Origin of the sequence: Pseudomonas cichorii (assembly GCF_015471405.1) — a bacterium.
GTDB classification, from domain to species: domain Bacteria; phylum Pseudomonadota; class Gammaproteobacteria; order Pseudomonadales; family Pseudomonadaceae; genus Aquipseudomonas; species Aquipseudomonas serbiensis.
On the sequence record NZ_BLVZ01000019.1, the window covers coordinates 57,216 to 111,578 of the forward strand.

63 protein-coding genes (2 of these 63 running past the window's edge) are annotated in these 54,363 nt (G+C 57.6%); 40 read left to right on the forward strand and 23 right to left on the reverse strand.

Going from position 1 to position 54,363, the window contains the following annotated elements; translation table 11 throughout:
* A protein-coding gene (locus JL015_RS24820) for a contractile injection system protein, VgrG/Pvc8 family (RefSeq protein ID WP_201020355.1) crosses the window boundary here: on the forward strand, positions 1–1,101 show its 3' portion. Its footprint begins 300 nt before the window's first position; 1,101 of the gene's 1,401 nt are visible here — the last part of the coding sequence; its start codon lies beyond the left edge, outside the window; it ends in the stop codon at positions 1,099–1,101.
* Here the strand turns inward: JL015_RS24820 and JL015_RS24825 are convergent.
* From JL015_RS24825 to JL015_RS24840, 4 genes are all read right to left on the reverse strand, one after another.
* On the reverse strand, positions 1,095–2,435 hold the full coding sequence (locus JL015_RS24825) for an MATE family efflux transporter (protein WP_201020356.1): 1,341 nt from the start codon (positions 2,433–2,435) through the stop codon (positions 1,095–1,097). The two genes, JL015_RS24820 and JL015_RS24825, sit on opposite strands and share 7 nt — an antisense overlap.
* Before the next feature lie 71 nt (positions 2,436–2,506).
* Complete coding sequence (locus tag JL015_RS24830) at positions 2,507–2,800, reverse strand: hypothetical protein (RefSeq protein WP_201004996.1); 294 nt, start codon at positions 2,798–2,800, stop codon at positions 2,507–2,509.
* A gap of 83 nt (positions 2,801–2,883) precedes the next feature.
* Positions 2,884–3,291 carry a response regulator gene (locus JL015_RS24835; RefSeq protein WP_201004994.1) on the reverse strand — a complete coding sequence of 136 codons (408 nt, stop codon included), beginning with the start codon at positions 3,289–3,291 and terminating at the stop codon, positions 2,884–2,886.
* Between the two features lie 71 nt (positions 3,292–3,362).
* Entirely contained in the window at positions 3,363–3,566 is a 204-nt protein-coding gene (locus tag JL015_RS24840; protein WP_201004992.1) for a Flp family type IVb pilin, read from the reverse strand.
* A 304-nt stretch (positions 3,567–3,870) separates the two neighbouring features.
* Between JL015_RS24840 and cpaB the strand changes: the two genes are divergently transcribed.
* Genes cpaB through JL015_RS24880 form a run of 8 tightly spaced genes read left to right on the forward strand, consistent with a single transcriptional unit; the run spans position 3,871 to position 11,355 of the window.
* The gene (cpaB, locus tag JL015_RS24845; protein ID WP_201020357.1) at positions 3,871–4,821 is read left to right on the forward strand and encodes a Flp pilus assembly protein CpaB; all 951 of its coding nucleotides are present in this window, start codon (positions 3,871–3,873) and stop codon (positions 4,819–4,821) included.
* A gap of 19 nt (positions 4,822–4,840) precedes the next feature.
* Entirely contained in the window at positions 4,841–6,094 is a 1,254-nt protein-coding gene (locus tag JL015_RS24850) for a type II and III secretion system protein family protein (RefSeq protein WP_201020358.1), read from the forward strand.
* Positions 6,091–7,281, forward strand: a complete 1,191-nt coding sequence (locus JL015_RS24855; protein ID WP_201020359.1) for a pilus assembly protein — start codon at positions 6,091–6,093, stop codon at positions 7,279–7,281. The genes JL015_RS24850 and JL015_RS24855 overlap by 4 nt, the downstream gene beginning before the upstream one ends.
* Positions 7,281–8,537 (forward strand): CpaF family protein, encoded by a 1,257-nt coding sequence (locus JL015_RS24860; protein ID WP_201004984.1) that lies wholly within the window; start codon positions 7,281–7,283, stop codon positions 8,535–8,537. The genes JL015_RS24855 and JL015_RS24860 overlap by 1 nt, the downstream gene beginning before the upstream one ends.
* A gap of 21 nt (positions 8,538–8,558) precedes the next feature.
* Positions 8,559–9,443: a type II secretion system F family protein gene (locus tag JL015_RS24865; RefSeq protein ID WP_201020360.1), complete on the forward strand. Its 885-nt coding sequence runs from the start codon at positions 8,559–8,561 to the stop codon at positions 9,441–9,443.
* Between the two features lies 1 nt (position 9,444).
* Positions 9,445–10,332 (forward strand): type II secretion system F family protein, encoded by an 888-nt coding sequence (locus tag JL015_RS24870; RefSeq protein WP_201020361.1) that lies wholly within the window; start codon positions 9,445–9,447, stop codon positions 10,330–10,332.
* A gap of 28 nt (positions 10,333–10,360) precedes the next feature.
* Positions 10,361–11,086, forward strand: coding sequence for a tetratricopeptide repeat protein (locus JL015_RS24875; protein ID WP_201020362.1), 726 nt, complete (start codon positions 10,361–10,363; stop codon positions 11,084–11,086).
* Positions 11,083–11,355, forward strand: coding sequence for a DUF3613 domain-containing protein (locus tag JL015_RS24880; RefSeq protein WP_201020363.1), 273 nt, complete (start codon positions 11,083–11,085; stop codon positions 11,353–11,355). Before JL015_RS24875 ends, JL015_RS24880 begins: the two co-directional genes overlap by 4 nt.
* A 49-nt stretch (positions 11,356–11,404) precedes the next feature.
* Here the strand turns inward: JL015_RS24880 and JL015_RS24885 are convergent, their stop codons facing one another.
* Positions 11,405–12,145, reverse strand: a complete 741-nt coding sequence (locus JL015_RS24885; protein WP_201020364.1) for a response regulator transcription factor — start codon at positions 12,143–12,145, stop codon at positions 11,405–11,407.
* A gap of 125 nt (positions 12,146–12,270) precedes the next feature.
* Positions 12,271–12,741 carry a prepilin peptidase gene (locus tag JL015_RS24890; protein WP_201020365.1) on the reverse strand — a complete coding sequence of 157 codons (471 nt, stop codon included), beginning with the start codon at positions 12,739–12,741 and terminating at the stop codon, positions 12,271–12,273.
* A 76-nt stretch (positions 12,742–12,817) separates the two neighbouring features.
* Here JL015_RS24890 and JL015_RS24895 point away from each other — a divergent pair, with 76 nt between their 5' ends.
* Entirely contained in the window at positions 12,818–13,273 is a 456-nt protein-coding gene (locus JL015_RS24895) for a TadE/TadG family type IV pilus assembly protein (RefSeq protein WP_201020366.1), read from the forward strand.
* Positions 13,263–16,031 carry a PAS domain-containing sensor histidine kinase gene (locus JL015_RS24900; protein ID WP_201020367.1) on the forward strand — a complete coding sequence of 923 codons (2,769 nt, stop codon included), beginning with the start codon at positions 13,263–13,265 and terminating at the stop codon, positions 16,029–16,031. The genes JL015_RS24895 and JL015_RS24900 overlap by 11 nt, the downstream gene beginning before the upstream one ends.
* Here the strand turns inward: JL015_RS24900 and JL015_RS24905 are convergent.
* The 7 genes from JL015_RS24905 to JL015_RS24935 form a co-directional block, all read right to left on the reverse strand.
* Positions 16,028–18,073 carry a pilus assembly protein TadG-related protein gene (locus JL015_RS24905; RefSeq protein ID WP_201020368.1) on the reverse strand — a complete coding sequence of 682 codons (2,046 nt, stop codon included), beginning with the start codon at positions 18,071–18,073 and terminating at the stop codon, positions 16,028–16,030. The two genes, JL015_RS24900 and JL015_RS24905, sit on opposite strands and share 4 nt — an antisense overlap.
* 116 nt (positions 18,074–18,189) lie before the next feature.
* Positions 18,190–18,753, reverse strand: coding sequence for a DUF4136 domain-containing protein (locus tag JL015_RS24910; protein ID WP_201020369.1), 564 nt, complete (start codon positions 18,751–18,753; stop codon positions 18,190–18,192).
* 18 nt (positions 18,754–18,771) lie between these two features.
* A complete protein-coding gene (locus tag JL015_RS24915; protein WP_201020370.1) occupies positions 18,772–19,398 on the reverse strand; it encodes a DUF4136 domain-containing protein in 627 nt (208 codons plus the stop codon).
* Between the two features lie 18 nt (positions 19,399–19,416).
* Positions 19,417–20,166, reverse strand: a complete 750-nt coding sequence (locus tag JL015_RS24920; protein WP_201020371.1) for a methyltransferase domain-containing protein — start codon at positions 20,164–20,166, stop codon at positions 19,417–19,419.
* Positions 20,163–20,468, reverse strand: coding sequence for a MazG-like family protein (locus JL015_RS24925; protein WP_201020372.1), 306 nt, complete (start codon positions 20,466–20,468; stop codon positions 20,163–20,165). The genes JL015_RS24920 and JL015_RS24925 overlap by 4 nt, the downstream gene beginning before the upstream one ends.
* A 71-nt stretch (positions 20,469–20,539) precedes the next feature.
* Positions 20,540–21,391, reverse strand: coding sequence for a MaoC family dehydratase (locus JL015_RS24930; protein WP_183143742.1), 852 nt, complete (start codon positions 21,389–21,391; stop codon positions 20,540–20,542).
* A gap of 27 nt (positions 21,392–21,418) precedes the next feature.
* On the reverse strand, positions 21,419–22,774 hold the full coding sequence (locus tag JL015_RS24935) for a 3-oxoacyl-ACP reductase (RefSeq protein ID WP_122320503.1): 1,356 nt from the start codon (positions 22,772–22,774) through the stop codon (positions 21,419–21,421).
* A 120-nt stretch (positions 22,775–22,894) separates the two neighbouring features.
* On the opposite strand from JL015_RS24935, the gene JL015_RS24940 reads away from it, so the two are divergent.
* A complete protein-coding gene (locus tag JL015_RS24940) occupies positions 22,895–24,172 on the forward strand; it encodes an acetyl-CoA C-acetyltransferase (protein WP_201020373.1) in 1,278 nt (425 codons plus the stop codon).
* Between the two features lie 127 nt (positions 24,173–24,299).
* On the opposite strand, the gene estP is transcribed toward JL015_RS24940, so the two are convergent.
* Positions 24,300–26,228 (reverse strand): esterase EstP, encoded by a 1,929-nt coding sequence (gene estP, locus JL015_RS24945; protein ID WP_201020374.1) that lies wholly within the window; start codon positions 26,226–26,228, stop codon positions 24,300–24,302.
* A gap of 336 nt (positions 26,229–26,564) precedes the next feature.
* Here estP and JL015_RS24950 point away from each other — a divergent pair, with 336 nt between their 5' ends.
* The gene (locus JL015_RS24950; protein WP_201020375.1) at positions 26,565–27,383 is read left to right on the forward strand and encodes a lipid II-degrading bacteriocin; all 819 of its coding nucleotides are present in this window, start codon (positions 26,565–26,567) and stop codon (positions 27,381–27,383) included.
* Between the two features lie 129 nt (positions 27,384–27,512).
* Positions 27,513–27,923 (forward strand): hypothetical protein, encoded by a 411-nt coding sequence (locus JL015_RS24955; protein ID WP_201020376.1) that lies wholly within the window; start codon positions 27,513–27,515, stop codon positions 27,921–27,923.
* A gap of 106 nt (positions 27,924–28,029) precedes the next feature.
* Here JL015_RS24955 and JL015_RS24960 read toward each other — a convergent pair whose 3' ends face one another.
* The 3 genes from JL015_RS24960 to JL015_RS24970 form a co-directional block, all read right to left on the reverse strand.
* Positions 28,030–28,272 carry a pyocin activator PrtN family protein gene (locus JL015_RS24960; RefSeq protein ID WP_122320508.1) on the reverse strand — a complete coding sequence of 81 codons (243 nt, stop codon included), beginning with the start codon at positions 28,270–28,272 and terminating at the stop codon, positions 28,030–28,032.
* A 163-nt stretch (positions 28,273–28,435) separates the two neighbouring features.
* The gene (locus JL015_RS24965; RefSeq protein ID WP_201020377.1) at positions 28,436–28,708 is read right to left on the reverse strand and encodes a DUF1654 domain-containing protein; all 273 of its coding nucleotides are present in this window, start codon (positions 28,706–28,708) and stop codon (positions 28,436–28,438) included.
* 155 nt (positions 28,709–28,863) lie between these two features.
* Positions 28,864–29,475: a LexA family protein gene (locus tag JL015_RS24970; protein WP_183143743.1), complete on the reverse strand. Its 612-nt coding sequence runs from the start codon at positions 29,473–29,475 to the stop codon at positions 28,864–28,866.
* A gap of 169 nt (positions 29,476–29,644) precedes the next feature.
* On the opposite strand from JL015_RS24970, the gene JL015_RS24975 reads away from it, so the two are divergent.
* The 23 genes from JL015_RS24975 to JL015_RS25085 all read left to right on the forward strand — a co-directional run bounded on the left by JL015_RS24975 (position 29,645) and on the right by JL015_RS25085 (position 48,257).
* Positions 29,645–30,103 (forward strand): hypothetical protein, encoded by a 459-nt coding sequence (locus JL015_RS24975; protein WP_201020378.1) that lies wholly within the window; start codon positions 29,645–29,647, stop codon positions 30,101–30,103.
* Between the two features lie 493 nt (positions 30,104–30,596).
* Entirely contained in the window at positions 30,597–30,986 is a 390-nt protein-coding gene (locus JL015_RS24980) for a chemotaxis protein (protein ID WP_201004889.1), read from the forward strand.
* Positions 30,967–31,305 carry a hypothetical protein gene (locus JL015_RS24985; RefSeq protein ID WP_025262100.1) on the forward strand — a complete coding sequence of 113 codons (339 nt, stop codon included), beginning with the start codon at positions 30,967–30,969 and terminating at the stop codon, positions 31,303–31,305. The genes JL015_RS24980 and JL015_RS24985 overlap by 20 nt, the downstream gene beginning before the upstream one ends.
* A gap of 34 nt (positions 31,306–31,339) precedes the next feature.
* Positions 31,340–31,930: a phage tail terminator protein gene (locus JL015_RS24990; RefSeq protein ID WP_201020379.1), complete on the forward strand. Its 591-nt coding sequence runs from the start codon at positions 31,340–31,342 to the stop codon at positions 31,928–31,930.
* Positions 31,927–32,112, forward strand: a complete 186-nt coding sequence (locus tag JL015_RS24995; RefSeq protein ID WP_095068307.1) for a DUF2635 domain-containing protein — start codon at positions 31,927–31,929, stop codon at positions 32,110–32,112. The genes JL015_RS24990 and JL015_RS24995 overlap by 4 nt, the downstream gene beginning before the upstream one ends.
* Before the next feature lie 18 nt (positions 32,113–32,130).
* The gene (locus JL015_RS25000; RefSeq protein ID WP_201020380.1) at positions 32,131–33,627 is read left to right on the forward strand and encodes a phage tail sheath subtilisin-like domain-containing protein; all 1,497 of its coding nucleotides are present in this window, start codon (positions 32,131–32,133) and stop codon (positions 33,625–33,627) included.
* Between the two features lie 60 nt (positions 33,628–33,687).
* Positions 33,688–34,035, forward strand: coding sequence for a phage tail tube protein (locus JL015_RS25005; protein ID WP_201020381.1), 348 nt, complete (start codon positions 33,688–33,690; stop codon positions 34,033–34,035).
* Positions 34,032–34,328, forward strand: coding sequence for a phage tail assembly protein (locus tag JL015_RS25010; protein ID WP_201020382.1), 297 nt, complete (start codon positions 34,032–34,034; stop codon positions 34,326–34,328). Before JL015_RS25005 ends, JL015_RS25010 begins: the two co-directional genes overlap by 4 nt.
* Before the next feature lie 130 nt (positions 34,329–34,458).
* Positions 34,459–36,624: a phage tail tape measure protein gene (locus JL015_RS25015; RefSeq protein WP_201020383.1), complete on the forward strand. Its 2,166-nt coding sequence runs from the start codon at positions 34,459–34,461 to the stop codon at positions 36,622–36,624.
* Positions 36,608–38,005, forward strand: a complete 1,398-nt coding sequence (locus tag JL015_RS25020; protein WP_201020384.1) for a DNA circularization protein — start codon at positions 36,608–36,610, stop codon at positions 38,003–38,005. The genes JL015_RS25015 and JL015_RS25020 overlap by 17 nt, the downstream gene beginning before the upstream one ends.
* 4 nt (positions 38,006–38,009) lie before the next feature.
* Positions 38,010–39,059: a phage baseplate assembly protein gene (locus JL015_RS25025; RefSeq protein WP_201020385.1), complete on the forward strand. Its 1,050-nt coding sequence runs from the start codon at positions 38,010–38,012 to the stop codon at positions 39,057–39,059.
* A 45-nt stretch (positions 39,060–39,104) separates the two neighbouring features.
* Positions 39,105–39,614: a phage baseplate assembly protein V gene (locus JL015_RS25030; RefSeq protein WP_201020386.1), complete on the forward strand. Its 510-nt coding sequence runs from the start codon at positions 39,105–39,107 to the stop codon at positions 39,612–39,614.
* On the forward strand, positions 39,614–40,012 hold the full coding sequence (locus JL015_RS25035) for a phage GP46 family protein (RefSeq protein WP_095068309.1): 399 nt from the start codon (positions 39,614–39,616) through the stop codon (positions 40,010–40,012). The genes JL015_RS25030 and JL015_RS25035 overlap by 1 nt, the downstream gene beginning before the upstream one ends.
* Positions 40,002–41,042 carry a baseplate J/gp47 family protein gene (locus JL015_RS25040; protein ID WP_095068310.1) on the forward strand — a complete coding sequence of 347 codons (1,041 nt, stop codon included), beginning with the start codon at positions 40,002–40,004 and terminating at the stop codon, positions 41,040–41,042. Before JL015_RS25035 ends, JL015_RS25040 begins: the two co-directional genes overlap by 11 nt.
* Positions 41,030–41,629 (forward strand): YmfQ family protein, encoded by a 600-nt coding sequence (locus JL015_RS25045; protein ID WP_095068311.1) that lies wholly within the window; start codon positions 41,030–41,032, stop codon positions 41,627–41,629. Before JL015_RS25040 ends, JL015_RS25045 begins: the two co-directional genes overlap by 13 nt.
* A gap of 11 nt (positions 41,630–41,640) precedes the next feature.
* Positions 41,641–42,897, forward strand: coding sequence for a phage tail protein (locus JL015_RS25050; RefSeq protein ID WP_095068312.1), 1,257 nt, complete (start codon positions 41,641–41,643; stop codon positions 42,895–42,897).
* A 2-nt stretch (positions 42,898–42,899) separates the two neighbouring features.
* Positions 42,900–43,322 carry a tail fiber assembly protein gene (locus tag JL015_RS25055; RefSeq protein WP_095068313.1) on the forward strand — a complete coding sequence of 141 codons (423 nt, stop codon included), beginning with the start codon at positions 42,900–42,902 and terminating at the stop codon, positions 43,320–43,322.
* 141 nt (positions 43,323–43,463) lie between these two features.
* Positions 43,464–44,009 carry a glycoside hydrolase family 19 protein gene (locus JL015_RS25060; protein ID WP_095068314.1) on the forward strand — a complete coding sequence of 182 codons (546 nt, stop codon included), beginning with the start codon at positions 43,464–43,466 and terminating at the stop codon, positions 44,007–44,009.
* Positions 44,006–44,515 carry a lysis system i-spanin subunit Rz gene (locus JL015_RS25065; protein WP_095068315.1) on the forward strand — a complete coding sequence of 170 codons (510 nt, stop codon included), beginning with the start codon at positions 44,006–44,008 and terminating at the stop codon, positions 44,513–44,515. The genes JL015_RS25060 and JL015_RS25065 overlap by 4 nt, the downstream gene beginning before the upstream one ends.
* A gap of 536 nt (positions 44,516–45,051) precedes the next feature.
* Positions 45,052–45,660, forward strand: a complete 609-nt coding sequence (locus JL015_RS25070) for an aminodeoxychorismate/anthranilate synthase component II (protein ID WP_201004865.1) — start codon at positions 45,052–45,054, stop codon at positions 45,658–45,660.
* Positions 45,661–45,668: 8 nt separating this feature from the next.
* The gene (gene trpD, locus JL015_RS25075) at positions 45,669–46,718 is read left to right on the forward strand and encodes an anthranilate phosphoribosyltransferase (protein WP_201005188.1); all 1,050 of its coding nucleotides are present in this window, start codon (positions 45,669–45,671) and stop codon (positions 46,716–46,718) included.
* Complete coding sequence (gene trpC, locus JL015_RS25080; RefSeq protein WP_201004863.1) at positions 46,715–47,551, forward strand: indole-3-glycerol phosphate synthase TrpC; 837 nt, start codon at positions 46,715–46,717, stop codon at positions 47,549–47,551. Before trpD ends, trpC begins: the two co-directional genes overlap by 4 nt.
* A gap of 10 nt (positions 47,552–47,561) precedes the next feature.
* Positions 47,562–48,257 (forward strand): lipoate--protein ligase family protein, encoded by a 696-nt coding sequence (locus JL015_RS25085; protein ID WP_201020387.1) that lies wholly within the window; start codon positions 47,562–47,564, stop codon positions 48,255–48,257.
* Positions 48,258–48,269: 12 nt separating this feature from the next.
* Here JL015_RS25085 and crp read toward each other — a convergent pair whose 3' ends face one another.
* On the reverse strand, positions 48,270–48,914 hold the full coding sequence (crp, locus tag JL015_RS25090; RefSeq protein ID WP_201004860.1) for a cAMP-activated global transcriptional regulator CRP: 645 nt from the start codon (positions 48,912–48,914) through the stop codon (positions 48,270–48,272).
* Positions 48,915–49,124: 210 nt separating this feature from the next.
* Between crp and JL015_RS25095 the strand changes: the two genes are divergently transcribed.
* Positions 49,125–49,547 carry an OsmC family protein gene (locus tag JL015_RS25095; RefSeq protein WP_025262078.1) on the forward strand — a complete coding sequence of 141 codons (423 nt, stop codon included), beginning with the start codon at positions 49,125–49,127 and terminating at the stop codon, positions 49,545–49,547.
* A 240-nt stretch (positions 49,548–49,787) separates the two neighbouring features.
* Positions 49,788–50,582: an adenosylmethionine decarboxylase gene (gene speD, locus JL015_RS25100; protein WP_201004852.1), complete on the forward strand. Its 795-nt coding sequence runs from the start codon at positions 49,788–49,790 to the stop codon at positions 50,580–50,582.
* Between the two features lie 58 nt (positions 50,583–50,640).
* On the opposite strand, the gene coq7 is transcribed toward speD, so the two are convergent.
* The 5 genes from coq7 to hemJ all read right to left on the reverse strand — a co-directional run bounded on the left by coq7 (position 50,641) and on the right by hemJ (position 54,107).
* Entirely contained in the window at positions 50,641–51,288 is a 648-nt protein-coding gene (coq7, locus tag JL015_RS25105; protein ID WP_201004850.1) for a 2-polyprenyl-3-methyl-6-methoxy-1,4-benzoquinone monooxygenase, read from the reverse strand.
* 124 nt (positions 51,289–51,412) lie between these two features.
* The gene (locus JL015_RS25110; protein WP_201004848.1) at positions 51,413–51,751 is read right to left on the reverse strand and encodes a histidine triad nucleotide-binding protein; all 339 of its coding nucleotides are present in this window, start codon (positions 51,749–51,751) and stop codon (positions 51,413–51,415) included.
* A 92-nt stretch (positions 51,752–51,843) separates the two neighbouring features.
* Positions 51,844–52,620 carry an SDR family NAD(P)-dependent oxidoreductase gene (locus tag JL015_RS25115; RefSeq protein ID WP_201020388.1) on the reverse strand — a complete coding sequence of 259 codons (777 nt, stop codon included), beginning with the start codon at positions 52,618–52,620 and terminating at the stop codon, positions 51,844–51,846.
* A gap of 81 nt (positions 52,621–52,701) precedes the next feature.
* Positions 52,702–53,607: a DUF805 domain-containing protein gene (locus JL015_RS25120; RefSeq protein WP_201020389.1), complete on the reverse strand. Its 906-nt coding sequence runs from the start codon at positions 53,605–53,607 to the stop codon at positions 52,702–52,704.
* A gap of 71 nt (positions 53,608–53,678) precedes the next feature.
* Complete coding sequence (hemJ, locus tag JL015_RS25125; RefSeq protein ID WP_201004842.1) at positions 53,679–54,107, reverse strand: protoporphyrinogen oxidase HemJ; 429 nt, start codon at positions 54,105–54,107, stop codon at positions 53,679–53,681.
* 134 nt (positions 54,108–54,241) lie between these two features.
* Here hemJ and argC point away from each other — a divergent pair, with 134 nt between their 5' ends.
* Positions 54,242–54,363: the 5' portion of an N-acetyl-gamma-glutamyl-phosphate reductase gene (gene argC / locus JL015_RS25130; protein ID WP_201020390.1), read on the forward strand. The gene runs 913 nt beyond the window's last position; 122 of the gene's 1,035 nt are visible here — the first part of the coding sequence; it begins with the start codon at positions 54,242–54,244; its stop codon lies beyond the right edge, outside the window.

Here is a 54,363-nt window from a genome sequence, read left to right on the forward strand (position 1 = left end):
GGGCAACGTTACAATCAGCGTATCTTTCAACACATGACCGCTCCGCAGATCATCGCCAGGGTCCTGGAGGAACATGGACTGCGCAAAGGCAGCTATCGCTTCGAGCTGAAAACCCAGTGCCGGGAGCGCGAGTATTGTGCGCAGTATCAGGAGTCCGACCTGCAACTGGTGCAGCGCCTGTGTGCCGAAGAGGGTATCCACTATCACTTTGTTCATTCCCGTCGGCGCCATGAGGTGGTGTTCGGCGATAGCCTGCGGGGCTTTCGTCCAACGCCTGCGGCGCCCTGGCGACAATTGCCGAAACCGTCTGGCGTTACCCGCTTTGCTGTCAGCATCAAGGGCCAGGATTTGCCGGGCTCCCGCGCCAGGCAACGAGCCGAGGGCGAAAGCAGCCTGCCATTTGTGATGTCGGGGTATTTATTGCCGCTGACGGGCCACCCCGAGGTTGAGTGGAATCACATGTGGCTGCTAAGCCGGGTTGAGCATCGTTACCAGGAGTCTGTACCGGAGGATGGAAGCGCAGAGCGGTATACCAATCGGTTCCATGCCGTTCCCTGGGAAGTCGGCTTCAGCGTGCCTGAGCCGCAACCCCGCTCGAAAGTGCCGCAACTGCAACGGGCCTGGGTCATCGGCCCGGCAGGGATGGAGGTCGGGCTTGATTCGGTTGGTCGTCTCAAGGTGCAACTTGAGTGGGGGCTACAGGGGCGGGGAGCGCGCTACAACGATTGCTGGCTGCCCGTGATGCCTGGCCTTGAACTGGTATTTACCGGCGGGATGGAGGTACTGGTGAGTTTGCTCGATGACGATATGGACCGGCCGATGATCATCGCCTGCCTGCACTCTCGCGCCTGTGAGCCGGTTTTCACGCAGTCCGCAGATGTATTGCCTGCCGACAGTGTTCAGGCGCAGCTGGATTGGCAGATGATCATGGGGAATAAGCGACGCTTTCGTCTGGAGAACGGGCCGACGGTGTCTTTTGAAGAAGGCAGCGAGCTGTCGTTGAGCATTGGTTCCAGTCGGGTCCGGCTTGATTCAAGTGGCCTGACCCTGACCAGTCCGCGTATTACCTTTGCCGGCAAGATGGCCGAGAGCGATCAGTAGGTAAACCAGCCGTCCTTGCGGTTAAGGCGCCAGGCAATGCTTCCAAGGCTTAAGCCGCGCAGCAGGGTAAATGCCAGGAAGGTCAGCCAGAGCCCGTGATTGCCCTGATCGACTGCAATAAAGGCGACGGGAGCGATGAGTATCACGCTGATCAGCATTGCATTGCGCATCTCCCGGGCGCGGGTTGCGCCGATGAACAGACCGTCCAGCAAGTAGCTCCAGACCGCTAGCAAAGGCATTGCAGCCAGATAAGGCAGGTAGATGAGGGCGGTTTCACGCACTTCGGGGATGTTGGTCTGCATCTGCACGAACAGATGCCCGCCCGTCAGGAACAGCAGGGCAAAAGCTGAACTGGCAATCAGCGACCAGCCACCGGCCACCACCAGCGAGCGGCGTAATGCCGTCCGGTCGCGTGCTCCAATGGCATGGCCGCACAGGGCCTCTACGGCATGTGCCAGCCCGTCCAGCGCATGGGAGGTCAGCAACAGGCCGTTGAGCAGCAGGGCGTTGGCGGCGACGGTTGCATCGCCCAGTCGGGCGCCTTGAGCGGTGATCAGGAACATGATCGATTGCAGTGCCAGGGTGCGAATGAAAATGTCGCGGTTGACCGCCAGCAGTGGTCGCCAGTTGCTCCAGAGCTTCAGGGCGGCCCAGACAATCTTGCCAGACCAGGCCTGCAAGGCTTTTCGAGCCATGACCAGGCCTAGTAATGCGCCGGTCCACTCGGCGAGCACCGATGCCCGTGCCGAACCGACTACACCCCAGTCCAGGCCCAGAACGAACCACAGGTTGAGAATGATGTTCACCGTATTGGTGATCAGCAGAATCGCCAACGGCGCCCTGGCGTTCTGGGTGCCGAGAAACCAGCCCACCAGCGCGTAGCTGGCCAGTGCTGCAGGCAGGCCGAAAAGTCGGGCGTGGAAGAAGTCGAGTGTCATCTGTTGCAGGTCGGCCGAAGGTTGCATGATCGACAGAGCCAGATGACTGAATGGCAAGGCAATCAGCCCGAGCAGGAAGGCCAGCCCCATGGCCAGGAGCAGGCCTTGCAGCAGAATCTGACGCAAGGCCGCGCCGTCACCACGTCCCGCAGCCTGAGCTGCAAAACCGGTGGTGCCCATGCGCAGAAAACCCATGGCCCATGCCAGAAAGGTGTAGAGCGTGGCGCCCACAGCGACTGCACCCAATTGATGGGCGTGGGGCAAGTGGCCAATCACGGCGGTGTCGACCAGTGCTACCAGCGGTACTGAAATATTCGACAGGATCATCGGCAGCGCCAGGCCCCAGACTCGATGATGAGTGGGGCGATGACGCCAATCGCTGGACAACTTGGACATGAGGACTCCCGGCAAGGCGGGCATTGTAGCCCTAATACCGGTCAGTCAGAACGTGCGATGCAGGAGCGCAATCAGTGGATGATCCAGCTCAGTAGCCACAACCCCAGCGCCAGCCAGATGATGCCCATGATGATGGAGGCGCGCATGAAGGCGCGGATGGCGGAGTAAAGAAGCATCAGGCCGATGACCAGCGCAACGATGCTGATCAGTGAAGCGTCCATACCCAGAGTGCGGGACAAGCCGTCAACGAAATTGCCGCCGGCATGGGTAAAACCGTTGAACAGCCAGGCCAGGGTATCCACGATGAAGCGAATCACTGACCCGATTGCCTGCCCCAGCCATTCAAAAAAGCTTTCTACCTTCATATGTGCATCCTGATCACGGTTATAGGTCTGCTCGCTTTGGCTATCGGGCAGTATGGCTAGTTCCGTGGATCATGAAGTTCGTGTCATTGCACCTGAAAGATTTTCGGCTCGGGAAACAGGTTGTTCAGGGTTTCCAGCAAGCGGACGTGATAGATCGGCTTGCGGAACAGGTCCAGCACCTGCAGGCGCAGCAGGTCGCTGACATCTTCCATGTCGGCATGGCCTGAGGTGACAATCACAGGCAGATGCTGGCGCGAAGTATGTTCACGCAGTCGTTTTATCAACTGAATGCCGCTTTCCTCCGGCATACGCAAATCGGTAATGACCAGAGCGATATCCGGATGGCGAGTCAGCTGTTGCAAGGCAATCTTGACCGAGGACGCAGTGAAGCAGCAGAACCCCTCGCCTTCGAGTAGTTCTGCCAACTCTTCATTGGCGTCCTCTTCGTCATCAACCAGAAGCAGCTGTTGGCGTGTGGGGTGGACGGCCATATTGATACCTATAAAAAACGTTGGTAACGGCCTCGGATCTTACAACACTTTGTCCTCGTTCAATCAAGCCGTCAGACTGCCGTACCGCCCAATGCAACCAGCACCTGGTTGAAAATGATTCTGACCTGAGCACTGATGGCCGGAACGAAGGCAACGATGGCGACCGCCACCATGGCAGCGAGCAGTACATATTCGATAGCCGATGCGGCTTCCCGGTTTTTGAGGAATGCCTGAATTTGCGTATAAGCGCGTATGTATAAATTGGTAAGGAACATCACAATTCTCCTTGCACCATTCATGGCGCGGGTAATACCAGCCGTTTTCATACATCCCCTTGCAGTTACAGCATTGCCCTCAACTCGCGAACCCACAACCGTAATAAAGCATTAATCACAAAGTTATAGCGGGCCCTGTGGTTCGCAATTCAGGTATTCAGATAAGGATATTTCGCAGGGCTTAATGGCGTTTTGGGTGGTGTGGGCTACCTTCAAAAGAGCAGCATGTGATTGTTCTTCATTGCTATTGCGAAGTTGATGCGTTGGATTGAGGTGATCATGCGATGACAAAGGAAGCGTTGCCATGAGCAGTCGTATCACCATGGTGCTCGCTGTCGTTTTTTTACTCGGAGCGATATTGGCCGGGTATCTGGGAATAATGGTCAGTAAAGAGCCTGCGGCGCCACCCGTGGAGGCTCCTGTCGTTGAGGCACCGCCACCTGTCGAAGTTGCGCCGCCTGCCCCGCCCGTGGAAGAAGCGTTGCGCCAGAATGTCGTGGTGCTGGCGCACGATGTTCCTGCCTACACCCCAATCCAGGCTGAAGACCTGGTGATCGAGCGCCTGAAGGTTGCGCCTGCCGGGAGTTTCAGCAATATCGACCAGGTTGTGAATCGCAGTACCTGGCGCACGCTGGCGGCAGGAACCTGGTTGAGTGAAAGCAGTTTCGAGGCCGGAGGCACGCTGGCGCGGATGATTCGTCCTGACGAACGCGCACTGGCTTTGGCCGTTGATGAGGTGATTGGCGCGTCCGGGCAGCTCAGCCCCGGAGATTATGTCGATGTTCTGCTTTATCTGCCTGAAGACACCACTAATCCTGTCCGCTCCAGCCAGGTCGTGGTGCCTGCCTTGAGAGTCCTGAGCGTCGGTGAGCTTCTTGGTCCGACCCGTGATGGCAAGCCCGCACAAGATATCAGTATCGAAGAACGCATCAGGCTGGAGCAGCAGCGCCTGAGCGCCCGATCGGTGGTGGTGGCTGTGCCCGAATCGTTATTGGTGCGCTTGTTACTGGCTACCCAGACCGGCGTGATGCGCCTGGCGGTACGAAGTGCCGATGAGGGCAACCTTCAAGATTACTGGAGCGGCGATGCCAGCCGTCCCGATGTTGCCGTGCGCCTGGATTCTGCCAGGCGCAATCTGGTGCAGTTCAGCCAATTGGCTCTGAGTGCTCCGGCCACCAGTCATATCGGTGCGTCTCGCGGATCTCGTGGCGTTGAGGTGATTCGCGGCAACCAGGTTACGCAACAAACCCCCTGATTGAGCAAGGAAGCATTTGATGAACCGTTGTTTCGTACCGGTTTTAAAACGTCACGCGCTGTTTTTGCTGCTCGCCGGGCTGGGCGTGAACACAAGCTGGGCTGCTTCCGGCAATGACTGCAAGAATCTTGCTGCCCTGCCAGCTGTGCTGGAGGTCAGCCAGGGCATGCAGCAGGATGTACGTTCGCCGGTGGCCATTACCCGGATTGCCGTGGGTGATCCCAAGGTTGCCGATGTACTGGTCAATGGCAATCAGGGCTTTCTGCTGACCGGCGTTGCACGTGGCGCTACCAGTTTGATGGTCTGGACGGCCTGCTCGACCTCTCCTCGTCAAAGCATGGTATTCGTACGCGCAGGAGATGCTTCTGCGCTGGTCGATGCCTTGCCGGTGCCTTCTCTGGATCCTCAGTTGCCCAGTCAGGTCCAGACCGATATTCGTTTCATTGAAGTCAGCCGTAGCAAACTCAAGGAGGCCAGTACTTCGATCTTCGGTACTGGCTCGAACAACTTTCTGTTTGGTTCTCCCGGCACCGTAACCGACGTCACGGTCTCGCCTGGTACGGTCGGCTCCACGCGGCCCGCCATCGGTTTGAATAACAACAACTTCAATATCGTGTGGGGCGGTGGCAGCAGTAAGGTCCTGGGCATGATCAATGCCATGGAAGGCAGCGGCTTTGCCTACACCCTGGCGCGTCCGAGCCTTGTGGCATTGAACGGACAAAGCGCGAGCTTTCTGGCGGGCGGTGAGTTCCCGGTGCCAGTGCCCAGCGGGGATGGCAATGGCATCTCCATTGAATACAAGGAGTACGGCGTGCGTCTGACCCTGACGCCCACTGTGGTCGGACGTAACCGGATTCTGCTCAAGGTTGCACCCGAGGTCAGCGAACTGGATTTTTCGGCCGGCATCACTATCTCCGGCACCACTGTGCCTGCACTCAATATACGGCGTACCGATACCAGCATTTCTCTGGCCGATGGGGAAAGCTTTGTTGTCAGTGGCCTGATCAGCTCCAGCAATATTGCCTCTGTGGACAAGTTTCCCGGCCTGGGCGATATCCCGATTCTGGGGGCTCTGTTTCGCAATTCGCAGATTCAGCGCGATGAGCGTGAACTGCTGATGATCGTCACTCCGCATCTGGTCCAGCCACTGGCGGTCAATGCGCAACTGCCCACGCTGCCCGGTGAAGGCCTGCGTAATTACGACCCGAATTTCTTCCGTATGTATTTCCTTGAGAACGGCGATTTCGAGCGCCGTAGCGGGTTATCTCAATGAGCCAGAGCCTGAGTCAGACATTCCTGGCGATTACCCGCAACCCCACCGATCTTGAATGGTTGCAGGGTGCATTGGGTTCGCTGGGGCAGGTGGTGAGTGCCGGCAGCGGCAGCCTGGACGATTTGCTGGCGCTGGTGGACGTGACCTTCGCCAGCGTGGTGTTCGTGGGGCTGGATCGTGAACATTTGATGAACCAGAGCGCGCTGATCGAGGGTGCTCTGGAAGCCAAGCCGATGCTGGCGATTGTCGCTTTGGGCGACGGTATGGATAACCAGTTGGTGCTCAATGCCATGCGCGCCGGTGCCAGGGATTTCGTGGCCTATGGCTCGCGTTCCAGTGAAGTCGCCGGTCTGGTCAGGCGCTTGAGCAAACGCCTGCCTGCGGTGACGCCCAACCCCAACATGAGCGGTCTGACGGTGCTGTATGGCGCTCAATGCGATGGCGACGGAGCCTTGATAGCCTCTCACCTGGCGATGGTGGTGCAGAAGGCCGGGCAACGTGCCTTGTTGCTGGATCTGGGCTTGCCCCGTGGTGACAGCCTGTCGATGCTCGGTCTTGAGTCGACGTTCAGTTTCGGTGATGCACTGCGCCATTTGCGCAGGCTGGACGCGACCCTTATCGACAGTGCTTTTACAACATCCGAAAACGGCTTGCGCATCCTGGCCTACACCGAGGCCGACGATCATCTGGAACAGTCCAGTGCGGCCGAGTTGTACATGCTGCTCAGTGCCCTGCGCCAGCATTTCCAGCACGTCATCGTGAATCTGGTGGGCCAGCCGGACAGCGAAGCCCTGCGTACCTTTGTAAGTCACTGCGACCAGCTGCTGTGGTACGCCGACCAGAGCGTGATCGAGTGCCGACGCAATCTGGCGGTGCTCAATCTGTGGCGGGAAAAGGGCATGAAGATGCAGCACGCCGGGTTGCTGATCGATCGTTATTTGCGCTCGGTGGCACCCAATTCGGAAACGGTGGGGAAAACCTTCGGCCTGCCGGTGATTTCGGTCTTGCCGCTCAGCCCGGAATTGCGACTCAACGCCAAGAATCAGGGCGTGTCGTTGTTCGATCTGGCGCCCAGGGAATCGTTGTGTACGGGCTTGCGTCGCCTGGGCGATCACCTGGTCCGTCATTCCGACGCTTATGAAAAACCCAATGAAGGCTTCTTCACTCGGCTATGGGGGAATAAATAATGCCGGAAAAACTGTTTGGCGTTGCTTCGCGCGCTCAGGGCAGCACGGATGACGGGCAGGGGCTCAAGCTGGTACTGCACCGTTACATCATCGATGGCATCGAGGAGAGCGGCAGGAACCTGCTCGAAGGTTCGCGACCGGTGCTGGCGCAGTTCGTGATCGACAAGGTGGCCGAATATGTCGCCCGGCTGCGGCTGGCCATTTCTCGTTATGAGATGGAGCGTCTTGCCGAGGAACTGGTCGATGAACTGACCGGTTTCGGCCCGCTGGAGGTGTTGCTGCGCGATAGCGCCGTGACGGAAATTCTGGTCAACGGGCCGGGCAAGGTCTTTGTGGAACGTGACGGCGTATTGCACCACACCGACTTGCGCTTCATCGACTCGCACCACGTCGAGCGGGTCATGCAGCGCATCCTGGCGCCTCTTGGCCGCCGGCTGGATGAGTCCTCGCCCATGGTGGATGCGCGGCTGCCCGACGGTAGCCGGGTCAACGCGATCATTCCGCCGATTGCCCTGGACGGGCCGTGTCTGTCGATCCGGAAGTTTCGCAAGGACATGCTCAAGAGCACCGACCTGGTGGCGATGCAGACCATCGATCAATCGATCTTCGACTTTTTCCAGGAGGCGGTGGGCAAGCGTTGCAACGTATTGGTCAGCGGCGGTACCGGTACCGGCAAGACCACCATGCTCAACGTGCTCAGTCAGTTGATCGACACGCACCAGCGGCTGGTGACCATCGAAGACGTTGCCGAACTGCAATTGATTCACCCCCACGTGGTACGCCTGGAAACCCGACCGCCCAATGCCGAAGGCCATGGTGAGGTCCGTGCCAGCGACCTGATCCGCAACTCCCTGCGGATGCGCCCGGACCGCATCATCCTCGGGGAGATTCGTGGCGTGGAAGTGCTGGATGTGCTGACTGCCATGAACACCGGCCACGATGGCTCCATGAGCACGGTACACGCCAACAACGCTCAGGATGCGCTGTTGCGTCTGGAAACCCTGGTCGGCCTGACCGGACGGCAGATCCCCGAGAGAACCCTGCGGCAAATGATATGCGCGGCGCTGGACGTCATCATCCAGTTGGCTCGCCTGCCCGATGGCCGTCGTTGCGTCAGCGAAGTGGTGGAGGTGGTGGGTATCCGCGACGACATTTATGTCACCAACACTCTTTTTCGTCTCGACCGGCGTACTGGCATCGGCTTTCATCGCGAGGCCGTGCATGCCGCAGGTGACAAATTGCGGCCGTCTTACTGACGCGAGCAGGGAGGCTGCCCCATGAAAGCATCACTGGTTCTGGCGATCATTTTTGTGCTGCTGTTGGGTGCTGCGCTCTACATGTTTTATCTGGCGCTGAATCGGGGGGCGAGCGAGCGAGTGATGCAGCGCTTGCAGGTTGGGCAGCCGATAGCGATCGAAGAAAAGCCCGGTATTGAATGGCTGGAACGCGCCTTCTTGCGCGCCGGGCTGGGCAAGCCAACAGAGCGTATTGGCCTGGCGATTACCTTATGGACGCTATCGATACTGCTGGGTTACCTCATGGGCGACTGGTTCGGTTTCGGGGTCGGGCTGGTAGCCGCTCCACTGACGCTGCGCATGTTTATTTCCTGGCGTTATCGCAAGCGGGTGCGGCGCATGATCGAGCAATTGCCGCAGATGCTCGATCACACCGTACGCAGCCTGAAATCAGGCCGGACCCTGGCCGATGCGGTGCTGCATGGTATCGAGGCGGCGGACCAGCCGTTGCGCGACGGCATGCTGCGGATCGAGCGAAACGTGCAAATGGGCGTCAGCCTGCCCGACGCTGCACGGGATTTTGCCGAGCTGTACGAGCGCGATGAATTTCACCTGTTTGCGCTTGGGCTGAAGGTCAACCATCGCTATGGCGGCAATGCCAGCGAACTGATGGAGAACCTGATCAAGCTGATCCGCGAGCGCGAGCAGGCGGGCCGTCAGTTGCGTGCCATGACCGGCGAAACGCGCATGACCGCCATCGTGTTGGCGCTGTTGCCCATTGCGATGGTTGGTTATTTCATGCTGACCAATCCCAATTACCTGATGCACATGTGGAACGACAGCGGCGGGCAGCGAATGCTGATTGTCGCGTTCTCCTTTCAGGTGATGGGTTGCCTGACGTTGTGGCGCATGTTGCGGAGTGTATGAAATGGGCCTGACCATCAGTGCGGTGATGTTTGTGGCGGCAGCCTTGTTGCTGCTGTCCAACCTGGCTCGCCAGCGCCGCAACGAGCGTCAGGTCGCCTTGCGTCTCAAGGGGCAGATGGTGCGCGAAAGCCGTATCGGCAGTTGGCTGCGCTTGTTGGGCGATACACGCCTTGGGCAGCGCTCGATCAGCCTTGATAACGAAACCCTGGTCCTGCTCAACCGTATCGGTTGGCGTCGGGCCAGCAAGCGTTCGTTGTATGCGGCTTGCCAGATTGGCGTACCCATCGGGCTTTTGATTCTGGTCATTCTGCTCCAGGTGCTGTTTTTCAATTCTGTCGAGCAGCCCTTTATTGCACCGGTCTTTGCGTTTGGTGTGGGTTATCTGATCCCTAAACGGGCGCTGGCTGCCTTCGCCCAGCATCGTCAGAAGCAAGTGGTGGTAGAGATCTCGACCTTCATTCCACTGCTGCGCATCCTCTTCGAGTCCGGTATGGCTGTGGAGCAGGCGCTGCGGGTACTGAGCAACGAGGGCAAGGACTTGCTGCCGGTGCTGTCCGAGGAAATCCGCGTGATTCTGGTGCGGGTCGATTCCGGGCTGGAGCTGGGAGATGAGTTGAGAAAGTCCGCAGCCCTGCTGGCCGTGGACGAGTTCAGCGACACCTGCGTGATCCTCAATCAATTGATTCATCAGGGCGGTGGGGCTTTGCGGTCCTTGCTGGCCCTTAAGCAGTTGCTCGACGACCGCCGCCTGACGCGCTTGCAGGAATACATCTCCAAACTGTCGGCCAAGATGTCGGTGGTGATGATGGTTTTTTTGTTCCCGGCGTTATTGATTGTGCTGGCCGGGCCAGGATTTACCGCCATCGGTCATGCCTTGGGCGGCCGGTGAAACGTGCATGGATGAAGGACGTGTTGCAATGAAAGCAGTGATGATCTTCGTGGGGCTTTTGATGCTGGGTGGATGCGCCACTAACGGCACTGTGCCCTGGATGCAGTCGTCGGCCGGAACGGGCACTTGCCCCAAACCGACATCCGATCAGGAGTTCACCCTGAATCTGGCCCAGAACATGGCCGATGAAGGGCGTTTGCATGCCAGCCTGGCCAACCTGGAAAGCCTGCCCGACAATCTTGATGAAGTGCGGCTGCGAAAGGCACGGGTATTGCGCTTGCTGGGCAGTCGCGAAGCCGAGCCTTTGTACCGCAGCCTGCTGGGCACTTGCCGGGCTGCGCAAGGCGAGCATGGTCTTGGGCAGTTGGCGGCGTCTCGTGGCGACAATGTCCAGGCGCAGCAGCATTTGCTCCGGGCCAGCAAACTGGCGCCAACCGATGAAAAAATCCGCAACGATCTTGGTGTGGTTTATCTCAACCAGCTGAATCTGGAGCAGGCCCGCTTCCAGTTCCTTACCGCCATCGAACTCCGGCAGTCCGACACCCTGGCGGCCGCCAATCTGGTCACGCTGCTGATCTATCAGGATAACTGGACCCAGGCCGCAGAACTGGCTTCCAGGGCAGGACTGACGGCACAGCAGGTCAGTGACGCGCAGGTCCGGGCAGAAAAACTGAAAACGCCTGCTGCCAGCCGTTCTATCTCGAATGGCCAGGTAACGGCCATGCGTGACCAATCAGAGGAGGCACATCCATGAGGAGCATAATCTTCGGCGGTATTCTGCTGTTCGGCTTGTGCGCAGACGCATGGGCCATCGATGAAGGACCTTCATCGGCTCCGCAGAAGCAGACCGAGGCCTGGCTGCAACTGCAGATTGGTGGCAGTGCGGCTTCGCCCACTCCGCAAACCCTCACTCCCGTCGAGCGCGAGTTGAGCCTGCAACGCTGGCTTGAAACCTACAAGCATGAGATCCCGGATTTTTATGAGCAGAAGAAGGGAGGAAGTGTCTCGTCGGGCGGGAAATAATCGCCCCGTGCCCTTCTTCAAAGTCGGGTAGGAGCGAATGAATTCGCTCCTACATGGCTGATATTCGTTGCCGATTCGGTGACAGTGCCAGCGCCAACTGGGTGCGGTTATGCATGTGGGTCAGGCGCAGAACCTGCGAGACATAAAGTTTGACTGTGTTTTCCGTGATGCCTAGTTCGCAGGCGATCTGGTAATTGGTCTGGCCTTTGCTGACCAGCCTGGCGACAGCGAGTTGTCTGGGGGATAGCTGGGCGAAAAGCTTGTTCTCGGCGTCGAGGCTGTCTTGTTCCAGCGTGCTCTGTTTTTTATCCAGGTTCTTGTACAAGTCGTCGATGGAGGCCGCCAGATACTGGAGCTTTTCGTTGAGCAGCCCCAACTGCTGAAGATTCTTTTGCCGCTCTTGCAGGGCCAGTTCCTGAGTCTGGATACCCTGAAGCAGCTCGTCCAGATTGACGGGTTTCTGATAGTAGTCGGCGATCCCGGCACGCAGCGCCTTGATCACGTCTTTCTTCTCGGCCAGGCCAGTCAGCATGATGGCTTCAAACAGGTGTTTCTTGCCGCCAACCAGCTTCATGGCTTCGACCATCTCGATTCCGTTCATGCCCGGCATGTCCAGATCGCACAGCACGATGCCGATGCTGTCGTCGTTGCGAAAATGTTCGATGGCCTCGCTGCCTGAGTGACAAGGGATACAGTGATAGCCGTTGTTCCCGAGAAAATCGCTCAGTTCGTCAACGATAAGAGGCTGGTCATCGACAACCAGAACTTTGACGGTCGAATACTTGTTCACTCGCTACTCCATGCCGACGAGTCATAACAACTGACAGATGCCCGGTCCATATCAGCAAAACAAGGTTTACGATTTACCGTAGTCGTACTTTCCGGCTATGTACATAGCGCTAAGGTGTGATTCGACTAGTGGATGCACAGAGCCGTCAATAAAAAGCCTGTGAACAGGAAAGGCGAGAAGGGTTGTTTATTTGTCGCTTCGGCATTCATGTAGGTATAACGCTGCGTAACTCTCTGTCCTATAAGGGGCCAGACTTTTTGACGAATGATCAACCATATCAACATGACCAGTCCCGCACCGATAAAAGTACCCAGCAAGTGCAGGCTGCTGCTCGCCAGAGCCAGCGCCGCCAGCAGCTTCACATCGCCTGCGCCCAGTCTGCCAAGGGCATAACCGGGTAGCGTCAGCGCCACCGCCAATAAAAGCGCCCAGCCAGCATCGGCAGATTCAAACCCCAGCCATGTATGGCCGCTGTACAACAGATAAGCCAGTGCGAGGGTAAAACCGCCTAATGTCAGCCAGTTGGATATCAGTCGTTGCCGGGCGTCCTGTTCCGCACATATGGCGAACCAGGCGAGTAGGAAAAGTAATTCCATTGTATAAAAAACATCCTGTTTTCCTGAAAGAACCTATGCTGTCTTAACGGTAGTAAATGTCAGGGTGGACGTCGACATGCCAACAGCCTTTCATAAATCCTCCCGTCGAAAACAGAAGGGCGCCGCTGCAATCGAGTTTGCGGTGGTGTTCGTTGTGTTCTTTGCTGTTTTCTATGGCGTAGTGAGTTATAGCCTCCCATTGCTGATGGTGCAGTCTTTCAATGCTGCCGTCAGCGAGGCGGTGCGCCGAAGTGTGGCGTTGAGCCCGACGGTCGCCAACTACGACACCTTGCTGGTCAGCCAGGCCAGTGCAGTCCTGACCACCCAACTGGCCTGGATGCCTGCCGCGCTGGGTTTCACTGCCTCCGACATGAGCGTGAGCTATACGGCTGGCGTCCTGACGGTGAGGATTCACTACCCCAAGAGCAAGCTGACCAGAATTCTGCCGGTGTTGACCCTGCCAGGAATCGGCGAAGTTCCGAACCTGCCGACCAACCTTTCTGCCCAAGCGAGTTTGCAACTTGTCCCTTGATAAAACACGTTTGAGTCGTTGGCTGGGCCGCTCCGACACGCCGGCCGCCCCGCAACCCGTACCTGCGACAGTCGAGCCGGAAACGATTGGCGCGGATCTCTATTTGCTGCTCGATGGCGAGGGGCGGGTGCAGAGCGTCAGCCCGCATTTGCTCTCGCGTCTGGGAATCACCGCCCAGTACGTATCGATGCAGCGACTGATGAGCCTGCTATTGCCCAACAGTGCCCTGGTGATCGAAGGCGTGCCGTCGGACTGGATGGGGCACATGCTCGATCTGGACTTCAAGAGTGCAGATGCCCACACCCTGCATGCCCGTGGCTGGGTTCAGGCCCACGGCAAGGACTGGCTGTTGCAACTGATGGACATCAGCGACCTGATGGAGGAGGCCAGCGCCGCCCGCAGTCGTCAGCAATGCCTGCGTATTGCCGGGCAGATAGCCGAAAGGATACGGGTTTGCAACGTTGACCGGCTGGCCGCAGTGGTAGCCGAACAGCTTGAGGAGCTGGCACAGCTCTGGCACATCCCCTGCGTGGCATTGGTGCTGCCGGAGATCAACGGCATAGGCTGGCGAGTCTATGCCCAATACCACGCTCATACCGCGCCGGAGTTATGGCAGGTCGGGCAACGGCTTGGCGTTGAACTGGACAGGCTGGATGCCAATATCAGCCATCAACTGGCGTTTGGCGCCGGTACTGATCTGGTGCAATTGCAAAGTGCCTTCGGCAATGCCGATGGATTTGTCATGCCTCACAGCCGTGACAGCGTTGCCAAGGCCTGGTTGATGTTCGGCTTCTACAACGCGCAGCAGCAAGCGCCGGACCTGGGCGAACGCGAGTGGCTGAACCTGTGCTCGGCTCTGGCTGGACCTGTGCTGTTCCGTATGTCGGAGCAGCATAACCGTCACCATGTCGAGCGTCTGGCGGTGCTTCAGGATCTGCTGGGTACCGGCTGGTGGGAGTTGCTGCCCAGCAGCGATGAGATTCTGCTGGCCCCGCAACTGGCGCGCAGTTTGCGCCTCAATGACAGGGTTGATCGTCTGCCTCGTCAGGACTGGCTGGCGATGATTCATCCGGCCGACCGGCAGGAGTTATCCACCCGTCTTGTCCAGTTGCGTGACAAGGGCACGCCGATGCTGTTGTGTGTGCGCCTGCTTCAGACCGATCCTGCACAGGAAAATATCTGGTTCCGCATTCAGGGTCAGGCCCTGATCAGTGGCCAGGTACAGCGCGTGCTGGGTTTCATGCTTGATGTCAGTGATATCAAGAACCAGGAAACCAATGCTGCTGCGGCTCATGCGCGACTGGATAACCTGATCGCCAGTTCGCCAGCGGTGATCTACGTCCAGCGCTATGACCAGGGCAATCTGGAACCGAGCTTTTTCAGCGACAGCCTCAAGCCTCTGTTGGGCTGGACATTGGCCGAGTGTGTCGACGGGCAACTGGCCGGGTACATCCATCACGACGATCAGGACATCTGGTTCGATCGCAACCGGCAGTTACTGCGCGAAGGCTTTGTCAGCCGCCGTTACCGGCTGCGCGACAAGAAGGGCGATTATCACTGGCTGCTGGATGAGGCGCGGTTGCTGCGTGATGACCTCGGAATGCCCGTGGAAGCGGTGGGGCTGTGGCTTGACGTCACCGATGCCACCCTGGCGGCCGAACAGGTGCGCAAGAGCGAGGAGCGTTACCGGATTCTGGTGGAAGACTCGCCGGCGATGATCTGCCGTTACACCCCGGATTTGGTGCTCAGCTTCGGCAACCGTCCATTGGCCAATTATATGGAGTGTACGCCGGAGCAACTGACGGGCATCAACCTGGGGGACTGGCTCTCGGATGAGCAACGTGAAGCCTTCAAAAAGCGTATTGCTCTGCTGACCCCTGAAGCGCCCATGAGTACAGAGGAAATCTGCATCGAGCTGCCCGGACGGGAATATGCCTGGTGGGTATGGGCCGACCGGGGCGTGTTCGATGAAGAGGGTAAGCTGATCGAGATCCAGGCGGTCGGGCGCGATAACACCGATGTGCGCCGCTCACGGATGCAGCTGAACCAGAGTGCGAAAATGGCGACGCTGGGCGAGATGGCGACCGGTCTGGCACACGAGATCAACCAGCCGCTCAATGTCATGCGCATGGCGGTGGTCAACGTTCTCAAGCGTCTGGGCAAGGGCGATATCGATATCGACTACCTCACCGAAAAGCTCAATCGCATCGACACCCAGGTTCAGCGCGCAGCCCGTGTGGTGGATCATATGCGGGTATTTGGACGCCGCTCCGAGATCGAAGAGCAACTGTTCAATCCGATTCAGGCCGTGGAAGGCACCATCTCGATGCTCTCTGAGGGCATGAAGGGCAAGGGTGTGCAGATCCGTATCGGTGAAATGTGCGCGTCAGTGCAAGTACGCGGGCATGTGGATCAACTGGAGCAAGTGCTGATCAATCTGATGGTCAACGCCCGGGACGCCTTGCTTTCGCGTCGGGAAAAGGACCGTGACTTCGAGCCCTGGATCGGCCTTGAGGTGGAAGAGGACGAGAACATCATTCGCCTGTCGGTTCAAGACAACGGCGGCGGTATCGACCCGCGTCTGCTGGAGCGTATTTTCGAGCCGTTCTTCACCACCAAACCGGTGGGTGTCGGCACCGGCCTGGGCTTGTCTGTCAGCTATGGCATCGTCGATCAGATGGGCGGGCAACTGAGCGTCAGCAATGTCGATGAGGGTGCCAGGTTCCAGATCGAGTTACCTATTTTCAAGCACTCCTAAATGACCAGTGTGGCCTGACCGAAGTTGCAACTGAGGTTACCGCCCACCTCGGCGGGCGACAGGCTGAGGCCTAGCGCGTCGATCAGCGGGTCTACGACCGATTGCAGCAGTGGCCTCAGGGTGCCAGCGACAATACCGTCCAGTGTGGTGGTAATGGCCGCCAGCATGGACGCCGCGCCGGTTATCACATTGCCCAGGCCATTGGGACTGGTGGTCGAAGGCCTGTAGACACTGACCTTTGCCCCTGAGATGACGCCGTCGAGCAATGTGCTGGGCAGAACCGCGGCTGCGGGGTCCAGAGGAAAGTAGGGCGAACTGCTGACCTCTGGAAGATTGGGTGAACTGAAGGTGCTGTTGGTCGAGGACGAACTTCCTCCCAGTGGCGACTGGCTGACAGGATCAAAGCTGATCCCGACGCCCCCACCGCCAAAGGGTACTCGTGTGGTGCAACTGCCCAGCAAGCCAAGAATTTTCTGACAGGTCTGGGTGCCGATATCGATCACTGGGATGGGGATGGCGGTAATTGCGGAAGGGTCGGTGCTGGCTGGAAAGGCTCCTGCGCTGTCGATCAGGCCGATCTTGGTGCTGATCAACGCCGTATCGGTATGAACGGTCAACGTCTTGTTGGTATTGCTTGTGCAGGTGTAACCGGTGACGTAAGTGTCAGCGCTAGCCATTGAAATGCTGATATCGATTCTGGGGCCGGCGCTTGAGGATGAACTTGAAGTCAGCAGTTTTATGTCCGAAACCATGCAACTGGTCAGGCCGATGGCGCAGGTGGTCGAGCCCAGCAGCCCGGCGAGGTTCAGGCTCAGGGCGCTGTTGATGACCGGCGTGAGGCTGCTGACCAGCGACGTGGCGGTATTGACCAGCGGAGTGATCGCCCCGAGCACTGGCAGATTGATCGAAACCAGTGCCCGCATCTGGGCAGTACGGACATAGAGTCTGTTCGCTCCGGTCCTGGGGTTGAGCGGATCGATCTTGCTCGGGTCGCCAATGGCCGACAGTTGCGGTGGCTCTACGACCTGAACCCTGGTCGTGACTTGAGCCAGCCCGGCCAGGTTGATCTGTGCCGCAGCCGAAATGCCGTTCTTGTCATTGGCCAGTTGCGCGACACCTTGCACCAGATCGAACAGGCGCAGGTTGGTATTGAGCGCTGCGATATCCGTACTGCCCTGCACCGACAGCAAATCACCCAGCAGCACCGTGGTCGCGCCAGCCGCAATCTTCAAGGCTCGCAGGCCGCTTATGGTCGCAGTAGCGCTCAAGGTTCCGGCAGGGTCCAGCACATTGATCGCCGTCTGGATCAACTGGCTGACAGCGACATTCGTGTTCAGCACATCGGTGTAGCCCACGGCGTTGATGCTCAGGTCGGTCTTGAGCCGGTTGAGGTAATTGAGCACGCTCAGTTCGGTGCCTGCGATTCCTTGCCAGTTGGCGACGCTGAGGTTCAGTGTTCCGCCCAGCAGGCTACCGATAACAGGGTTGAGGAGCGCTGCCTTGGCGCTGTCGATGGTCATTGCGGCGCTGCGGATGGTCAATGCCGCCAGGGGCGGTGTGCTTGCTGCAACCGCTGTTGCACTGAGTTGAATGTTTGCCGGAGTCGGTGTGCTGTCGAACAGCGCCGCGATGCCCGCCGCGATGCTTCGGGGGACGGCATGAGTGGCGACGACCTTGATGGCTTCGGGCTTGGTTGCATCGGCGGTAAAGGTGCGCCGGCTGTTGACGTCCAGCGCCAGGGTGCCGCAGTTGACCGTCAGCGTGCGGCTGTCGCTGCCCACCACGAAACTGTTGCGGGTGGCGCTCTGATTGGCGTAGGTGGAAGCACTTGTTCCTGAGGTGCAGGTGCCTTTGCGGCTGGCCGCCTCCAGTGCCGCCATGTCCGCTACACGCTGCAGTGAACGCTTTTCCAGATACAGCCTGCCGCTGTCGATGACAAGCAGCGTGCATAACAGGGCAATACCCAGGGTCAATGCAGCCAGCAAGCTAATGGCGCCTTGTTGCCGTGCCGGTAACGCGACATAACGATTCAGGGGAGACATCAGCACTCCTTCGGCCAAGCCGTCGCTCACTCGCCTGTGTGCAAAGGAGTGTAGACAAGGCCCGGGGAGGCTGCCGGATGGTTCTCTGAGTGTGCGGATTCATCCGCGAAGACGTATCAGCGCGGCGGATACTGCTCCAGGATTCTGGCCACGGTATTGCGCACGGCGGTATCGCGGGCGCTTGGGTTGACGGCGTTTTCGCTCAGGATACGTTCGGTGCTGCCGCGCCAGACCAGCTTGCCGTCCTTGCCGTCGAACAGGTCGATCTGCAGGGTCGTGACCTTGTAATCCACGCTTCGGGTTTCTGTGGGGAACGGGCCGCCCCAATAGCCATAACCGCCCCACGGTCCCCAACCGGCATTGTTATTGGTGCTGACCAGTTGCTGGCGGTTTTCGACGATCAACCAGGCTTGCACCCGCAGATCGGCATGGGCACCGCCTGGTGCCATGCGCAGGCCGCGCTGGTCCAGTTGGTCGCTGATCGACTGGCGGATGCGCTGTTCGGTGAGGTCGCTCTTGATGCGTGGATCTTCGGGTTGATATTGCACGCCGGGCTCTTTCCAGCTCCAGCTGCGATAGCCGCCGAAATCCCGTTGGGCATCGAAGTCACGATTGATCTGATTGGTCTGGCAGGCTGTGAGTAGCACGGCCAGTGACAGCAAGACTAGGCGGCGAAACATGGCAGTTCTCCGAAAGGGTTACGAAGGGGGATACGCCGTCAAGGCTTGTTGCACCGCCTGACGCAATGCTTTGCTGCGCGAGGCTTCATCGACGCCGCTTGTGGTGTCCGCGCTGGCACTCCAGACCGGCTGGCCGGTGCGGGCATCGAACAGGTTGATCTGCACCACCATCACTTTTTCCTGATAGGTACGCACGATGGGGACGCTGGCATAACCGCCGTAGCCATTACGATAACCGTTGTAGCGGCCATAGCCCACGCCGCCGCCATAGTACGGGTCTGAATAGTCTTCACGCACCTGACGCATTCGGGTTTCCTGGCGAATCGAGGCGCTGACATAGACGTCTGCCGGTTGGCCGTTGCGGTTAGGCCGCAGCCCGCGTTGATCCAGGCCATTGCTGACCGCATCGGCGACCTGTGCCGAATCCATCCACGCCGTGCCCGGTGGCAGATGCCCGTTGAGCCAGGCCCAGTTTCGGTAACGGCCATAATCTCGTGGCGCTGCCGGATAGGCGCTCATGTCCAGTGTATTGGCCGCTTGCGGCGGAGCGGGTGGCATGGGGGCGGAGCTGGCGACATACGGGTTGTCGCTTTGGCAGGCACTCACGCTCAGGCAGATGGCGATCAAGGCGAGGCGGCGTTTCATGATGATCTCCGCGTGGTTTCAGACCGGACGGCATATCCAGTGCAGGTAACGACCCAAACCTGCAAAGCCCGGATGGCGTCGGTGAGCCAGTTCCATTTCCAGCAGGTCCTCAAGCTCGGCCCGGGCCTGAAATTCAACCGGCATGTAATCATGAAACACTCGCACGCCACTGCGGGTTTCGACCTGCCACAGGCCTTCAAGTTGCGTTTCCAATTCCCTTGGGTCGAGGGGCTGTTGCGGGGTCAGGCTCTGTTTTTCGCCAGCCATGTCGTTCTTGCGCATCTTGCGAAAATGCCCCTTGAGCAAATTTCGATAAATCAGCGCATCACGATTATAGAATGCCAGCGATAACCAGCCATCGGCCTTGGTCAGTCGATGCAGTACTGGCAGGATGGCATGAGGTTCTGCCAGCCATTCCAGCACGGCATGGCACAATACCAGGTCATAAGGCTCGCTCAGTTGCTCCGGTAGATCCTGCCAGGGCGCCTGAATGAACGTCGCGCTTTGCCCTGCATCGGCAAAACGCTGGCGCGCGCCTTCGAGCATCGGCCCGGCTGGTTCGGCCAGGGTGACTTCATGGCCACGTTCCGCCAGCCATAACGACATATGCCCAAGCCCGGCGCCGATATCCAGAACGCGCAGAGGCCGCTCGGGCAGCGTCTCGGCAAGGTCGGCCTGCAGCACCGCAAGACGAATGGCGCCTTTGGCGCCGCCGTAGATCTTTTCCGCGAAGCGGGTGGCCAACTGGTCGAAATGACGATCACTCACTTGGCGAATCTCCGCTCGCTGTCGGTCAGCTTGCTGCGCACGACATCTTCCATGTCCAGGCCAAGCTCGCTGCACAGAAGCAGCAGATAAAGAACGATATCGCCTACTTCCTGCCCGGCATGGGCCAGTTTCTCGGGTGGCAATTCCCGAGACTGGTCTTCGCGCAGCCATTGGAAGATTTCTACCAGCTCGGCCATTTCCACGCTGGCGGCCATGGCCAGGTTCTTGGGGCTGTGAAACTGTTTCCAGTCGTTCTGATCGCGAATGCGGTGCAGACGCCGGGTCAACTCGTCGAGGTTCATGATGCTCTCCTGAAGGCGCATAGCTTCAGGGGGAACGGGGCTTCAGGCAAGTCATTCGCGAATGAATTCACCTACAGCGGTTGCCAGCTTCCGATCATGTGTACGATGCCTTGTTCGCCCTCGACCCGCAGTTGACCATGGGAACCGGCTGCGCTGGCTGACAGCACTACATCGCTGGGCAGGCGGATCGGTTTCTGGAACTGCACGCTGACCTCAACGTTCGACGCGGGCAAATGGTCGTCCAGGGTCGCCAGTGTCTGGGCTTTGAGCCACATGCCATGAGCGATGGCTTTGGGGAAACCGAACAGCCTGGCGCTGGGCGCACTCAGATGAATCGGGTTGTAATCGCCGGACACCTTGGCGTATTGCCTGCCGATAAGTGATGAGGCGTGCCAGCGTGCCAGTTCGCTCATTGCCATGGGGGCAGGCTCGAAATCGCCGCTGATCTCGCCTTCCAGTTTCACGCCCTTGCAGAGCATGGTGCTTTCTTCATCCCAGAGCAGTCCAAGGCCGTCTTCAACCTGAGTGATCAGAGTAAATGTCGCGCCTTTGGCATGGGGTTGCAGGTTTGTCGCCTGGACACTGATATACAACTGGCTGACGCCGCCGAGCGGGCGATGAACTCTGATGCGGTTGGTGATGTGGATCAGGCCCAGCAGCGGGAAGGGAAACTCCCGTGAGGTCATCAACTGCATCTGTAACGCAAAGGCGAGGACATGCGGGTAAGTGGGTGGCAGGAGGCTGTCATCCTTGAAGCCACAGACACTGCGATAGGCTGCCAGTTTGTCGGCGTCCACCGACATCCAGCTGCGCAGACCCACATCAGGTAGTTGCGTCCCGGTGACCTTGCGTCTCAATGCCGCCTGCATGAACAGGTTGGGCAGAGTTTGCAGGGAGTCCAGGTAGCGCCAGTGAGCAGTCATTATCCATCTCCTTGAACGAATGCGGGCTCAAGCCCCAATCACACTTTGACCACAGACACGCAAGACCTGGCCGGTCACCGCTCCGCTACCCGGCTGGCTCAGCCAGGCAACGGCTTCGGCGACGTCCTGCGGCAAGCCGCCCTGGCCAAGAGAACTCATGCGTCGACCTGCTTCACGCAAGGTGAAAGGCATTTCGGCGGTCATACGGGTTTCGATAAAGCCGGGTGCTACGGCATTGATGCTGATACCGCGCTGCCTGAGCGACGGAGCCATGGCCCGGGCAAAACCGATCAGGCCAGCCTTGCTGGCGCTGTAATTGGTTTGTCCGCGATTGCCGGCCAGCCCGCTGGTAGACGACATCAATACCACTCGTGCGTTGTCGTTCAGGGTGCCGTTATCCAGCAATGCCTGAGTCAGTGCCTGCGGGGCTTCGAGGTTGACCGCCAATACCGAGTCCCAGAAATCCGCCGACATGTTGGCCAGGGTCTTGTCGCGGGTGATACCGGCGTTATGCACCAGAATGTCGAGGCCACCTTGCAGATGCTCCTGCAACTGGACGGCGGCATCCGGGCTGCAGATATCCAGCGCCAGCGCTTGCCCGCCGAGCCTTGCAGCCAGGGCCTCCAGATCTGCCCGAGCCTGCGGCACATCCAGCAGCACGACATCGGCGCCATCGCGGGTGAGGGTTTCGGCAATCGCGGCGCCTATTCCACGTGCGGCACCCGTGACTACCGCCTTGCGCCCGGCCAAGGGGCGGCTCCAGTCCTGAACCTGTGCGGTGTTCGGGCTCAGATGGATGACCTGTCCCGAGATGAATGCGCTCTTGGGGGACAGGAAAAAGCGCAGCGCGCCTTCCAGTTGGTCTTCAGCCCCTTCGTCCACCTGTAACAGTTGAACGGTGCTGCCGTTGCGCATTTCCTTGGCCAGTGAACGGCTGAAGCCTTCAACGGCCTGCTGGGTACTGGCTGCCAGAGGGTCTTCAAGTGTCGCGGGGGCACGCCCGAGGATCACCACATGGGCGCATTGATCCAGATTGCGCAGCAGCGGCTGAAAGAAATCCCGTAACTGTTTGAGCTGTTCAGCGTGTACGAGCACGCTGGCGTCAAATACCACGGCCTTGAGTTTCGGGCCTTGTTCGGCGGCCCAGGCTGTTGCGCCGGGGATATCGCTGCCAAAGCTGTAGAGCGAGTCGGTCAGGCGTTGTGCGAACAGTCTGATGTGATCCGCCAGTGGCCCGGCGCTGATCAGCAGCGTTCCCTCTACAGGCCGCAAGCGTCCGGCTTGCCAACGCTCCAGATGCGTCGGGCTCGGAAGACCTACGGCTTTCACCAAGCGACGACCCATGTCGGAATTGGCGAAATTTATGTAGCGATCTGACGACATGGAACACTCTCCTTGAATCGGGGTTCAAAGACATGGACCACACTGAAGCGACATTTGTTCTTGTTTCAGCACGCTGTTCATCACCCGCCCAGACAATGCTTGAAGAAAAGGAAGTTTTTCATGACGCAGCTACGTCGTGTCGCCATCATCGGCGGTAACCGGATTCCATTTGCCCGCTCAAGCGGCGCCTATGCCACTGCCAGTAATCAAGACATGCTGACAGCTGCGCTGGAGGGCCTGATAGAGCGGTTCAACCTGCATGGCCTGCGTATGGGCGAGGTGGTTGCCGGAGCGGTGCTCAAGCACTCCCGGGACTTCAACCTGACCCGTGAATGCGTGCTGGGTTCGCGTCTGTCGGCGCAAACACCTGCTTACGATTTACAGCAGGCCTGTGGCACCGGCCTTGAATCTGCCTTGCTGGTGGCCAACAAGATTGCGTTGGGACAGATCGAATGCGGCATTGCCGGAGGCGTGGATACCACGTCCGATGCGCCGATAGGCGTCAATGAAGAGCTGCGTAATATCCTGTTGCAGATCAATCGCACCAAGACCGGCGCCGACAAGCTCAAGGCCCTCCTGAAATTGAGGCCCCAGCACCTCAAGCCGGAGCTGCCTCGTAACGGCGAACCGCGCACAGGTTTGTCCATGGGCCAGCATTGCGAACTGATGGCACAGCATTGGGGGATCGAGCGCGACGCTCAGGATCAACTGGCGCTGGAGAGTCATCTGAAAATGGCAGCCGCTTATGCAGATGGTTGGCAGAACGATCTGGTGACGCCTTATCTGGGGCTGACCCGTGATAACAACCTTCGTCCTGACCTGACGCTGGAAAAGCTGGCGAGCCTCAAACCCGCATTCGAGCGCAGCGCCAAGGGTACATTGACGGCTGGCAACTCGACACCGCTCACCGATGGCGCTTCGCTGGTGCTGCTGGCCAGTGAAGAGTGGGCCAAAGAGCGGGGTCTGCCAGTGTTGGCGTATTTACGCGATGGCGAAACGGCAGCCGTGAATTTCGTCAATGGCGAAGAAGGCCTGCTGATGGCTCCTGCCTATGCGGTGCCGCGTCTGCTGGCACGCAACGGTTTGACGCTGCAGGATTTCGATTACTACGAAATTCACGAGGCTTTCGCGGCTCAGGTGCTCTGTACGCTCAAGGCCTGGGAAGATCCCGAATACTGCAAGACCCGCCTGGGACTTGAGGCGCCATTGGGTTCCATCGACCGCAGCAAGATCAATATCAAGGGCAGTTCATTGGCGGCCGGCCACCCCTTTGCTGCAACGGGTGGCCGGATCGTTGCCAACCTGGCCAAACTGCTGGCGGTTGCAGGCCAGGGGCGCGGTCTGATCTCGATCTGCGCAGCGGGCGGGCAGGGCGTTACCGCGATTCTGGAACGCTGAAACAGGTCAGGCGTACATCTCATGAAGTGGGAAGGGCCTTGGCCGCGACGACACAACTGAAAGGCAACACATTTTCAGCGCCTTCAACTGCTGTCGCGGCCAAAGCCCCTCCCACGGATTTAAGGCCTCAAAAGTCCAGGCTCAATGCCACGCTGACACCCTGATGAGTCGTGTCATCGTTCTTGCGCCAGTTGTAACCTGCTCGCAGGGTCAGGTCGCGAGTCAGTTTCTGGCTCAGGCCCAGACTGGCGCGGTTGAGGTTACGTTGTGGCGTGTAGCCTTCAAGGGTGAAGTCAAGGCTTGGCAGGCTGTTCAGTGCCATGGTCACGTTCTGCCGGTCCGTTTCAAACTCCCGTTCATGAGCGAACTCGCCCCATATCCGGGTCGAAGACGTCAGCTCGAATGCGGTCTGCAAGCCAACACCTGCGCGCCGGGATTTGCGGGTCTGATCACTGAAGGTCAAGGCAGTCGAGCGGTTGCCTTGCTCCGAGTAGCCGTTCACATCGATATGAGCGTAATCGGCGCTGATAAAGGGCGACAGGTGCCAGCGGCTCGCGGCCCCCGCAATATCAAAACCAAGGCGCGCACTTGCAGCCCAGAGCTTGCCATCGGTGTCGCCCTTTTCCTGCCCTTCGCTGACGCCCAGAGCGAACTTGCGCTCGGCCTTGTCGTAATCCAGATGCCCTCCAGAAGCCGCCAGGTCTCCCCACCAGTGAGTGGCCTGATATTGCACAAAGGCCGTCGCAATGTAGCTGTTGAGCCTGTATTGCGAATCCTGTGCGCCTGCCTCCAGGTTTTGCCGATAAGCCCCGGCAACCAGCCCGGCACGCCAGTGTTCGGCGAAACGGTAGCTGCCTCCGAGGGTCAGGTTATAGCCGTGGCCATCCGCCTGGGCTGAAGTGTTCTGGGCATCGAAGTCGATCTTCTGACCGCCTGCGGCAAGGATGCTGCGCCACTGGCCAACACCTTGCCAATTGCCCCAATCGTTCAGCCACTGGGAACGAAGTTCGTCCTGTTGGGCGCGTAATGTGCCATTGGCCATTTCCGGCAGCAGAGTGATTTCCCAAGGGGCAGCCAGCAACGAATAGGCGTAGTCGGCAAACAGGCGCTGAGCTGCAACGGTCGGGTGGACCCGATCATTGAAGAACAGCCGGTTCGGGTCCGGCGTAGCGCTGTCCAGACCATAGGTGCTGTTTTCATCGCAGCCTGCGCCGTTGAAACAGGTTCCTACCAGATCCTGGTCGGCTGCGAAGCCGAAGCGACCGGGATCGGCCAGGGTTTCACTGATAAAGAGGGGCACATTGAGCGGGATGATCTGTGCATCGATCTGTTCCAGACGACTGACCAGTTGCTCGTTGAAGTCAGCGCTGAGTGCAGACGTCAGCGGTTGCAGGATAGTGCCGCTCAGCAGAGGCGTCTGGCCGATGTCCGGCAGCAGCCAGACCATGATGTAGCGGGCTCCTGCCTGTTGCAGGGCCTGTACGCTGTCAGCCAGATTGTCGGCAGAATCCGCAGCGTCACCGCTGCTCAGTACGCGGCCTTGCAAGAAGTCATTACCGCCACCTGTCAGGTAATACAGCGCGTTCGGGTCCGCTTGAAAATTGTTGCCGGGCAGATAGCCGGTCCGGGTTCGTAGCACGGTGCCGGTATTGGGATCGACCACGCGGGATTCAGAGGTGATGGCATCGTAGATCTGGTCCGTGCGATCACCTCCCACTGCCCAGTTATTACCGTCCGGTATCCCCAGTGCGGCATTCACTGCAGACGTGGAGGCATTCAGTTCACTGCCCGGAACATTGAGCAGCGTGCCCAGCAGAGTCGAGGAATTCAGCCCGATGATCTCGCCGCTGCCATCCTGATAGGTAGGCCCCACGCGATTGGTAAAGCGCAACGTTGCTCCGGGCGGCCCGTCCTGATCTGGAAACTGCCCCGCATCGGCCAGGCTGTCGCCAAACACGACCATCGTGGAGTAAGGGGCTGGAGCCGCGAATGTCGAGGTGCAGGCCAGAGTGAGCAAGCATGCTGCCAGAGGCCGACGCAGTGATGTTTCGGTCATGAAAAAAGCCCTTTTTATTGTTCTGCCTGTAGGGACCCTAGCAAGCATCCCCGTCACTTCCAGAACTAAAAGAACTTACCGCCCAGCGGTGGTAGAACCGATCGAAAGGATTGATAGGTCTGTGTCCGAGGGGTTACAGAGGTTGGGAGCTACCGCTCAAGATGATGCTGACAATAGAAATGTAGGCGGCTCATATACAGGTTTTTCGCAATATTTACCCATAACCATGTAACACCTTTGAGGCTTGGGAGTGCTGTTCAGTGCATAGCAATGCTTCCTGCTGTTTTGGTGGTGTAAGTATGTATATTGAAAAATTTATGATTTCAAAGGTGTGATATGACTGTAGAGCTACCCAATATCTATGTGTATCCAGATGACTATGGCACTGTTTCGGGCGTTACACGAATTAACCCGCTAATGGGCGGAATGCAGGCGCTGATGCAAGCGCGTGCTCAAAGAGATGTTGCATATTTAGCTGGTAATTGGTGGTCGATCGTTAACAGTCAGTTGAAAATGATAGCGTCTAATCGACCGCCTTATTGCTTGGCAGGTATGATGGCGGATGATTTTCATTCGGTTGCTTATGCCGATTTTATTAAGACTGTTAATCCTGGTGTTTCTAATGAGGATGCCTTGGCCGCTGGACGAAGTGATGGGCTGAGAAAGAAAGCGCAGGCCTTGGCGACACCTGAGTTTTCCGGTGGGATTTTTACACCCATTAAAGCCTTGATGCATTTTCTTCAAGCTGAAGGAACTCCAGCCACTGTGCCGTTGAATCGCACGGGTATTAAGCCTGCTGCTGATAAGATTCCCGATTTGATGGCAATCATCAGGACTGCCCGTATCGGAAAAACCTCAGTTGATCTGACCGTGCCTTACTATACCGGGCAGGACTCGTTTACTGCTCGTATGTATCTAGGATCTATTACAATACGTATCACGGGTGAGGTAATACATACAGCATCTGGAGTGATTAGCTTTTTGGGTGAGGTTCGGGCATATAATGATGTGTATGATGCTAATCGAAGCCAGCATCGTAATGACTTTGATGAACGAGCTACTACAAATTTAAGGGAAATGGAGCGCGTATCCGGTGCAGTGCCTTATGGAATAAAAATGCCAGGTTCTATTCCTATAAGCTATTCAAATCAATAAAGTCTGGACTGTGATGGAGTTCCCTTTTGGAAGCGCTTGTCTGCGCAGGTGCAAAAAAAACGGTACTCCATTGGTGTTGTTGTGTTTAAGATTGGTGCGGTTTTTTATTGATGTGTGGGGAGGGAACATATGAGAATTAGCTATCGTTTGCTGGTGGCCACTTTATTGTTTGTCATGGCTTGGTTTTGTTTGTTTTTTGCTGGGGATGGAGTTCCAGAGAACTCTTCGGACCTGTCAGATACCCGAGGCTTGCCTGCGGTTACCATTTATACGGTTATGCTCCAAGCCATCAGTGGTGTTGCCTTACTTCTCGCAACGATTGGGTTGGTAGTCTCGGCAAGGTTTGAATCAAGCTCGTGGGGGAAAAGAGTTGCTGTTTTTTCGATTTTTAATATATGCCTTTTACTTACTTCCATTGTAGGTGTTTTTGTCATTGGATCTTTCTTGTTTGAAAAAACGCTTGGGCTTGTCGGTATTCTTCTTTATCTGGCCGTCATCGCTCTAGTGATATCGGCATTGCCTAAACGTTCTCAGCGCTAACCTCAAATCTGTGGCCGCACCGTTTTTCGCGCTCCCTGTATTTTTTAAATAACGCAGCGGGGCTGGCTTATCACTAACCCCGCTGACGGCCTGTTTTCTCTTCACCTCATGCCGCCTGATTGTGTGCGATTGCATCCAGATAGGCGGCCAGTTCGTGCAGGTACACGAAGGGGTGGCCCTGTCGTGTGCCGCCGGTGCGGTTGACTTTCAAGGCGATACGGCCCGCGTTGATCTTGCGCAGCAGATTGCGATCGTTCGAGATGTGCGAGAAATAACGCTCCCTGACCGCGCTCAGTGTCGGGCATGGGGTGGCGAATTCCTTGCGAAGCAGATCCAGTGTATTGGTCATTGGCGATTACTCCCTGTGGGTAAAAGTCTGAGTCATGTTTCGTCTCCTTCCCACTGGCCATCGGGTCTTGAACGTTGCTGCTTGGGTGGCTCGGTCATCGGTGATGAGAGACGTGAACCAACAATACGATATGTATTTTGAACCTGCAATACGTTTTGTATTTTTAAATACGTTTTGTATTTTCTCCGTCCTCGAATTCCACGTACCAGGCGAGGTGGATCGTGTCGTTTGTGTGGTCGCGAGTGACGGTGACGCCTTCGGCTTCCATGAGGTGTTCAGCGATCTGTTCCCAATGAAGAAGAGATTCGCCAGGCTCTCGATGAAGGCGTATCTGGTGCTCGATCTGAGCCTGAGGGCTGCTGATGAGTGCTTGAATACGTTGGACCAACGCCAGATAAGCATCGTGTTGCGACATATCAGGTGTCCAGGCAGGCATGATTCAATTCCTTTTTGCTGTATGTGCATACAGTAATTCAGGTCTTTTTCCTACGCAACAGTGAAATGTGTCCGGCTTGCAATAAGAGGGAAGGGCTCGAATGGCGGAAATAAAAAAGCCCCGAAAATTCGGGGCTTTGGTCTGGAAGGGTTGAGCTAGAGCCGCATGGTCATCTGTCTGATGACTCCGATCAACTTGCAGTCTTCCGTGATGGGGATTGTCGGGTAGGCGGGGTTCAGGGGCTTGAGGAAATAGCGGCCTGCATCCTCGACCAGCTTCTTGAACGTTGCCTCGTTGCTCTCGGGAAGTTTGGCAATCACCAGCTTTCCGGGGGTTGGCTCAAGCCCGGTGTCGACCAGAATCAGCATGCCTTCCGGAATGCTCTGACCTGCCGTAGCGGTCATGGAATCGCCGCGCACCATCAGCCAGAAGGCCTGGCCCTTGGCCTTGTAGTCGGTGAGTTCAAAGGTATCCGAATAGCCGGCCGGGTAGGGCTCGACAGCTTCGTTCCAGCCACCGGCCTCTACCCAGCTGATTACCGGGTAGCGGTAAAAGCGCGAGGGTTGAGCGGTAGGCGCAACGTTCTGTTGCCCTGGCTCATGAGAGGGGAGCGATGTTTCAAGAATGGGCAGATCCAGCTCGCTCAAAAACCGGTTGATCACATCGATCTTCGGTTCGCGCTTGCCGTTCAGCCAATGCCCTACGGCACCCGGAGTCACACCCATTCGCTCAGCCATGTCTTCCTGGCTGATTTCCAGGTTCTCCATGGCCTTTCTGGCGATTTCATACCATTTATTCATGCGCGAAATACTACAGCCTGTATGGGGTTCGACAATCGACACAGTGTAGTGGTTTTTCTGGATTTACAATACAAAATGTATTTTACTCGCAAAATAAACAATTCGTTTAATGAGTTGCTTTCAGCGAGGAAAGAGAATGATTGATGAAGTCGAGGCCGTGATGGCCAATTGGGGAGAGCAACGGATGCGTCTGGGCCTGGGCGGCGGGTTGAGCAGCCCGATGGCAGGCATCATGGAGTGGGGCGCTTATATCCCCCGGCGTACGCCGGGCTCCAGAGCCTTGATCGGTAACGGCAGCGGTATGGATTACATCGGCAGTGAAGTCGAGGCCGCTGTGGCGGAACTGTCCCGTGGTCCGGCCAAGGGCAGAGGCCCTGAGCTGGCGAAACTGGCGCAATACCGTTACGTCGATCTGCTACCTGCCCGTGAGCAGATGCGTCTGCTCGGTATCAATGAAGGTGCCGACAGAACCTACCGAAACTGGGTGGAAAAACTGCATCAGCAGGTTTTGTCGATCCTGGCGGCCCGCAGCGCGAATCGTGGCGCAAGAGATAAGGCTCAGGCATCCGAGGTGGCAGGCCGCAAGGCGGGTTGAGTTTCTGCTTTGATCATGTCCGCCAGAGCCGTTTCGTGTACTGGCGAACGAACATACTCTTCACGGCCCTTCCTGGGCCGTTTTTTATAGAGGGACGCTGCCTCCTCGCTTCTTTTACGTCCTCATCGCCATCCCGCCCTATTTATCTGTCTGGAAGCTTTCGCGAATGAATTCGCTCCTACGGGGTTCCCGGTAGGAGCGAATTCATTCGCGAAAGGATCAATAAAGCAGACGCGAAAAGCTCAACGAAATACCGTTTATCCGGGCCAATTGTCGAAGCGTGGTTGAACTCCGGCTGAAGTCTGGTCGAACTCGACCCACCCCCCAAAAGGCCCTTTCCAGCCTTTCCGAAGGGGGGTACAAAGGCACCACGATATGCGATTTGCGTCTGGGGACAACAACTCGGAACACACTTCAAATCAAACATACCGCCAGCTTCTTCTCTTGTTCCTTCTGGCCGCCTTGTGCGGTCTTTTTTATTCCCGGAGTACCGATGGACCCAACTGACCTTGGCCCAGGCACAGCTACCTGGCTGGGCGGGACCGGCACCATCCTGCTTGGTGGCTTTTTATGGCTGCGCAAGTTTCTTTCAAAAGACGCCGCAGACCGGGCAATGGATAACGCCGATATCGGTACCGTCCGGCGCCTGAATGAATTGCTCGACTCAGAGCGCGAGGCTCGCAAGGAGGCTGAGGCCCGAGCGGACCAGTTCGCAAAAGAGCGTAATGAGCTGGCCGCTGCGGTTGGCCGTATGGAGGGCAAGGTTGAAGTCCTCACCAGCCAGATTGCTCAACTCACTGACAAGGTGACGACGCAAAGCGCCGAGATTGCCCGGCTTCGCTCTCAGCTAGGAGGTCCCACGGATGGACAGATGCGCAATTAACTTTATCGCCCGCCACTGGTGGCGTCGGGTGGAGATCTGGGTGATCGCTGCTCTGCTGGCGGCCGGGAGCCTGACACTGGGCTTTCAGGCCGGGCAATGGTCGGCCAGTTTCGAGCACACCAAGCAACTGGCCGAGATACGCCAGGCATACGACGCTGCCATGGGTAAGCGCGATATCAGCCTGGTCAGGCTGGCAGAGAGCGCAACTCAGGCGGTAGACAAGGCCGAAAGCGCCGCCTCGGCGGCGACCGAGGCAGCGAATACCGCAAGCCGTGCGGCTGACAAGGCCGATGCGGCGCTGAGCAAGGCTCGGCAGTAACCCCCACCGATATCCGACACCTCTGGATTTACCCATGAAGATAACTCCGATTGTTGCTCATTTGCAGGCGACATGCCCGACCTTTGCCGGGCGAATCAGCGCCGGTATTTACTGGAATGCCGTCATGAACAGTACGGCGCTCAGTTCCCCCTCGGCCTACGTGATTGCAACGGGCGATGCGGCAACGGCCAATGACCTCAAGAACGCGGTGCGTCAGAACATCACCGACCAGATTGATGTGGTGGTAGTGCTCACGGGCAGCGACGAGCGTGGCCAGGAGGCGAGCGAGCAACTGCATGCCGTTCGCGCCGAACTCTGGCGTGCGCTGGTGGGCTGGAACGCCGGCAGCGACTACGAGCCGCTGGAGTACACAGGCGGCGGTTTGTTGCAGGTCAATGCCTCGCAAGTGGCATGGCGCTTTGGTTTCGCGGCGCAGTTTCAACTGGGTCGCAATACATCCGATCAGCCTGCCGAAACCTGGCACGAGGTTTTTCTGGATGGTCTGCCGGGTTTCACCGGCGCGACTTTCGACATGGACTGTATCGATCCGGCAGATCCGAATCTGAAATCTCCCGGCCCCGATGGACGTATCGAAATGAAGTTCTCAGGAGACGTAACACCATGACTCAACGCATCACTGTGATCCCGGTCGCTGGCCGGGTTGTACCTGATCCGGAGGCGGGCGACCTGTTGCCGGCCGAAGGTCGTGAAGTCCGATTCAACGCATGGTGGCAGCGCCGTTACAACGATGGCGATGTCACCACTGCAACCGAGCAATCCCCAACCATCAAGGCCGTCACGGCGTAATCAAGAGGAAGCCAAACAATGGCTATCAGTTTCAATAACATTCCATCCGATGTTCGTGTTCCGCTGTTCTATGCGGAAATGGACAACTCTGCAGCCAACAGCGCTTCGGCAAGCATGCGCCGTCTGATCGTTGCCCAGGTCAACGACGATGCAACCGGTCCTGAAATCGGTTCGCTGGTACTGGTGCCCAGCGTATCGCTGGCCAAGAACATCGGCGGCCAGGGCTCCATGCTGGCCTCGATGTACGAAACCTGGCGCAAGGCCGATCCTACCGGTGAAGTCTGGTGCCTGCCGCTGCTCAACACGGTCGGCTCCAAGGCCAGCGCCACCCTCACGTTTACAGGCACTGTCACCGAATCCGGTCTGCTGAACCTGTACGTCGGTGGCGTACGGGTGCAGGCTAGCGTCGTCAATGGCGCGACCGCTGCCCAGGCGGCCACGGCGTTGTCGGTAAAGATCAATGCTACGCCGGACCTGCCGGTCAAGGCCGAGGTCGAAGCGGGTGTTGTAACCCTGTCCGTGAAGTGGAGCGGTGAGAGCGGTAACGACATCCAGCTGGAATTCAATCGTCTGGGTAAAACCAATGGCGAGGTCACTCCGGCCGGTCTGGCCGTTGTTGCCACTGCCCTGACCGGCGGTGTCGGCACTCCGGATCAGGTGGCTGCACTGGCCGCGCTGGGCGATGAGCCTTTCGAGTTCCTGTGCGTGCCATGGTCCGATACCACCACGCTGGATGCCTGGAAATCGGCAATGGACGACAGCACCGGTCGCTGGAGCTGGGCCAAGCAACTCTACGGTCACGTCTACAGCGCCAAGCGCGGCACGGTCGGTACTCTGGTCGCCGCAGGTCAACTGCGTAACGATCAGCATGTCACGATCCAGGGCGTCGAAATCGGTGTGCCACAGCCGGTGTGGGTGCAGGCTGCTGCTCTGGCTGCGCGTACCGCGGTGTTCATCTCTGCCGATGCCAGCCGTCCGACTCAGACCGGCACCCTGCCTGGCCTGGACCCGGCGCCTGCCAGTGCCCGCTTCACGCTCACCGAACGTGAGTCGCTGCTGCGTTACGGTATCGCCACCGCTTACTACGAAGGCGGTTACGTACGTATTCAGCGTTCGATCACCACGTACCAGAAGAACGCCTACGGTCAGGCGGACAACTCGTACCTGGACAGCGAAACCCTGCACCAGTCGGCGTTCATCATTCGTCGTCTGCAAAGCGTGATCACCAGCAAGTATGGCCGTCACAAGCTGGCCAACGATGGCACCCGTTTCGGTGCCGGTCAGCCGATCGTCACGCCAAGCACCATTCGTGGTGAGCTGATCGCTCAGTACGCCAGGCTCGAAGAAGAAGGCCATGTGGAAAACGCAGAGCTGTTCGCTGAGCACCTGGTCGTCGAGCGCGACACCCAGGACCCGAGCCGCATCAACGTGATGTTCCCGCCGGATTACATCAACGGTCTGCGCGTGTTCGCACTGCTCAATCAGTTCCGCCTGCAATACGACGCTGCGGCGTAAATTCAACCTCGACATTCAAACCCGCCTTGTGCGGGTTTTTTCATTCTGGAGATAAAGAACATGGCTCAAAAAGTAGCTGGTACCTGCTACATCAAGGTGGACGGCACTCAACTGACTATCACTGGCGGCGGTGAAGCCCCTTTGATGAACATCAAGCGCGAGACCGTTGTGCCGGGCTATTTCAAGGAAGTGGACAAGGCTCCGTCGCTGAGCTTCACGGCGGTTCATACCCCTGACTTTCCCTTGAAAGCGCTCACCACCGGTGTGGACATGACCATCACCTGTGAATTCCAGAACGGCAAGATCTACGTTCTGTCGGGTGCCTATCTGGTTGATGAACCGACCAGCAAGGGCGAAGAGGGCACCATCGAGCTGAAGTTCGACGGTAACCAGGGGAGCTGGCAATGAGTGAAGTCATCGTACTGGCGAGCCCGGTCGAGGCGCACGGGGAATCCCTTTCGCAACTGACTTTCCGTCGCCCTACGGCGCAGGAAGCGCGAGCGATCAAGGCGCTGCCTTACAAGATCGACAAGCACGAGGAGGTGTCGCTCGACCTGGAAGTCGCTGCGAAATACATCGCGGTCTGCGCAGGCATTCCTCCGTCCTCGGTCGATCAGCTTGATCTTTCCGATATCAACAAGCTGAGCTGGAAGGTCGCGAGTTTTTTCATGGCAGCGGCATCAGAGACCTCCAAGGCCTGATAGCCGTCGTCTACGACCTCGCATACTTCTGGAAAGTTGATCCCGAACTGATGATGTCCAGGTCCCTGGACATCATCACCGAGTCGATTTTGCAGTCGCAGCGTATCAATCAGATCCTGCAGGGGGAGTGATGGCAAATCCATCCAGGCTTGAAGCGCTTTTTAAAGGCGTCGATGAGCTGTCTCCTACTCTGGCTAACATGCGCAAGAATGTTGACGCTTTCAAAACCGGACTCGAAGGGTCCGGTCTGGGGAAAATCAACATTGCAGGCGTGATCGAGGGGAATGCCTTTACGGGCCCCTTGATTGCCGGGGTAAAGGCAGCAATCGGTTTTGAAACATCCATGGCCAATGTGAAAAAGGTCGTGGCTTTTGAGACACCGCAGCAATTCCAGCAAATGGGCACCGATATTCTGGACATGAGCGAACGGCTCCCGGAAACCGCCAATGGAATTGCGGCAATCGTGGCGACAGGTGCCAAGGCCAGCGTGCCGCGTGCTGAGTTGCAAGGCTTTGCGGAAGACGCCGTGAAGATGGGCGTTGCTTTCGGCCAGACGGGGGCGGAGTCTGGCGAAATGATGGCCAAGTGGCGATCCTCGCTTAGCCTCTCGCAGCCTGAAGTCCAAAAGCTTGCCGAGCAGATCAATACCCTGGGCGGTAATGATCTGGAGAAAGAGATTGCAACCATGGTTACTGCGATGGCGCCGTTGGGTGCTGTGGCAGGGAAGGCCAGCGGTGAAGTCGCGGCCATGGCGGCCACGTTGGCTGGTGTGGATGTGCCGGCTGATGTGGCGACCAAGGGCGTCAAGAGCCTCATGAAAACCCTGACCGAAGGCGGGCCAGCGAAAGCCGGGGCTTTCAAGGATTTACAGCTTGATCTCGATCAACTGACTCAGGGCATGCAGACGGATCCTTCCGGGACTATCGAGAAGGTTTTGAGCACCCTGTCCCAGGTTGATCCAGCCAGGCAGAGCGATGTGGTTTCGCAGTTGTTCGGTGCCGAATCACTGGGCGCCATAACGCCGTTGCTGAAGAACCTCGATGACCTGAAAGCCAACTTCGGCAAGGTTGCAGAAGGCGCTAAATCCGCGGGCTCAATCGAGCAGGAGTTCGCCGACAACTCGCGCACTACTGCGGTTGCCATTCAGCTTATGCAAAACCGCATGGATCGGATTGGTACCAATATCGGCGGCATTTTCCTGCCCGCGATAAACGATGCAATCGCCGTCATCGGCCCGATGATTTCCATGGTCGCTGCATTGGCGGCCGAACACCCTGAGGTCATCAAGGGCGTTGTAGGTGCTGCGGTTGCCTTTGGCGTCTTGCAAGTGGCCGTGCTGGCCGCGACCAATGCGGCTCGTTTGTTCAGCATGGTCATCGGTTTGTCGCCGGTCGGAATCGCTGTACGCGCTATTGCCCTGGCTGCTGGATTCTTGATTGCCAACTGGTCCTCTGTCGCACCGTTTTTTGCGGCAGTCTGGGCTTCGATCCAGGGGGCGGCCAGTGCCGTCTGGGACGTACTGAAAACCATATTTTCCTGGTCGCCACTGGGCATGATCGTGGCGATATGGCAGCCCTTGACGGAGGTTTTCTCGGCGCTCTGGGATGTCATCAAAGCACTGTCCACACCGTTCTTTGACTTCCTGAGGTTGATGTTCTCCTGGACACCGCTGGGCATGGTTGTAGAGAACTGGCAACCGATCAGCGAATTCTTCGGTCTGGTATGGGAGGGGATCAAGGCTCCAGCGCTTGTATTCGCCGATGTTCTGAAAACGATGTTCGACTGGTCTCCCTTGGGGATCATCATCAAGCACTGGGAGCCGATCAGAAGCTGGTTCACTGGCCTGTGGGACGATGTGAAGTCGGGCATCAATTCGGCATTGAGCTTTTTCGGCTTTGGAGAAGAAGGGATTCTTAAAGGCACTACCCAAAAGCTCAATGAGTTTGCTGAAGGGCAAAGGCTGCGCAATGCAGGTCCTGGTGGCGGTACTGGCGCATTTGTGATGGCAGATGCCGTCAATACCAGCCAGTCGAATCAACAGCGTCTCAACACTGCGCTGGGCGTGCCATCGACCAGCGCACTGCTTGCTGCTCCAAACCTGCCTGAGCCCGGCAGCCTGCTTCTACAAGGGGCAGCCGCTAATCGACGTCTGGAAGGTGAACTCAACATCCGTTTTGACAATGCGCCTGCTGGCATGCGTCCGGGTGAAGTGCGGACCAACCAGCCCGGCTTGACGATCTCGCCAAGCGTTGGCTATCGAACAATCGGAGGAGCAGGATATGACGACATGGCGTGACAGACTGATGCCCGCTTCTTTCCGCGGCATTGGTTTCTTTATTGAAACGGACAGTGTCCCGGTTGGCCGCAAGGGGCAGCTTCACGAGTTTCCGCAACGCGACGAGCCTTATTTCGAGTCGCTGGGCAAGGAATCGCAAATTTATACGATGGAAGCTCTTCTGGTTGGCGAGGACTGTTTCGAGCGTCGTGACAGATTGCTGGAGGCTCTTGAAGCCAATGGGGCTGGCGAGCTTGTCCATCCGTGGCTTGGGCGCATGCAGGTGCAGGTTGGCGGTTGCATCTTGAAACACAGCCGGACTGAAGGTGGCGTAGTCAGGCTGTCGTTGAAGTTTTACCCGGATCAGCCGCTGCGCTTTCCGACTTCAACGGTCAATACCCGGCGACAACTCGTGCAAGCCTCCGACGGGCTGCTGGATTCGGCGCTCAAACGCTATCGGGCGGTCATGTCTGTAGTGGATGCAGCGCGCATCAATATTCAGGCGCTGCGCAGTGCTTTGTCGGGGATTTTTGCCGTGATTCAGCGGCAGTTTACCCCCTTCATGACGATCTACTCGGATGTGACCAGTCTGGTTCATTCGCTGGTCAATGCGCCACTTACATTGAGCACAATGTTCTCCAGTTTCTTTGCCAGCTTTGATGGGGATAGCAGTAGCAATACAGGCTCGGGTGCAAGCTTCAATGTGGGCACGGGTTCAGGTTCAGGCACGGGCGGGAATGGAGCAGGCACCGGGTCCGGGAGTGGAGTCGGCACAGGTTCGGGCAGTGGCACAGGTGCTGGAACAGGCACAAGTGCGAGTAGCAGCAGTTCGTCCGTCAATTACAGGGCGACAATTTCCGATGCCACGCAGCAGGCCGAGGCGATTGCCAGTATCAATCTGGTCAACCAGGGCGGTGGGCTCGATACCGGCTCCGCGGCCCAGGCAACGGCCAATCTGGTTCAGGACTCCTTGCTGGTCAAGGTTGCCAGGGTTGTGGCAAGCATGCCGGTTGCCACTGCTGCGGTGCCGATCATTGCCACGCCGTCACTGGAGCATCAAGTGGTGATGCCGGTCGATCGTGCTCAGGTTCCTGTCGCCGATGATGTGATCGAGCTGCGTGACACCCTCAGTTCGGCAATCTGGGAGGCTTCGCTGAAAGCTGATCCGGAGCATTACCTGGCGCTCAACACATTGCGTCAGGCATTGATCCGTCATCTGAACGCCGTGGCGGCTTCCGGGGTGCGTCTGGTTGACATCAAGGTCGCCGAGCCGTTGCCTGCGCTGGTACTGGCTTATCGTCGCTTCGGCGATGCAACACGCTCGGTCGAGGTCGTGCAGCGTAACCGTGTCCAGCATCCAGGCTTCTTGCCGCCAGGCACTTTGAAAGTCGCCCAGGAGTAGCCCCATGGATAAGGCAAATGCTGTCACCTTGACGGTGGATAACATGGATTATGGCGGCTGGAAAACCATCTCGATCTCTGCCGGTATCGAGCGTCAGGCCCGCAGTTTCACGGTGGGTATTACCTGGCAGTGGCCAGGGCAGAACTTCTCTCGACCGATCAGGCAAGGTGATAAATGCGAGGTTCGTATCGGGGGCGATTTGATCCTGACGGGTTGGGTCTTTGCGACGCCGATCAACTATGACGACAAGACGATCACCCTGAGTATCTCCGGGCGCTCTCTTACGGCAGATCTTGTTGATTGCTCCGCGGTCAACAAACCCGGTCAGTGGAAGGAACAAGGGGCGTTCAGCATCATCCAGGCGCTTGTGGCCCCCTACAAGGTGGGTGTGGTGAGTGAGATTGCTGAAACCGGCAAGATTCCCGATCACACCATCGTTCCTGCAGAAACGGTGTTCAAGTCCATCGACCGGATCCTGACGCGGTTTCGGATTTTCTCCACCGACGATGAGCAGGGGCGTCTGGTACTGGCCAAGCCTGGCAGCAAGGGACGGGCAGTGGATCGGCTGGAACTGGGGCAGAACATCCTTTCTGCGGCAGCGCCTCTCGATTTCTCCGGTACTTTTTCCGAGTACCGGGTGATCGGGCAACGCGCTGGCAATGATAAGACGTACGGCAAGCAATCCAGTGAAGTCTCGGCGCAGGCATTTGATCGCAGAGTCAATCGCAACCGAGTCCTGATCATCCATGAGTCGTCACCAGTGACTACCGAGCTTGCCCAGAGCCGTGCGAACTGGGAGCGCAGCAATCGCATGGGCAAGGCGCAGGTCACGACCTACAAGGTGCAAGGATGGCGGCAGACCAATGGCGATCTCTGGCGTCACAACACGCTGGTGCGAGTCGTGGACCGGGTGATCGGTGTCGATCAGGACATGTTGATCTCGCAGATCACTTACACGCTCGACGAAAAAGGAACAGTGACGACCCTGGTCGTCGGCCCACCTGAAATGTACGAAGCCGAACCCGACGATCCGCACAAGGCTGGCAAAAAGTAGAGAGCGGCAACGATGCGTTGCCCTCCCCCGAAAAGGAAAAACCTAATGAGCATTCTCAATCGCATGCTGGCGCGGGGCACGGTTGTGCTCGCCAGGGCCACCAGCAAGATGCAGGCGCTGCAAATGCATCTGACCGCAGGTGAAATCAAGGACGATATGGAGCACTTCGAGCCTTATGGTTTCACCAGCAACCCTTTGCCTGGCGCCGAAGGCATTGCAGCGTTTATCGGCGGTGACCGGTCCCACGGGCTGCTGCTGGTTGTCGCGGATCGTCGCTATCGCCTCAAGGCTCTGGAGTCGGGTGAGGTGGCGATCTACACCGACGAGGGGGACAAGATTCACCTCAAGCGCGGCAAGGTCATCGACATCGAAACCAACACGTTGAACGTCAAGGCCACCGTGGCGGTGAACTTTGAAACGCCCCAGATCACCCAGACCGGAAAGATCGTTTCCCAAGGCGATCAGGTCGCGGGTGGCATCAGCCAGATCAGCCATACGCACAGCGGCGTTCAAGGCGGCAACGGCCAGAGCGGGCCACCCGTGGGAGGTGCCTGATGATTATCGCAGGCTCTCTTGAAGCTTCGTTGTTGCGCTCGGTCATCATCAGCCTGTTCACCTGGCGTCGAGCCGGGCCGGATGACCAGATCGGTGATGACGAGCGTTATGGCTGGTGGGGCGATACCTATCCGGCAGTGACGGATGATCGTATCGGCTCGCGCCTGTGGTTGTTGCGGCGAGTGAAACTCACCGCACAGACGCAACGGGATGCCGAGTTCTACGCTCGCGAAGCGCTTCTCTGGCTGATCGAAGACGGCCATGTGCAGGACATCGAAATCCTCACCGAGCGGGTGCAGAACAATCGCTTGAATCTCGGCGTCGTGCTGGTCGTCTCAAACGGCCAGAGCGTGCGCTTCAACCCATCCGAACAGTGGCAGGTGATCTATGCCGTTTGAAACTCCTACATTGCCTGCGCTGATCAGCCGTACACAGGTTGACCTGGCTGATGAAGCGCTCCGGCAATCCGATGCCCGAGTGTTGTCTCGCGCTCACAGCGGTGCTGCCTATGGGCTCTATGGCTATCAGCGCTGGATCGCCGACCAGATCCTGCCTGACACGGCCGATGACGAAACCCTGGAGCGTCAAGCCATCCTCAGGCTCCGACAACCCCGTAATGCTGCGCAACCGGCCAGCGGCTCGGTGCGCTTCATGGCTGCTGCGGGTGCAGTGCTGGATGCCGACACTGTGCTGCAGTTCAGCGATGGTCGAACCTATCGGGTTACCCAAGGTGTAACCACCGTGGCGGGCAATAACGTGACCACGGTCGAAGCCGTGGATGCAGGCATTCTGGGGAACGCCGATGCCGGGCTGGTCATGACCGCCGTGCAGCCCATTGAAGGGATCGACAGTAGCTTCACTGTGCTGGCGGACGGCCTGACCGGCGGTGTTGCCCAGGAAAGTATCGAGTCATTGCGTGCTCGTGTGGTTCGCTCATATCGAGTGATTCCCCACGGAGGCAATCAGGATGACTACGTCACCTGGGCGCTGGAAGTGGCGGGCGTGACCCGTGCCTGGTGTGTGCGCCGTTATATGGGGCCTGGCACTGTGGCGGTTTTCATCATGCGCGACAATGACGCCACCCCGGTTCCCGACGACGAACAGCTTGCGCAGGTAGCGGCTTACATCGAACCGCTACGTCCGGTCACGGCTGAGCTGTATGTGCTGGCACCGGTACAGAAACCGGTCGTCTACACGATCAGGCTCACGCCGGATACTTCTGCCGTACGTGCCGCTGTTCAGGCGCAACTGATGGATCTTCATAACCGTGAGGCCGGGCTTGGCGAGACGCTGCTGTTGACCCATATCGCCGAGTCTATAAGCGGCGCGACGGGGGAAACGGATCATGTATTGACGTCCCCTGTCGCCAATGTGGAAGCCGCTTCCAATGAGCTGCTGACATTCGGGGGGATTCTATGGGCGTCCTGAGAACTGCCAGCCAGTATGCCGAGCAACTTCAGGCTCTGCTGCCATCAGGGCCGGCCTGGGACCCTGAGCGGGTTCCCGAGTTGCAACAGGTGATCACGGGGTTATCCCGGGAGTTTGCCCGTATCGATGGCCGGGCCTTTGATCTGCTCAACGAGATGGACCCCACGGGTATCAGTGAACTGGTTCCAGACTGGGAGCGGGTCATGAACCTGCCCGATCCATGTCTGGGCCTGAGCCCCTTGTTCGAGGACCGGCGCCTGTCGGTGCGACAACGGCTGGTAGCCGTAGGAGGGCAGAACCCCGCGTTCTACGTCGACATTGCCATCAGCCAGGGCTATCCCAACGCCACCGTCACTGAATATCGAGCGCCCCGTATGGGGCGTTCTTGTTTCGGCAAGGCGCATTTCGGGACCTGGAATGCGCAGTTCATGTGGGTGTTGAACACAGGTGGCCGCAAGCGACTGGGTCGCCGCTTTGGTGCGAGCTATTGGGGCGAACGCTTCGGCGTGAATCCGGGGACGGCTATCGAATGTTTGATCCGTCGGGCGGCACCTGCACACACCGCAGTATTCATTAATTTCAACTGAGGAGTAATAACGTGGACTATCCAAAAAGTGTCCCCAGCGTCGGGCTGGTGAATGGAAAGTTTGTTGATGAAAATACTGTTTCCGGCGCGCCGGGATCTCTGATTTCCGCCAGTTGGGGGAACGCAGTAACCGATGAATTGCTAGCTGTTATCCGGGCTGCCCAGATCGATCCGAAAGAGGAGGATGTGGATCAGTTGCTGGAGGCTATTCGTTATATCGTTCAGAACGATGCGTATACCAAGAATCGCGTTTACAGCAAGGAAGAAATGGATGCCTTGTTGAAAAGTAACAACGTGGTTCCTGTCGGAATGATGGTGCCGTTTCCAAAGGCAGCTATTCCGCCTGGGTATCTTGAAGTCGATGGTAGCCTGCAGAGTATTGCTGCTTATCCTGATCTGGCTGCTTATCTGGGCACTAGCTACAACAAGGCAGGTGATCCTGCGGGTTACTTCCGTCTTCCTGAATCGCGTGGTGAGTTTCTGCGAGGGTGGGATCATGGGCGGGGTGTGGATGCAAATCGGGCCTTAGGCAGTTCTCAGCTTGACGCCTTACAGAATATCACTGCCGTTCTTGGTCTTCGTGGCGGTACCTCAGCAGGTACTGGGGCTCTGGGGGGAGCTAGCGGAGCGATGTCTGTCTCATTCGGTTGGGGGGGAGAGGCTAATACGATCACTCGTGATGCTAATACTTCAGCTCGAAGCGACACTATTTTCTTTGACGCTTCAACGGTAGCAAGGACATCTACTGAAACACGTCCACGCAACCTGGCAGTCATGTGGTGCATCAAAGCCTGGAATGCGCCGACCAATCAGGGAAATATCGATATCGCTGCACTAAAGGCGCTTGCGGTACAGGCCACGGAAATCAATTGGGGATTGGGCAGGATCGCGACTCAGGCCGAGGTGAATGCCGGTGTGGATGACGCCCCAGTTGTAACTCCAAAAAAGCTGCGTTTCGGCTTCGCAATGAGCTTCACACCTGCAAGTGGTTATGTCTTGTTTCCGACTTGGCTGGGCGGTTTGCTGATCCAGTATGGCCGGGCGACTTTGGCTCCCGATACCTTTTCTACGCTGACTTGGCCTCTGGCCTGGCCGGATGCATGTTATGGCATTGCCGGTGCTGTGCATTCATCTCTTGAGCGCGTTGATGATGACATTACCCCGCAATATCGGAACCTCACTAAAACCAGCGTTATTCTTGATCGACAAGATAATGGTTTGGTTTTTACAACTCTTCGGGACGTCTTCGTTATAGGTATAGGAAAATAATCATGGCTATTTTTTATTGCGCTGAAACTGGCGGGTTCTATCTGTCAGGCATGCAGCCAGTCGGTAAGGACTGCAAAGAAATTACTGATGCGCAGCATGTTGAGCTCCGGGCAGCGAATGCGGCTGGAAAGATTATTGCTGCTGATGCCGACGGATTTCCTGTGGCAGTTAATCCCCCTGGTTTGACTGCCGAACAACTGGCGAACAAAGAGCGTGCGTGGCGGGATCAGGTGCTTTCGGCTGCATCTGGTGTAAGAGATCGTCACAGGGATCAACTGGAGTTGAATCTGTCGACGACTCTGGAGGCGGAGCAATTCACCGCGCTTCTGGTTTATATCCAGTCCTTGCGCGATTGGCCGCAGACTCAGGAGTTTCCCGATATTCTATTCCGCCCAACCGCCCCGACCTGGCTCGAAACCAACTGAACGCCCCGCACTGACGGGGCGTTTTCTTTAGTGTCTCTGGCATGGCTATCCCTCATGGTCAAACTTCTGCGCAGTTTCCATATGCGCTTGGTTGTGAGGGGCGTCTTGCTATGCCATCAAAGGATGGTTGATGGAGGTTACATGCCCATAACACAACAACAGCTCCTGCAAATCCTCCCCAACGCCGGCTCTAAAGCCGGCGTTTTCATTTCCGCGCTCAATGCCGCAATGACCCGATACAGCATCCTCACCCGGTTGCAGGTATCGGCTTTCATCGCACAGATCGGTCACGAATCCGGCCAGTTGCGGTATGTCCGTGAGCTGGGAAGTGACGATTACCTGAAGCGGTACGACACGGGGCAACTGGCGTTGCGCCTGGGTAATACGCCTGAAGACGATGATGATGGTCAGTTCTATCGTGGACGGGGGCTTATTCAGGTGACGGGCCGGGCGAACTATGTCGCCTGTGGTGAGGCGCTGGGGCTGGATCTGCTCAATCGCCCCGAGTTGCTCGAGCAACCGGAGCATGCCGCCATGTCCGCTGCCTGGTTCTGGGATCGGGCAAGGCTGAATGCTTTGGCTGACAAGGGGGATTTCCTGTTGATCACCAGGCGCATCAATGGCGGCACCCATGGTCTTGCGGATCGCGAAGCCTTGTATCAACGCGCTTTGAAGGTGTTGTCATGACGACTCTGGATCTGCGCTCTGTGGTCCTGGCGATGTTGTGTGGCCTGGGGCTTGGCTTTTGGACTGCGTGGCAATGGCAGGCGCACAGTTATGGTCGGCAATTGGCCGAACAGGCCGGGATTCATCTGCGTGAACGCGAGCTTGCTTCCAGGGCGGTCATCGCCTGGCAGGAAGCTCAGCAGAAACTGCGGCGGGACATGGAGGCCCGCCTGCAAACCAACGATGCAACTCACTACAAGGAATTGAGCGATGCACAGAAACTTCAGGCTCAGTTGCGTAGTCGCCTGGCTACCTCTGATTTGCGGTTGTCAGTCCTCCTCGCCGCTCCAGCCGGTGGCGCTGGAAAGTCAGCCGTTGCCTCCTCCGGCAGCCTGGTTCATGGAGCCACGCGAGCCGAACTTGACCCGACGGCTGCTCAACGAGTTGTCGCCATCACCGATGACGGAGACCAGGGATTGATTGCGCTCAAGGCCTGTCAGGCCTATGTCCGCGAGATAGCCCGTTGATTTTCCTCTCGCCTTCCCAATGTGAGAGTACAGCAGCCGTGGGAGGCGGCTTGCCGGCGACAGAGCCGGTGAAGTCAAAGCATTTTTCTCGACTTCACACAGTTCTCGCCGGCAAGCCACTTCCCGCTTCACACCGTTCCCACCTCCGCGCAAGCGGTACACTCCCTTCCGTACCCGCAGACACTGATCTGCCCCGCTAAAAGTCATCTGATCGGATACATGACCTGCTTTCCCCGGCACAATCATATTGCGCCGTGTGATTCGGTAAGTTAATGTCCCGAAACGTATAGATGAGACTCCTCCCGTGACGATTGTCAGCAAACTCTTGATGCGCGTTATCAAGGCCCACGCCCGTTGGCGTTGGCGCGCCTGACTATTTCTTTTCCGGCCAGCCCGGACCTGTACCTATATGCCTCCAACCCTTTGATGTATGCCGTCAGGTCATGTGTTTCGCTATGACCAGCGGTGGATACGCAAGCGGGTCCGAATTCGGAAGGCGTGAATAAAGTCAGTAAATTCAAAAGGTTGATAGCAACATGCTGCTGATGATCGATAACTACGACTCCTTTACCTATAACGTCGTGCAGTACCTCGGTGAACTGGGTGCCGACGTTAAAGTGATTCGTAACGATGAGCTGACCATTGCTCAGATCGAAGCCTTGAACCCGGAGCGCATTGTCGTCTCGCCAGGCCCTTGTACTCCCAACGAAGCCGGCGTCTCGCTTGAGGTGATTACTCACTTCGCGGGCAAACTGCCGATTCTGGGTGTTTGCCTGGGGCATCAGTCCATTGGTCAGGCGTTTGGTGGTGATGTGGTGCGCGCCCGTCAGGTCATGCACGGCAAGACCAGCCCTGTCGTCCATGAAGACAAGGGCGTGTTCAATGGCCTGAACCACCCTCTGGTCGTGACTCGTTACCATTCACTGGTAGTCAAGCTCGATACATTGCCTGATTGTCTGGAAGTCACCGCCTGGACCGCGCTTGAAGACGGTTCGGTTGACGAGATCATGGGGCTGCGCCACAAGACACTGAATATTGAAGGGGTGCAATTCCACCCCGAGTCGATCCTGACAGAGCAGGGGCATGAGCTGTTCGCCAACTTCCTCAAGCAGACCGGCGGCAGTCGTCAGGAGGACTTTTCATGAGTACGCCAATGAATATCAAGACCGCGCTTAACCGCGTCGTCAATCATCTGGACCTGAACACTGACGAGATGCGCGATGTCATGCGTGAAATCATGACAGGCCAATGCACGGAAGCGCAGATAGGCGCCTTCCTGATGGGCATGCGGATGAAAAGCGAAAGCATCGATGAAATCGTCGGTGCCGTCTCGGTCATGCGCGAGCTGGCAAACAAGGTTGAGCTTCAGTCCCTGGACAAGGTCGTGGATATCGTCGGAACGGGGGGCGATGGTGCAAACATCTTCAACGTCTCCACAGCCTCGGCATTCGTGATTTCGGCTGCGGGCTGTACGGTCGCCAAACACGGTAACCGTGCCGTTTCAGGCAAGAGCGGCAGTGCCGATCTGCTGGAAGCCGCGGGTGTGTATCTGAATCTCGATCCGGTTCAGGTCGCACGTTGCATCGACAGCGTGGGTATCGGCTTCATGTTTGCCCAGTCGCATCACAGCGCCATGAAGTATGCGGCCGGCCCCCGGCGCGATCTTGGGCTGCGCACCCTGTTCAATATGCTCGGCCCGCTTACGAATCCGGCTGGCGTTCGCCATCAGGTGGTGGGTGTGTTCAACCAGGCGTTGTGCCGCCCCTTGGCTGAAGTCCTGTCCCGCCTGGGCAGCAAACATGTGCTGGTGGTGCATTCCCAGGACGGTCTGGACGAGTTCAGTCTCGCGGCACCGACCTTTGTCGCTGAACTGAAGAACGGCGAAATCACCGAGTACTCTGTACAACCCGAAGACCTGGGCATCAAAAGCCAGAGCCTGTATGGCCTGGCTGTCGAAAGTCCGGCAGCCTCGCTTGAGCTGATTCGTGACGCCCTGGGCCGTCGCAAAACCGAAAGTGGGCAGAAGGCCTCGGAAATGATCGTGCTCAATGCCGGTGCGGCGCTCTATGCTGCTGATCATGCCTCCAGCCTTAAAGAAGGCGTAGAACTGGCACACGATTCCCTGCATACCGGCCTTGCCCGGGAAAAGCTGGATGAATTGGGTGCTTTCACGGCGGTATTCAAGCAGGAGAATGAAGGATGAGTGTGCCAACCGTACTGGAAAAAATTCTCGCCCGTAAAGCCGAGGAAGTGGCTGCTCGTCGTGCCATTGTGACTCTGGCAGAGCTGGAGCGGCAGGCGGCGGTGGCCGATGCTCCTCGTGGTTTTGCTACTGCCTTGATCGAACAGGCCAGAAGCAAGCATCCGGCGGTTATCGCCGAGATCAAGAAGGCCTCGCCGAGCAAAGGCGTGATCCGGGAAGACTTCCAGCCTGCCGAAATCGCCAGAAGCTATCAGGCCGGCGGTGCGACCTGCCTGTCGGTTTTGACCGATATCGATTTCTTCCAGGGCGCCGATGCCTATCTGCAGGAAGCCCGTGCAGCCTGCAAGCTGCCGGTGATCCGCAAGGACTTCATGATCGACCCGTATCAGGTGATCGAAGCCCGTGCTCTGGGCGCCGATTGCATCCTGTTGATCGTGGCGGCGCTGGATGACGTGAAAATGGCCGAGCTGGCGGCGGTTGCCAAAGGTGTCGGTCTGGACGTACTGGTTGAAGTTCATGATGGCGATGAGCTGGAGCGAGCGCTCAAGACGCTCGATACGCCGCTGGTCGGCGTGAACAACCGCAACCTGCATACTTTCGAGGTGAGCCTGGAAACCACGCTGGATCTGCTGCCGCGTATTCCTCGTGATCGACTGGTCATTACCGAGAGCGGCATCCTCAACCGGGCTGACGTTGAGCTGATGGAAATCAGCGATGTGTATTCATTCCTGGTGGGTGAGGCCTTCATGCGTGCCGAGCAGCCTGGAGCCGAGTTGCAGCGCTTGTTCTTCCCGGAGCGTGGCGTACCTGTCAGTGGTTCGGCTCTTGATTGAGCCGTAGATCATGTCGGTAGTCGACATCTGCATCGAAAAAGGCCTGCAGGCCGAGCAGGACCTGCTGGCGTCGGTGTGCGCCGGGGACTCGGATCATGGGCTGCTGTTCTGGCGCCCCACTGATCAGGCGCTGGTCATGCCACGCCGGATGAGTCGCCTGCCCGGCTTTACCGAGGCCAGTGAAACCCTTGCAGACAGCGGATGGCCTGTCCTGTTGCGCGAAACAGGCGGTGAGCCGGTGCCGCAATCCGCTGCGACCGTGAACATTGCCCTGGTCTACGCCCAACCGAGCAAGGATGCCGATCGGGACCGAATAGAAATCGCCTACCGGCGTTTGTGTCAGCCGATTCTGGATCTGTTGACTGAGCTGGGAGGTCAGGCCTCGTTGGGTGAGGTGGACGGCGCATTCTGTGACGGGCGCTTCAACGTCAACCTCGATGGACGCAAGATGGTCGGTACAGCCCAGCGCTGGCGTCAAAGCCAGGGTGGAACACGACCTGTGGTGCTGGCCCATGGCGCCTTGCTGTTAAATGACGAACGCCAGCAGATGGTGGCCGCGGTCAACCGTTTCAATGAGCTATGTGAGCTTGAGGCGCGGGTACGTGCCCAAAGTCATATTGCGCTGTATGAGGCCTTTCCCGAGGGCGACTTCAATGTTCTTGAGCGCCTGAGTCAGTCTTACCGGCAACTGCTGGCCGGGCTCTGAGCTGCACTGGGGTCAGCGGGTTCCGAACACCACCATGGTCTTGCCTTTGACGTCGACCAGTTGTTGTTCTTCCAGAGCCTTGAGCACGCGCCCGACCATTTCTCTCGAACAGCCAACGATACGCCCGATTTCCTGGCGGGTGACCTTGATCTGCATGCCATCGGGATGAGTCATGGCATCCGGTTGCCGGCACAGATCCAGCAATGTGCGGGCCACTCGGCCGGTCACGTCGAGGAAAGCCAGGTCGCCTACCTTGCGCGTCGTATTACGCAGACGATCAGCCATCTGGGCGCCAAGGGCATAGAGTATTTCTGGCTCCTGATGCGTGAGTTCGCGGAACTTGCAGTAAGAGATCTCGGCCACTTCACACTCGGTCTTGGCGCGAACCCACGCACTGCGTACGGTTTCATGGCCGGCCTGCTCGAAGAGTCCCAGTTCGCCGAAGAAATCCCCACTGTTGAGGTACGCGACGATCATCTCCCTGCCTTCCTCGTCCTCAATCAGGATCGTCACCGAGCCTTTGAGGATGATGAACAACGACTCGGATTTCTCGCCAGCGCAGATGATATTGCTCTTGGCGGCACAGCGACGACGTTGGGCATAGGGGAGAAGCTTTTCGAGACTCTTTATTTTTGGTGTCAAGGTGATTGCGACCATGCGTGTATTCCGAAAAAAGACTCTTCGCCAAGTGGCACTTTTATAGGTATCGGCTGCACTGGCATTCTCGCCAGCTTTTCGACGAGGGTTTAAGGTCATTTAAGACTTTTCCTACATATTGTCCGTAAAAAGCATTTTTAGAGGCACTTCCAGTGAAATCATGGGCCTGTGCTAAGCTGGCTACCCTTTTTTTAGCAGTGGAGTCTGGCGATGAAGGCACGCATCCAATGGGCTGGCGAAGCCATGTTCCTCGGCGAGTCCGGTAGCGGTCATGTAGTGGTAATGGACGGCCCGCCTGAAAGCGGCGGTCGCAATCTGGGTGTACGCCCGATGGAGATGGTGCTTATCGGTCTGGGCGGTTGCAGCAACTTCGATGTCGTCAGCATTCTCAAGAAGTCCCGTCAGCCTGTCGAAAGCTGTGAAGCCTTCCTTGAGGCCGAGCGTGCAAGCGAGGATCCCAAGGTTTTCACCAAGATCCATCTGCACTTTGTCGTCAAGGGGCGCGGCCTGAAAGAGGCCCAGGTCAAGCGTGCCATCGAGCTGTCGGCCGAGAAGTATTGTTCAGCGTCGATCATGCTGGGCAATGCCGGTGTAGAGATCACCCACGATTATGAAATTGTCGAACTGGGCTGATACAGACATCCAACGATCATAAAAACGGCGCACACTCTGGCAGACGGCTTCCGACGTCTGCATAATGCGCGACTTTTTCAGGCGCGGCATGCATTGGTTTTCTGCTGCTGCGCCAGAACAGACAACCAAAATCGCCAACGCGAAGAGGTGTTAACCGTCCTACGCAGCTGAGTGCGTCTCATCTGACGGGCATGCTTGATCACGCGGCTGGCGCCGCACATATATAGAGAGTTTTTAACGGTGAAAAGCAAACTCAAGCTCCACGGGTTCAATAACCTGACAAAGACCTTGAGCTTCAATATCTATGACATCTGCTATGCGGAAACCCCGCAAGACCAGCAGGCCTACGTCGAGTACATCAACAGTGTGTACGACGCAGAACGCCTGACGCGGATTCTGACGGATGTTGTCGATATCATTGGTGCCAATATCCTGAACATCGCTCGTCAGGATTACGATCCGCAGGGCGCCAGTGTGACCATTCTGATCTCCGAGCAACCGGTAACACCTACCGAAAGCCAGATCGAAGAGTCGCCAGGTCCACTGCCGGAAACCATTCTGGCCCACCTGGACAAGAGCCACATTACGGTTCACACCTATCCGGAAATTCACCCGGTCGATGGGATCGCGACTTTCCGCGTGGACATCGATGTGTCGACCTGTGGCGTGATTTCACCGCTCAAAGCGCTGAACTACCTGATTCACAAGTTCGAGTCCGACATCGTGACGGTCGACTATCGCGTTCGTGGATTCACACGTGATGTCGAAGGCAAGAAGCACTTTATCGATCACGAGATCAACTCGATCCAGAACTACCTCTCCGAAGACACCCGCAACGGTTACCAGATGACTGATGTGAACGTGTATCAGGAGAACCTGTTCCACACCAAAATGCTGCTCAAGGAGTTCGAACTGGATAACTACCTGTTCGGCGACGCGACCAGCAACCTGTCTGCCGAGCAGCGCGAGCAGGTCACCGCCAAGGTGAAGCATGAAATGCTGGAAATCTTCTACGGTCGTAACGTGGCTGTCTGATTTCAGTGCAAACAGGAAAGGCGCCGATCAAGGCGCCTTTTTCATGCGTGGCAGAATGTCAGATCCGATACGTACTCTTGGTCATGACCTTGGCCAGGATGCTCATGCCGAACTTGACCGGGGCAGGGAAGCGAAAGCCGCCAGCGTCCAGCGCGGTTTCGGCGTGCTGTTCTTCGTCTATGCGCATCTGCTCCAGAATCGCCCGGGACTTTCCGTCCTCGGCGGGTATCTGCTCCAGATGTTCGTTCAGATGTTTGCAGACCTGATCTTCAGTCGCTGCCACAAATCCCAGGCTGACTTTATCGCTGATCAAGCCGGCAGCCGCACCGATTCCGAAGGACAAGCCATAGAACAGGGGATTGAGCACGCTGGTGTGGCTACCCAATTGATGAATACGCTGTTCACACCAGACCAGATGATCGATTTCCTCTTCGGCAGCGTGCTCCATGGCTTTGCGCACCTTGGGCAGCCTGGCGGTCAAGGCCTGGCCTTGGTAAAGCGCCTGTGCGCAGACCTCACCGGTATGGTTGATGCGCATCAAGCCGGCTACATGCCGAGTGTCGACATCGTTCATTTTGTGTTCGGGGCGCAGAATGGCAGGTGAAGGCCGATGAGAATGTCCGCTTGAGGGCAGCAATGTGCGCATTGCGCTGTCGGCCTGAAGCAGAAGACGATCAAGGGGGGAGTAGTGACGTTCGGTAGCCATGGGCACCTCCGGATAGGTCCATGCTGGCCAGTTTACCCCAATCAGAGCCTTCAGGCTTGAGCTGGATCATCCTGCCAAGGCCGCTCAAGGGCATCGACAGGATGCAAGTTATTGAAAAACAGGCTCAGCCCGGCGGCCAGTTCATCTGACGCTGACCCAGAACATGCATGTGAATGTGATAAACGGTCTGTCCACCGAGTTCATTGCAGTTCATGACAACGCGAAAACCTTCTTCGCAACCCAGTTCTTTTGCCAGCCGTTGCGCCGTGAAAAGGATATGGCCTGCCAGGCCTTTGTCTTCTTCGGTCAGGTCATTGAGGGTGCGAATGGGTTTTTTCGGGATGACCAGAAAATGCACGGGCGCCTGAGGGGCGATGTCGTGGAAGGCCAGTACCTGATCGTCTTCGTAGATGATCCTGGCCGGTATTTCCCGGTTGATGATCTTGGTAAACAAAGTATCCACAGCCGTTTGCTCCTTTTGGGTGGATGGGGCATGGCCGGTCAAAAGCCCTGCGCCAATGAAGTCGAGTTTACTGGGCGATAACGTTTTGTCACTCAGCGTGGGCAGCAGGCCTTGTTGATCAAGCCGCTGATTTGACGAACCAGCCAGCGCGACCCCAACCGCGGGCTGAATGCCCATAACCTGTTACGCAGCCTGGGGATGATAACAGCCTTGTTTTTTGCCAGCGCGCGTACGGTATACAGTGCCACCTCTTCGGGGGTCATCATCTTCTTGTCGTTCACGTTGATCTGAGCCGTGCGAAAGAAAGGAGTACGAGTCGGGCCAGGGCAAAGCACCGACACTTTTACCCCGTTTTTCTTCACCTCTTCGCGTAATCCTTCGGAAAAGTGCAGCACGTAAGCCTTGCTCGCGTAATAGGTGCTCATCCATGGTCCGGGCTGGAACGCTGCCACCGAGGCCACGTTGAGAATCTGTCCGCCACCCTGCAACGCCATCAAGTTGCCAACGGTATGGCACAGGCGAGTCAGGGCCAGGATATTCAGGTCTATCAGGTCCTGCTCGGCAGCCCACTCCTGGGCCAGAAACGGACCGCAAGTTCCGATGCCCGCACTATTGACCAGTAGATCGATCTGATGGGCGCCATCCTCCAGCTCCAGCAGGAAGCCTGAAAGACGCAGCGGCTCACCCAGATCGCACGCACGAAACAGCACCTCGACGCCAAAGCGCTGGGTCAGTTCGATGGCAATACTTTCCAGGCGATCGCGATGGCGGGCGACCAGCAGCAGATTGTGCCCGCGACGTGCCAGTGCTTCGGCCATGGCCAGGCCTATACCGCTGGAAGCGCCTGTGATCAGGGCGTAACGGGTCATGCATTTCTCCATTGAACGTATTGCAACCGACATTTTTGGTGTCGGCTCATGAGCAACGTATTACGTGGTGTCTGCTTTAAATCAAAGCCTTTGTCCGGGGACTGACGGGGCAGGCAGGGCCTCATCGCTGTCGGAGTCATCATCATAAGGCAGGGATTGTTCATATTCGCTGGCTGTGGTCTCGAGTTCATTCTTCACGGCATCGAGACCATTGTTGAGCATGATTGCGATGAACAGCGCGATAAAGGCAATCCACAGGCAGGCCAGTACTTTTACGGCATTCGAGTTCGGTGGTGGCGCAGGACCATATTTGTTGGGGCCTTTAGTGCCCGGTATGAGCACCATCACGAACGGAAAGATACCGCTTATTACGGGTACGAGGTTTAGCAGCAAGAGCCAGCCCGACCAACCCGCATCGTGCAGACGCTGTACGCCCATCTGCACACTGAGGATGACGAATGCGGCGAAGGCTACAGTGCTCAAGAGCCCGCCGCCAATCAATGAAACGCTCATGAGTGAGATGCAGACACCTATTGTCGCAAGGCCAGCGACTATCAATACCAGGCTCCAGGCCAGATAGCGCAAGCGCCCGATACGGCCTTCGATGCTGAATACCTTGAGCGTCGAGTGCTCGGGCAGCTCAGGAGTGACGGGTGCTTTGGGGGGCGCGTAGGGCGAGGTTGCCGGGGAGGGTTCTACGGGAGCGCGATAGGGTTTTGGCTCATCAACTTCATCCAGGCTCAGGCTGATTGCCGGGTCGGGCTCTATGCGGGCCTCGACGCCTGCGTCGTTGAGCGCCTGGATATACCTCTGGGCATCTGCTTGAGACAGCCCGCGCTTGAGGGATACAGGCGTGCCGTTGAACAGCCTCTCGACGGCCGAGGTTTCACTCTTGAACAATTGGGCCAGGTTGAGTTTTGCAGTTTCCAGCTCAACGCCATTACGCAACTGCCCTTCAAACATGATCTTGAAGTGGGTATCGGCCATCAAGGGCTTCCTTGTCTCGGTATCAGGGTGTAGCGCGGGCAGCCACTACAGGTATGGCCGCCCGGTATTGATCAGAACGGTTTGACGACGACCAGAATGACGACAGCCAGCAGTATCACTACAGGGACTTCATTGAACCAGCGATAAAACACATGGCTGCGGCCATTCTCGCCACGGGCGAAGCGTTTTACCTGTGCGCCGCACATGTGGTGGTAGCCGATGAGCAGGAAAACCAGCGTCAGCTTCGCATGCATCCAGCCCTGGCTGAAATACCCGGACGGACTGAAGCTGATCAGCCAGCCGCCGAAAATCAGCGTGGCGATCATGGCAGGCCCCATGATGCCTCGGTACAGCTTGCGCTCCATCACGCTGAAGCGTTCCTTGCTGACGGTGTCCTCGCTCATTGAGTGGTAGACGAACAGCCTCGGCAGATAGAACAGGCCTGCAAACCAGCAGACCATCGATACGATGTGAAGCGCTTTGATCCATAAGAAGAGCATTTTTTAGTTATCCCCAGGTTCACGGTGGGCAAATAGTAGTGGGTTGCGTGTCCATACGTCACGTTGTCGGTTGTCGCAGAGGCGATAGGCCCATATCATCGACGGCTTTCCAGTTGTTTCGTTGAGGGCAGGTTATGGTCAAGGTCGGTATCGTCGGCGGCACGGGTTACACCGGGGTCGAGCTGCTGCGTCTGTTGGCACAGCATCCGCAAGCAGAAGTGGTCGTTATTACCTCTCGCTCGGAGGCCGGACTTGC

What these genes read in the sequence shown, in the direction of transcription:
- coq7 (WP_201004850.1), bottom strand. Translation starts at nt 51,288, where the DNA reads ATGGCTACCGAACGTCACTACTCCCCCCTTGATCGTCTTCTGCTTCAG.
- JL015_RS25010 (WP_201020382.1), top strand. Translation starts at nt 34,032, where the DNA reads ATGAGTGAAGTCATCGTACTGGCGAGCCCGGTCGAGGCGCACGGGGAA.
- JL015_RS24910 (WP_201020369.1), bottom strand. Translation starts at nt 18,753, where the DNA reads ATGTTTCGCCGCCTAGTCTTGCTGTCACTGGCCGTGCTACTCACAGCC.
- JL015_RS24825 (WP_201020356.1), bottom strand. Translation starts at nt 2,435, where the DNA reads ATGTCCAAGTTGTCCAGCGATTGGCGTCATCGCCCCACTCATCATCGA.
- JL015_RS24990 (WP_201020379.1), top strand. Translation starts at nt 31,340, where the DNA reads ATGAAGATAACTCCGATTGTTGCTCATTTGCAGGCGACATGCCCGACC.
- JL015_RS24860 (WP_201004984.1), top strand. Translation starts at nt 7,281, where the DNA reads ATGCCGGAAAAACTGTTTGGCGTTGCTTCGCGCGCTCAGGGCAGCACG.
- JL015_RS24930 (WP_183143742.1), bottom strand. Translation starts at nt 21,391, where the DNA reads ATGACTGCTCACTGGCGCTACCTGGACTCCCTGCAAACTCTGCCCAAC.
- JL015_RS24980 (WP_201004889.1), top strand. Translation starts at nt 30,597, where the DNA reads ATGGACCCAACTGACCTTGGCCCAGGCACAGCTACCTGGCTGGGCGGG.
- JL015_RS24935 (WP_122320503.1), bottom strand. Translation starts at nt 22,774, where the DNA reads ATGTCGTCAGATCGCTACATAAATTTCGCCAATTCCGACATGGGTCGT.
- JL015_RS24850 (WP_201020358.1), top strand. Translation starts at nt 4,841, where the DNA reads ATGAACCGTTGTTTCGTACCGGTTTTAAAACGTCACGCGCTGTTTTTG.
- cpaB (WP_201020357.1), top strand. Translation starts at nt 3,871, where the DNA reads ATGAGCAGTCGTATCACCATGGTGCTCGCTGTCGTTTTTTTACTCGGA.
- JL015_RS24950 (WP_201020375.1), top strand. Translation starts at nt 26,565, where the DNA reads ATGACTGTAGAGCTACCCAATATCTATGTGTATCCAGATGACTATGGC.
- JL015_RS25120 (WP_201020389.1), bottom strand. Translation starts at nt 53,607, where the DNA reads ATGGCCGATACCCACTTCAAGATCATGTTTGAAGGGCAGTTGCGTAAT.
- JL015_RS24840 (WP_201004992.1), bottom strand. Translation starts at nt 3,566, where the DNA reads ATGTTCCTTACCAATTTATACATACGCGCTTATACGCAAATTCAGGCA.
- JL015_RS24865 (WP_201020360.1), top strand. Translation starts at nt 8,559, where the DNA reads ATGAAAGCATCACTGGTTCTGGCGATCATTTTTGTGCTGCTGTTGGGT.
- JL015_RS24835 (WP_201004994.1), bottom strand. Translation starts at nt 3,291, where the DNA reads ATGGCCGTCCACCCCACACGCCAACAGCTGCTTCTGGTTGATGACGAA.
- JL015_RS24855 (WP_201020359.1), top strand. Translation starts at nt 6,091, where the DNA reads ATGAGCCAGAGCCTGAGTCAGACATTCCTGGCGATTACCCGCAACCCC.
- JL015_RS24895 (WP_201020366.1), top strand. Translation starts at nt 12,818, where the DNA reads ATGCCAACAGCCTTTCATAAATCCTCCCGTCGAAAACAGAAGGGCGCC.
- JL015_RS25040 (WP_095068310.1), top strand. Translation starts at nt 40,002, where the DNA reads ATGCCGTTTGAAACTCCTACATTGCCTGCGCTGATCAGCCGTACACAG.
- JL015_RS24975 (WP_201020378.1), top strand. Translation starts at nt 29,645, where the DNA reads ATGATTGATGAAGTCGAGGCCGTGATGGCCAATTGGGGAGAGCAACGG.
- JL015_RS25035 (WP_095068309.1), top strand. Translation starts at nt 39,614, where the DNA reads ATGATTATCGCAGGCTCTCTTGAAGCTTCGTTGTTGCGCTCGGTCATC.
- JL015_RS24960 (WP_122320508.1), bottom strand. Translation starts at nt 28,272, where the DNA reads ATGACCAATACACTGGATCTGCTTCGCAAGGAATTCGCCACCCCATGC.
- JL015_RS25000 (WP_201020380.1), top strand. Translation starts at nt 32,131, where the DNA reads ATGGCTATCAGTTTCAATAACATTCCATCCGATGTTCGTGTTCCGCTG.
- trpD (WP_201005188.1), top strand. Translation starts at nt 45,669, where the DNA reads ATGAATATCAAGACCGCGCTTAACCGCGTCGTCAATCATCTGGACCTG.
- JL015_RS25045 (WP_095068311.1), top strand. Translation starts at nt 41,030, where the DNA reads ATGGGCGTCCTGAGAACTGCCAGCCAGTATGCCGAGCAACTTCAGGCT.
- JL015_RS25070 (WP_201004865.1), top strand. Translation starts at nt 45,052, where the DNA reads ATGCTGCTGATGATCGATAACTACGACTCCTTTACCTATAACGTCGTG.
- JL015_RS25030 (WP_201020386.1), top strand. Translation starts at nt 39,105, where the DNA reads ATGAGCATTCTCAATCGCATGCTGGCGCGGGGCACGGTTGTGCTCGCC.
- JL015_RS24890 (WP_201020365.1), bottom strand. Translation starts at nt 12,741, where the DNA reads ATGGAATTACTTTTCCTACTCGCCTGGTTCGCCATATGTGCGGAACAG.
- JL015_RS25060 (WP_095068314.1), top strand. Translation starts at nt 43,464, where the DNA reads ATGCCCATAACACAACAACAGCTCCTGCAAATCCTCCCCAACGCCGGC.
- JL015_RS24905 (WP_201020368.1), bottom strand. Translation starts at nt 18,073, where the DNA reads ATGTCTCCCCTGAATCGTTATGTCGCGTTACCGGCACGGCAACAAGGC.
- JL015_RS24915 (WP_201020370.1), bottom strand. Translation starts at nt 19,398, where the DNA reads ATGAAACGCCGCCTCGCCTTGATCGCCATCTGCCTGAGCGTGAGTGCC.
- estP (WP_201020374.1), bottom strand. Translation starts at nt 26,228, where the DNA reads ATGACCGAAACATCACTGCGTCGGCCTCTGGCAGCATGCTTGCTCACT.
- JL015_RS25055 (WP_095068313.1), top strand. Translation starts at nt 42,900, where the DNA reads ATGGCTATTTTTTATTGCGCTGAAACTGGCGGGTTCTATCTGTCAGGC.
- JL015_RS24965 (WP_201020377.1), bottom strand. Translation starts at nt 28,708, where the DNA reads ATGCCTGCCTGGACACCTGATATGTCGCAACACGATGCTTATCTGGCG.
- JL015_RS25025 (WP_201020385.1), top strand. Translation starts at nt 38,010, where the DNA reads ATGGATAAGGCAAATGCTGTCACCTTGACGGTGGATAACATGGATTAT.
- JL015_RS24995 (WP_095068307.1), top strand. Translation starts at nt 31,927, where the DNA reads ATGACTCAACGCATCACTGTGATCCCGGTCGCTGGCCGGGTTGTACCT.
- JL015_RS24985 (WP_025262100.1), top strand. Translation starts at nt 30,967, where the DNA reads ATGGACAGATGCGCAATTAACTTTATCGCCCGCCACTGGTGGCGTCGG.
- JL015_RS24970 (WP_183143743.1), bottom strand. Translation starts at nt 29,475, where the DNA reads ATGGAGAACCTGGAAATCAGCCAGGAAGACATGGCTGAGCGAATGGGT.
- JL015_RS25020 (WP_201020384.1), top strand. Translation starts at nt 36,608, where the DNA reads ATGACGACATGGCGTGACAGACTGATGCCCGCTTCTTTCCGCGGCATT.
- JL015_RS25085 (WP_201020387.1), top strand. Translation starts at nt 47,562, where the DNA reads ATGTCGGTAGTCGACATCTGCATCGAAAAAGGCCTGCAGGCCGAGCAG.
- JL015_RS24925 (WP_201020372.1), bottom strand. Translation starts at nt 20,468, where the DNA reads ATGAACCTCGACGAGTTGACCCGGCGTCTGCACCGCATTCGCGATCAG.
- JL015_RS24955 (WP_201020376.1), top strand. Translation starts at nt 27,513, where the DNA reads ATGAGAATTAGCTATCGTTTGCTGGTGGCCACTTTATTGTTTGTCATG.
- JL015_RS24940 (WP_201020373.1), top strand. Translation starts at nt 22,895, where the DNA reads ATGACGCAGCTACGTCGTGTCGCCATCATCGGCGGTAACCGGATTCCA.
- hemJ (WP_201004842.1), bottom strand. Translation starts at nt 54,107, where the DNA reads ATGCTCTTCTTATGGATCAAAGCGCTTCACATCGTATCGATGGTCTGC.
- crp (WP_201004860.1), bottom strand. Translation starts at nt 48,914, where the DNA reads ATGGTCGCAATCACCTTGACACCAAAAATAAAGAGTCTCGAAAAGCTT.
- JL015_RS25065 (WP_095068315.1), top strand. Translation starts at nt 44,006, where the DNA reads ATGACGACTCTGGATCTGCGCTCTGTGGTCCTGGCGATGTTGTGTGGC.
- JL015_RS25095 (WP_025262078.1), top strand. Translation starts at nt 49,125, where the DNA reads ATGAAGGCACGCATCCAATGGGCTGGCGAAGCCATGTTCCTCGGCGAG.
- JL015_RS25005 (WP_201020381.1), top strand. Translation starts at nt 33,688, where the DNA reads ATGGCTCAAAAAGTAGCTGGTACCTGCTACATCAAGGTGGACGGCACT.
- JL015_RS24870 (WP_201020361.1), top strand. Translation starts at nt 9,445, where the DNA reads ATGGGCCTGACCATCAGTGCGGTGATGTTTGTGGCGGCAGCCTTGTTG.
- trpC (WP_201004863.1), top strand. Translation starts at nt 46,715, where the DNA reads ATGAGTGTGCCAACCGTACTGGAAAAAATTCTCGCCCGTAAAGCCGAG.
- JL015_RS24875 (WP_201020362.1), top strand. Translation starts at nt 10,361, where the DNA reads ATGAAAGCAGTGATGATCTTCGTGGGGCTTTTGATGCTGGGTGGATGC.
- JL015_RS24880 (WP_201020363.1), top strand. Translation starts at nt 11,083, where the DNA reads ATGAGGAGCATAATCTTCGGCGGTATTCTGCTGTTCGGCTTGTGCGCA.
- JL015_RS25115 (WP_201020388.1), bottom strand. Translation starts at nt 52,620, where the DNA reads ATGACCCGTTACGCCCTGATCACAGGCGCTTCCAGCGGTATAGGCCTG.
- JL015_RS25015 (WP_201020383.1), top strand. Translation starts at nt 34,459, where the DNA reads ATGGCAAATCCATCCAGGCTTGAAGCGCTTTTTAAAGGCGTCGATGAG.
- JL015_RS24830 (WP_201004996.1), bottom strand. Translation starts at nt 2,800, where the DNA reads ATGAAGGTAGAAAGCTTTTTTGAATGGCTGGGGCAGGCAATCGGGTCA.